The following is a 57074-nucleotide window of genomic DNA, read 5'->3' as shown; positions in this document are numbered from 1 at the left end:
AGGGTTCGAGACGCCGCGTCCGCCAAGCGGCGACAAAAGCCCCTCCGACGCCGATTGCGACGCCGCAGAGCGCGGCGGCGCCCGCGGCGATCCATATGATTCCGGCAGGCGGCGCGTCGAAGGGCACGCCGAGAGACGAGAAGTAAAAGCCGAGGGAACGGGCAAAAACGAAAATCAGCGAGAAACCCGCGCCGATGCCTAACAGGCCGCCAAAGCCTGTGATGAGCCCCGCCTCGATCAGGGTGATCGATATGATCTGCGCCGGCCGCGCGCCCATGGCCCGCAGCACGCCGATTTCGCGATAGCGCTCTTGGACGATGGCGGAAAACAACAACGACACGAGAAAGAAGATCGCGAGCATCAGCAAGCCTGCAAAAATCGCCACGCCCCAGAAGAGACTTCCTAGCGATTGGCGCGCCGCGGTGAAGATCGGATTGCCCGTGACGATTTTGATTGCCGGGATCTGTCCAATGGCGAAACGCGCTTGCTCCGCCGAGGCGCCGGGCGACAGTTGCAGGAGAAATGCAGAGACACGATCCTGCGCGATTGACGGAAGGCATTCGGCCCGTCCTGCGGCGTGATCATGATGCGTCGCGTCGGCCGCTTCCGAAGGCGAAGACGCGGGCGGATGAACAGGAACCTTCGCAGGGCGCGCCCGGATCGCGGCGGCGACAAGATCGTCGAGCGCGGAAAAAGTGATGAAATAAGATTCGTCAAAGGGACCCACGCCGGTTCGGCCCAATCGGCCCGTCACGACCAGCGACCGACCGCAAATCGTCAGGGCTTCGCCAGTCTTCAGCGCTACCCGCTCGCCAACGAGCAAGCCCCCGGTCGCGGCCACGGGTTTCTCCCCCGCGGGCAGCCAAGATTCGACGGTGAAATCGGTCGCCTGATCATAGGCGATCAGATTGATCGCGCGCCCCTCGACGCTCGCGCGGACGAGATGCTGCGCGGCGACCTTCGCCACGCCGGGAACGGCGCTGAGCTTGCTGCCCAGCGCAACGTCCAGATCGAGATCCGTCGGCTGAATTGTGAGCAACGTGCTGGTGATGTTCACCAGGGCGCCATGCGGCACGACAAGGAGATCGGCGCCCATTCGCGAAAAGGTCGTCAAGATTCCTTCCCGCAGCGACCAGCCGGTGACAAAGCCGGAGAAGACAACCCCGACGGCGATCATCACCGCCAAGCCGAGCAAGAGACTGCGCAGCAGCCGACGTCCGACGTTCTGAGCGCCGAGCCGCACCAGCAGGAAGCGCGAGCGATGGCGTTTCGTCATAGGGGGAACCGTTATCTGCAGTTCGATGCGGCCAGGCTTACGGGGCGAGGCCGCGTCGTTAAGTAGCCGCGATCGTTTGAGACGCTCGTCGCCGGGCGCAAGCGAACCGTCTTTGCGGGTTCGCCGATCCCGTCAGACTGTGGTGCAGCGGCTGTGGATCAGTTCTTCGTTGTTCCGCGGAACAATGACGCAGTCGTGGTGACCGCCAAAGTTCGGAATATAACCAACGGGCTCCAGCGTATCCTGCGTGAAGATGAAGGTTCCTCCTTCGAGCCGCTGGAATCCGCTGAAGATCGCGAGCACATATTTACCGTCATAGGTGACATGCATCGTCTGCAGGTCAACGCCCACATTCTCGAAGCGCTTGATCGTCGTCCACGTATTGGTGTCGACGACGACGATGGCGCTTTTCGCCGGCTTGCGATGCAGCTCGGAGACAAACATCTTTGAGCCGTCCATCGAATAGGTGATGTGGAACGGGCTTGGCGTCGAGCCGACCCAGTGCGAATCCTTGAACTCGGTGACTCGCTTCCAGTTGCGCGGATCGCGATCCGAACAGTCGAACACGCCCATGCTGTTTTGTCGGGTGTTGTTCGTCATGGTGAACCATTTGCCGTGCGGTCCAAAACCGCATTCGTGTCCCGACGACACGACATTATCCAGCTTGATGTCCCAAATGCCGTCGGCGATCTTTTTGACCGGAATGCTTTCCTTGGTCGTGCCGTCCGGCGAAGAGATGCACGCAACCGGCTCCATCGTCGTCCGGTCGATGACGACGCCGACGGCGAACATGCGAAGCGTCACCAGCGAGAGCGGATGGATCGGATGGTGGACGCAATTATCGGCGCCGGTCAGCGTCTTCACCGAGTCGCCCGGAAGCTGTCCCGAATAGGCGAGATACTCGCCCATGGGCACCATCTCCCAATCGAGCTTGTTTCCCTTGACGCCGCGATAATCGTACAGCCCGGTGTCAGGCGCCTTTAAGAGACGGGAAACGCGAACGGTTCCTCCCTTGAACCAGTTGTCCTCGAGCACGCCGTCCGGCTCGTTTCCGCGCCAGTCGAAGCGGAATGCGTCGATCACCGTCGTCTTCTGGTTTCCAGTGGCGCGATTGAAGAAGGCGACCACATCCTTTTGCCCGTCCGCGACCGTGAAGCCAGACGCATCCGGGAAAATCACGGTGTGCACGCCAAGTCCGATCCCCGTGGTCTCGGCGACATTCTCGAGCAAATTCATCTGCTGCCCGTCAAAGCCGACGCGATAGATCTGATTGCCCTGGCCCCACAAGGGATCGAGCATTCCATGTTCCCGGATCTGCGTGGGGATGCCATAAATCAGGACGTTCTGCCCACCCTGGGTCGAGTTTACGAATTCGAAGCCTTTGCGCGGGTCAGCCGAAGGAAAGGCCGCGAGATGATGGGCGATCGGGCAGCTGTCGCCGTAATTCCAATATTCGATCCAGGCCATTGTCTTGCCGGTCGCAAGATCCTGCACCTGAGCGCCCCCGCCGAGCTTCGTCGGGGTGAGCCAGACGTAGTCGCCAAGCGTCGCAAGACGCGGCGCGTTCGCCTCCGCCGCCGACGCTGAGTCTCCCATCAGGCGTGAGAACAGCCCTGTCGCATTGGCGGATTTGGCGCCGAAGATGGTCCCGATAATTCCGGCCGTAGCGGCGCGCAGCACCTCTCTACGTTCCACCCGGCCACGCTGATTGAGAGGCCGCACAACCTGCGGCGCGGCGATCTCCGACGCCACTTTTTCCGACGGGAAGTTTTGATCGGTAGACATCGGTCTCTCCCTAAAAGCGCAGCGAGCTCGATCCAATCCAATGAATCGAGAAGTGAGAAATTGTCTGCGATATAGTTCTTCGCCCGGCAAGCACTTTTGTGGATGCTCAATATTCGCTTGAGCGAGGTTGTCGCGCTTCTGACGTGGCCCACGAGCTAAGCCCCCGGATAATAATCCGATCTTTCGCCGGCCACCCAGGCGGCGGAGACCGAAATATCCTTTGGATCGAACGCTGCCATGTCGGCCCGATATCCCGGCGCGAGGCGGCCGAGCGAGCGTCCGAGACCTAGAAATTCGGCAGGGTGGCGAGAGGCGCAGCGCAGCGCCCGCTCCAGAGGAAGTCCGAGAAGTCGCACGCAGTTGCGAACCGCGCTCGCCATCTCGATCGACGATCCTGCAAGCGCGCCCTCCTGCGTGCGGCAACTGCCGTCGCGGACCATGATCCGCGCGCCAAGGAGATCGAACTCTGTTTTTATCCCGCCGACCGGCGGCATGGCGTCGCTCACCAGCATGGGGCGTCCGACGCCGCGCATCGCCAATCCCAGCATGGCGGGCGCGACGTGCTCGCCGTCGACGATCATCCCGTAATAGGCGTCGGGCGATTCGAGCGCCGCCGCGACAGGTCCGGGCTCGCGCGCGGAAAGCGGACGCATCGCGTTGAACAAATGCGTGAAGCCCGTCAGGCCCTCGGCCATTGCGGCGCGGGTTTGCTCATAAGTCGCCATCGAATGACCGAGCGAGACCTTCGCTCCCGCAGCGACAAGTTCGGCGATGAAGCAGTTGGGCGCCTCCTCGGGCGCGAGCGTCACGAGCAAAACGCCCTCGCGAAACGCGCCGAGCATTTGGCGATGATGGGGTTGTGGGCGGCGGATAAACTCTCGCCGATGAACGCCCGGTTTTTCCGGCGACAAGAAAGGGCCTTCGAGATGAACCCCGAGAATGCCGGGCTCATGCGCCATGACTGCGCTGACGGCGCCAAGCGCCGCAGCCATCGCTTCATCGCTATCAGTGATGAGCGTCGGCAAGAGCGACGTCACGCCGAACTTGCGATGCGCCTGCGCAATCGCCGCCAAAGCGGCGGGCGTCGGATCGGCGTTGAAAAGGACGTCTCCTCCGCCGTTGACCTGAATGTCGATAAAGCCCGGCGCGAGCCATGCGCCTTGAGCGACGTTGTAAACTTCAATCGAAGTTGGGAGATCCGAGCGCCGCGTCAGCGCCGCGATTCGCGTATCTTCGATCACGACGGCAAAGTCGTCATGCTTTTTTTCGCCGTCGAAGACGACGTCCGCGGCCACCGCGCGTCGAGAGCAGCCGTTCATCGGGTGCGCGTGATCTTGCGCAGGTGGCGCGGCCGGTCGGCGTTTTTTCCGCGCATCGCCGCCAGGCGAACGACCATCGCGTAGAAGCTCTGGATCAGACAGATCGCGTCGGTTTCGGGATGTTCAGGGGGCAACGCTGGAAGCCGGTCGGGCGTCCGCGCCTCCGAGGAGGTGATGAAGACCGCCGCTCCCTTTGCCCTGAGATCCGCGGCGAGCTGCGTCATGCCCGCGGCGGCGGCGTCAGTCGGCGCAAACATGAGCACGGGATAGTCAGGCGCCACCAGAGCGACCGGGCCGTGGAGGAATTCGGCCGAAGAAAAGCATTCCGCGTGGAGATCCGAGGTTTCTTTCAGTTTCAGGGCTGCCTCGCGCGCGATGGCGAGCGTCGGACCGCGTCCGATCGTGACGAGGCTTTCCGCGCCTGCGATCCTCTCCAGGACGCCGCTCCAGTCGAGATCGCTCGCGGCGGCGAGGCGATCCGGCAACGCCCTCAACGCGTTCGCGAGCGCCGCGTCCTCGGACCAAACGGCGACCAGTCGGGCAAGCGCCGCCACCGATGCGATGAACGTTTTGGTCGCGGGGATGCTGAGCTCGGGGCCCGCCGCCATCGGCAACACGAATTCGCAAGCCTGCGCGAGCCCGCTCGCCGGGTCATTTGTGATGCAGGCGGTCACGGCCCCGCAGGCGCGCGCCGCAGCGGCCTGTTCGATGATGTCGCTGCTTTCGCCCGACTGTGAAATTGCGAGAAAGAGCTGGTCAGCCAAGCGCAGAGGCCGCTGATAGATCGTCGTGATGCTGGGCGCGGCGGGCGCCACCACAACGCCGAGGTATCGCTCGATCAGATGCTTGCCGAAGGTCGCGGCGTGCGCCGAACTGCCGCGCGCGCAGGTGACGACGACTTGAGGCGGCTTGCGCCGTAACCGATCCGCGAGAACTGGGAGAACCTCGGCGAGCCCGTCACCCTGCCGTCGCACGGCCGCCGGAGCCTCTCGCATATCGGAAATCATCTGCGCGTCGAGGACGGTCATTGGTTTAGGCTTCCGGTCAAACCCATCAGCACAGAGATTGAGCCGGACGCGCGGGAAAGCAAGTTCAAGCGCAGCTCCCGCGTTGGCGCCGGCGTCATCAGCCCGCTATAGCAAGCTTAGCTTGAACTCTCTCCGTCATTGGCCATATGCGGCTTATCACCTGGAATTGCGCCGATGTGCCCGACGGAGACCGAACGCCAAAGTCCGCGCTATGCCAAGATCGACGTCTGGGAACCGGCCGAGATCCTGGATTCAATGATCGAAGGGCAATTTTCCGCCGTCGCGGCCGTTCGAGCCGCGCGCCCCGCGATTGAGCGGGCGGCGCTTGCGATTGAGCGCCGGCTGCGCGGGCCCGGGCGGCTTGTTTACGTCGGCGCCGGCACATCCGGTCGATTGGCTGCGCAAGATGGGGCGGAGCTCATGCCGACCTTCGGCTGGCCGCAAGATCGGCTTCTGCTCCTCATGGCGGGCGGACAAACCGCTTTGCTACACGCTGTTGAAGGCGCCGAAGACCAGGACCATCAGGCGGTCGAACTCGTTCGGCGCCATGAGATCGGGGCGTCCGATGTGACCATCGCGGTGGCCGCAAGCGGCACGACGCCTTTTACGCTCGCCTGTTTGCGCGAGGCGAAAAACAGAGGCTCCTTGACAATCGGCGTCGCGAATAATCGCGGGACGCCGCTTCTCCAGGAGGCCGATCATGCGATTTTCCTCGAAACCGGCGCCGAACCGATCGCCGGCTCGACGCGGATGAAGGCGGGAACCGCCCAGCGAATCACGCTTATTCTGCTCTCGTCGCTCGTGATGATTCTGCTCGGGCGCGTCTACGACGGCCTCATGGTGGATGTGCAGGCTTCGAACAAGAAACTGGTCCGACGGAGCGAAAAAATCCTGTCGCGGCTGACCGGCCGCGCCGACGAGGAGATCCATGAGGCCTTGCAGCGCGCCGGCGGGAGCGTGAAGCTCGCCTTTCTGTTGCTGCAGGGTTACGGGCTCGCCAAGGCGGCGGCGGCGCTGGACGAGGCAGAGGGCCATTTACGTCGCGCCATGAGCTTGATGGTCGAGCGGCCAAAGGCGGCGGACCTTCGAGAGACCCAGCCGTACATTCGGGAAGATGTGACGCACGAGTAGGGCTTAATCAGTTCATCCAAATTTCAGCTTCCGTACTCGCTTGATGGAGGCCTCGGCGTGAGCCCGCATGGACGCATCCTGCGCGCAGGCCGAGAGCAGCCGACGGGCGAATTCCGCCGCCTGGTCCTGCTCGTCTTTCATGTTGTTGCCGATGAGGATCAAATCCGCGCCGGCATGAACCGCCTTCACGCAGGCCTCGCCCGTCGACATCAGCTTTTGCACGCCCTGCATTTGCAAATCGTCGGTCAGGATGCAGGCGTCCGGCGCCCAGCTGCGCATTTTATTCACCGCGACGGCGGAGAGGCAGACGGGAGTGTCTCTCTCCCATTGATTCACGATGCCATGGCTGAACAGCACCATCGGCACCCGTGCGATCAGCTCCTTGAACACGTTCACTTGCGCGTCGGTCAGGCAATCGGAAAGATCCATGACATGGTCGTGGGGATTCACCTTCGCGCCGCCGGTTCCGGGGAAGTGCTTCAAGCAAAGTTTCAAATTCACCGAACCAGCGACTTCCGCCAGCGCCTCCACGCATGCCTCGACAACCTTCGGATCGCTCGAGTAGCTGCGCTGGACGGACCCCACATCCGGGCTGTCGGGGTTGATGTCGAGGTCGACGACCGGCGACAGGTTCACGTCGATGCCGATCTGTCGCATCTGCGCATAGGACGGGCGTAAAACGTCCCGCCGTTCCGAAGCGGTCAGTCGCCCGAACTGGCGGGCGCTGGGCAGCGGAATAAAGCCGCGCTCTTCCTTCAATCGGCGGACCTTGCCGCCTTCCTGATCGATAAAGATGAGCGGACGCGAGGGGAGAGCGTGAAGGCCCTCGCAAAGCTCCTCGAGCTGAGCGGGGCCAAAGACGTTCCGCTCGTATTTCTGATCTGTACAGTCGTAGTCGAAAAGAATGACCCCGCCCAAGCCGAAGCTACGGGCAAAATCCTGCAGCCAGCCAGGGATGAGCGGGTCGCGAAAACCCAAGATGAACAGTTCGCCGATCGGGAGATCCATGAGCGTAAAATGGTAATGGTGAGTGGACTGTCAAAGCAGTCGCTCGACGCCATCCACCTCGATGTTGCGCTGATCAGCTGATGTCAGACTCAACTACATGGTCGGAGGCTCGCTAAGGCCGCCCACGCGGACCGCTAAGAACTTTGAAGCCGCGATATTAGAGTTTGCGCATAGCGCCGTCGGCTGTCTCGACCCTGATGTCGGCGAAACGGCATGCGCCGCGGCGGCGCTGGAACGGCGTAATCGCCAACAGCCAGACATGGCTGATCGCCTTGGCCGATCCGGCGATATGGGCGGCGTAGTCGGAAGCGACGTCCCGCTCCAGCTCCCGCCACGATCCCAGGTCCTTCATGCCGGAACCGACGATCATATGGGTCTCGATGGCATTCCAGCCGGCCAGCGGACAGCGGAAAACCTTACCCTCGGGCAGCGCCGCGCTCCAGATATAGGTGAGGTCCTGCCCATCGTCGAATTTCACGCCGATGGACAGATAATCGTGAACGGGCGCCTGATCTTCCGCCGCCGCAGACGGCAGCTCGTCGATCTTCCAACGCCAGCCGAGTTTCGGACCGGAGGCGAGTGGAAGAGTCAGCGGCCGCTCGATAATGGAAGCGGCTCCCGCGCTCTCGCAGACGATCTCGCCGTTCGCGTCCCAGACGAAGCTCTCCTCTCCGCCGCCGAGTAAAAAGATATTGGACCAGCCTTCCGGCAGCCTGCGGTTACGGCGCAGGCGCGCGAGTTCCGTCGCCACAAGAGCGCCGACGTCGCCACTCTTGGCGGCAAGGCTCGCGGCAAGGCTCGCGAGGCCAGTGGCGGCGTCGCCGCGCCACAAAAGCGCAAGGCCGGTCATTCTCACGTCATCCTTGCGATAAACATCCTCCGGAATCGTAAGCCGGCCGTCCTCGTCGGCGTACAGCGTCGCCAAGCGGGCCACCTCGACGGGACCGTCATGCGACGCGGTCATGGTGCTCGTGTCCGCGCCCGGACTAAAGATCGGCCGTCGATGCTGCGTGCGAGCGTGGAAGGCGAGACCGGGACGAAACCACAGGTCATGTTGACGAGACAGCCACCATCGTCCGGCGACGAGAAAGGTGATCTGCTGACCTTTCACGGCCTCAAGGCCGAGATTGGTCCACGGCAGATCGGAGCCGCTTATCTCGAAGACGCGATAGTCCGCGAGCTCGGGCGAATGCGCCCCGGCGAGGAGATCCTCGACGACGCCCTTCCTAAAATCCGCCGGCGCCGGAACGCCCTGCTCAGCGGCGAAGACGGCCTTCGACGCCTCGGCCGCGAAGGGCGCAGCGACGCCGAGAGCCATCGCGCGCCGCAATATGTCGCGCCGCGAAACGCTGCCCCACGCCGTTCCATTCGCAGCGCGAGAAAGGTTGAGACAATAAACGCACATTGGCTTTCTTTCTGATCTCTCTTTCGGATCTCTTGCCGAAACGGCGCAACTGGCGCGGGTTCGTGATCGGAAGGCGGAATGCTATGCTTTACGCCGAAGATCTGCATGCCAGGACATGCCGAAATCCGACGTTAAGTGGCGCGCGAGGGCAATGGATGCGACGAACGGGATATACGCGCGCGAGCACGCTCGGGCCGATCGCCGGCGTCGTCGCCGCGAACGGCGGCTCGATCGAGCGGGTCTTTCGCCGCGCCGAGCTTCCCATCCGTTTGCTGGAATCGCCCGATACGCTTCTGCCTCTGCGCGACCATTTCCGGCTGCTCGCGATCGCCTCGCGCGAATTGCGGGACGAGGCTTTCGCGGCCCGACTCGGCCGCCAAACGTCGATCGCGGGCTTAGGAGTCTATGGCAAGTGGGTCATACAAGCGCCCACCTTATTGGACGCGATCCATCGCGCGGGAACAAGTCTGCCGCACATGATGCAGAGCGCGACGCGGCTCACCGTCCGACGAGACGGCGACGACGTGCACTGGTCATATGAGTTAGCCGACCCTGCTACGGATGGCCGTCCGCAGAACGAGATTCTCGCACTCTGGTACATGATCGTCATGATCCGCCATTTCGTCGGCGCGGACTGGCTGCCAGATCGGATCATGGTTGGGGGTCTGCCCGCCAACGCTCTGCGTCGTATCGACGAGCAGATGGGCGTCGATACGGCAATCTGCGACACGCCCGGCACGATCGTGTTCGATCAACGGCTGCTGATGGCGGTCAATCCGCATCTCAATGCGAATCGAGGTCTCAGCGCCGACGAACTCGATCGCATCTTCGACATTCCGGATCCGGATGACATGCCGGGCAATGTCGGCGCCCTGATCGATCTTGAGCTTCTCGACGGTCGTCCTGACCTTTCCCGCATTGTTCGTCGGGCGGGTGTATCGCAGCGAACGCTGCAGCGCCGGCTCGCCGAGTTCGGACTGAGCTTCTCAGATCTATTGAAGAATAAACTGCAGCGACGGGCGATGAGTCTGCTATGCCAATCCTGGTCGATCACCGAGATCGCCTTGATGCTCGGCTATCGGGACCCCGCGCATTTCAGCCGCGCCTTCGAGAGCTGGAGCGGAGTAGCTCCCAGTCGATGGCGAGAATTGGCGAAGGCTGGCGGATGAGCGTTCGAATTCGTCTCGCCATAACAGCGCTTACGACGAATATTCCGGCCGGAGCCGTTGTTGATGATGGGGATCGGCTTGCGCCACATGTCAGATGCCCGCTGCTTGCTCGATCGCCTCGCGCTTGCATCGCTCATGCGCTGCGTCAAGCCGTCGCCACATCGCCGCGGCCGCCGTCCCGCTCCGTCGCGCCTCCCAGCGTCCCCGCCGGGCGCGGGAGCCTTTCCTTTGCCCGCGCGCCGTGCGACAAGCCGGCGGAGCCCCCGCGGTCGGCCGGCCCGCCGCAGGCCGTCCAGTTCGCCTTGCTCGTAGGGTCCGGGTCGCGCGCCCATGTCGGTCAGACATCCGATCATCTCCATCACCGGCTCGTCCGGCGCCGGCACCAGTTCGGTCAAGGCGACGTTCGAACAGATTTTCCGCCGCGAGCGCATCGAGGTCGCCTATGTCGAGGGCGACAGCTTCCATCGTTACGATCGCGTGGAGATGAAGGCCAAGCTCACCGAGGCGCATGCGGTGGGAAACCAAAATTTCAGCCATTTTGGCCCTCACGCCAATCTGCTGCCAGAGCTCGAGACGCTCTTTCGCGAATACGGCGAGACGGGCTCCGGCCGCTACCGCCATTACGCCCATGACGAAAACGAGGCGGCGAGGCTTCGCGTGCCGCCCGGGACGTTTACCGATTGGGAGGAACTGCCGGCCGATACCGACGTGCTGTTCTATGAAGGGCTGCACGGCGCGGTCGTCACCGATGACGTCAATGTCGCGCGCTACGCGGATCTCAAGATCGGCGTCGTTCCGGTGATCAATCTGGAGTGGACGCAGAAGCTGCATCGCGACCGGCATTCGCGCGGCTACACGACCGAGGCCGTCACCGAGACGATTCTGCGGCGCATGCATGATTATGTGCATTATATCTGCCCACAGTTCTCGGAAACGGACATAAATTTCCAGCGCGCGCCGACGGTCGACACCTCGAATCCCTTCGTCGCCCGGTCGATTCCGACGCCCGACGAATCGATCGTCGTCATTCGCTTTCGCGATCCGCGAGGGGTGGACTTCCCCTATCTTGTGGCGATGATCGCGGGAAGCTGGATGTCGCGCGCCAATTCCATCGTCATTCCAGGCAATAAGCTTGATCTCGCAATGCAGCTGATCCTTACTCCAAGGATCCTCGAACTGGTCAGACGCAGGAAAGGCGTGACGTGAACGACACTATATTGACGGCGGCCAAGGAGAGCTCCGCGGCGGCGGCTGGCGCAAAAACCAATCCGACGCGCTACGCCAACGCCATTCGCGCTTTGGCAATGGACGCGGTCGAAAAGGCGAAATCCGGGCATCCCGGCATGCCGATGGGCATGGCCGACGTCGCGACCGTGCTTTTCCAGCGCTTCATGAAGTTTGACGCGAGCCGGCCCGACTGGCCGGACCGCGACCGTTTCGTGCTGTCGGCCGGCCACGGGTCGATGCTGCTTTACGCGCTGCTCTATCTGCTCGGCTATCCGGGCATGGGCCGCAAAGAACTCGAAAACTTCCGCCAGCTCGGTTCTCCGACCGCAGGCCATCCCGAATATGGCCACGCCGCCGGCATCGAGACGACCACCGGTCCGCTGGGACAGGGGCTCGCGACCGCGGTCGGCATGGCGATCGCCGAACGCCTCTCGGCGACGCGCTTGGGCGACGATCTCGTCGATCATTTCACCTATGTGATCGCCGGCGACGGCTGCCTGATGGAAGGCGTCAGCCATGAGGCGATTGACCTCGCCGGACATTTGAAGCTCTCAAAGCTCATCCTCTTCTGGGATGACAACTCGATCTCGATCGACGGACCCACGAGCCTTGCGACCTCGACGGACCAGATCGCGCGTTTCGCCGCCGCCGGCTGGCACGTGGCCCATATTGACGGCCACGATCCCGAGGCGGTGGCGCAGGCGATCGCCGCGGCGCAGGCCGACCCCCGGCCTTCGCTCATCGGCTGCCGCACGCTGATCGGCTATGGCGCGCCGACCAAGCAGGGCAAGGAAAGCTGCCACGGCGCGCCGCTCGGCGCGGCGGAGATCGACGCCGCGCGTGAAGCGCTCGTCTGGCCGCACGCGCCTTTCGAGCTGCCCGACGACGTGCTGGAGGCCTGGCGCACGGCGGGGCGCCGCGGCGCCAAAGCGCGCGAAGCCTGGGAGGCGCGACGCGCCGCGTCGCCCAAAGGCGCCGCCTTCGACGCCTTCATGAAAGCCGACGTCGCGGCGGAAATCGCCAAGCCGCTCGCTGAGTTCCGCGCCACGCTCGTCGCCGAAAAGCCGAAAATCGCCACGCGCAAATCCTCGGAAATGGCGCTCGGCGTCATCAACGCCGCGACGCAGGCGACGATCGGCGGCTCGGCCGACCTGACCCATTCGAACTTCACCATCACCAAGGGCATGGGCGAGGTCGCCCCGGACGATTTTTCCGGCCGCTACATCCATTACGGCGTGCGCGAATTCGGCATGGCGGCGGCGATGAACGGGATCGCGCTGCATGGCGGCTTCGCGCCCTACGGCGGCACCTTCCTGGTGTTCTCCGATTACGCGCGCGGCGCGATCCGCCTCTCGGCGCTCATGGGCCTGCGCGTCATCTATGTGCTCACCCATGATTCGATCGGCCTTGGCGAAGACGGGCCGACGCATCAGCCGGTCGAACATCTGGCGGCGTTGCGCGCCATGCCGAATCTCCACGTCTTCCGCCCGGCCGACGCGATCGAGACCGCCGAATGCTGGGAGCTGGCGCTGGCCAGCCGCCACACGCCGTCGGTCTTGAGCCTGTCGCGACAGAACCTGCCGACGCTCGAGCGGCCCATTGGCGAAAACCTTTCCGCCAAGGGCGCCTATGTGCTGCGCGACGCGGCGGGAAAGCGCGACGTCACGCTGCTCGCCACGGGATCCGAGGTTGAAATCGCCCTCGTGGCCGCCGACATTCTGGCCAAGCAAGGACTGAAGGCCGCCGTGGTCTCCATGCCTTGCTGGGAACTCTTCGAGGCTCAGTCCGAGGCCTATCGCGCCGAAGTGCTGGGCGGCGCCCCGCGCGTTGCGGTCGAGGCGGCGGTTCGACTCGGCTGGGACCGCTGGATCGGCGAGCGCGGCGCCTTCATCGGCATGAGCGGCTTTGGCGCAAGCGGGCCGGCCGGCGAGCTGTATAAGCATTTCGGCGTCACGGCGGAGGCTGTGGCTGACGCGGCCCGTACGCTAGTTAAGACGTAAGAGATAGCGGAGGCGACAATGGCTCTCATCACCCTGCGGCAACTGCTCGATCACGCCGCCGAGCACGACTACGGCGTTCCGGCGTTCAATATCAACAATATGGAGCAGGGCCTCGCCGTCATGGAGGCGGCGGCGGCGGTCGATGCGCCGGTCATCATCCAGGCCTCGCGCGGCGCGCGCAGCTACGCCAACGACATCATGCTCGCCAAGATGATCGAGGCGCTTGCCGCGATCTGGCCGGACATTCCGCTCGTCATGCATCTTGACCACGGCAACGCCGAAGCGACCTGCGCCACCGCCATCCGCTTCGGCTTCACCTCGGTGATGATGGACGGTTCGCTCAAGGCCGACGGCAAGACCCCCGCCGATTACGACTACAATGTGCGCGTCACCCGCAATGTCGTCGACATGGCGCATTGGGTCGGCGCTTCCGTCGAAGGCGAGCTCGGCGTGCTCGGTTCGCTCGAGAGCGGCATGGGCGAAAAGGAAGACGGCCACGGCGCCGAAGGCAAGCTCTCGCATGACCAGCTTCTGACCGATCCGGCGCAGGCCGAGGATTTCGTCGCCCGCACCAAGGTCGACGCGCTGGCGATCGCCATGGGCACGTCCCACGGCGCCTATAAATTCTCGCGCAAGCCCGACGGCGCCATTCTGGCGATGAAGGTCGTCGAGGAAATTCATCGTCGCCTGCCGAGCACGCATCTCGTGATGCATGGGTCTTCGTCGGTGCCGCAGGACTTGCAGGACGCCTTCAACGCCGCCGGCGGCGAGATGCCGCAGACCTGGGGCGTGCCGGTCGCCGAGATTCAGCGCGGCATCAAATATGGCGTGCGCAAGATCAACATCGACACCGATAACCGGATCGCCATGACCGCGGCGATCCGCGACGTTCTCGGCAAGAACAAGGGCGAGTTCGATCCGCGCAAATATTTGAAGCCCGCGATGGAAGCGATGCGCGCCGTCTGCAAGCAGCGCTACGAGGAGTTCGGCACGGCCGGACAGGCCTCGAAGATCAAGCCGATCCCGCTCTCCGAAATGGCCAAGCGCTACGCCAGCGGCGCGCTCGATCCGCAGTTCGCCGGCCAGAAGGCGGCGGAGTAGGCTTGCGCCGCCGCTCTCGGCGAGGGCCAAGGGCGCACCGCAGATGCATCCTTGGCCAACATGTCGAAGCCAGGCGCGACGATTCAACATTCCCCAATTGAGGGGTTTGGAGGAACAGACTTCTCAGGCGCACGCAGAAGCGCCGACCGTCAGGCGTCCAGCAGACGTTCAGGCGCGCTCCGCGACAAGCAGCAGCGAGGCGGGCGTCCGCGCCGACGGCGCTTTGGGCTCCAGGATTCGTTTCAACGCCCACTTCCGCGAAATTGCCTCGACCCAAGAGCCGAGCGTTCGAGCAAAGTAAGGCATGGGCGACCAGCCGGCGGCGCCAAATCCGTCAAAGCGCTCGATGCGCCATCCGTCCTCATAGGGCGGCGCCAGTGCGACCGGATGAAGCGTTTGGATGAGAAGTCTGGCTTCGGCGTTGGAGATCGTCGCGAGCGCGTCGAGCAGCGCGTCGACTTATCGTCAAGCAAGGAAAAATTGCAGATGATCGTATCGAAATCATATCCGGTCATCCCGGGCGTTTCGGCAAGCTCCGCGTAGCTCAGAACGTGGTAGCTCGCCCCTCCAGCTTCGCGGGCGCACGAGATGAGTTCCCTTGAAGCGTCAACGCCGACGATCTCAACGGCTTCTCGGCTTAGTTCCCGGCAAAGCCACCCCTCGCCGCAACCAACGTCAAGCGCCTTTCCGAGCCGACCGGCGCGCGCCGCGGAAAGGATCGCCGCGTCGGTCGCCTCGCGACGGCTGGCGATCGTTTGACCGCGCACGGCCGCCGTCCACCTCTCGGCGTTCTTAGACCAACTGGCGATCTGCGACTTATTCGGATCGGTCATCGGCGCGCCCGATTGCATCTCGCATGTGACTTAGTTCTCGAATCATTGAGTCTCCATGCTCCGTTGCAAGCTCTACTTTTGCTTTGGGGGCCGCCGCCCGCCCGCATCTGACCGCCCTTTCCGGCCGGAAGCCCATCGAACCTTGAATAGGACCCTTGAGGGGCTAATATGTTAGCGAAAAAGTCAGGAGGCGCCGCATATCGGCCGATGACATCGTCCAGGCCAGGATGGACCCCGAGACCAAGCGGCGCGCCGCCGCCGTGCTGGAGCCCATGGGCCTTTCGATCTCCGACGCCATCCGTCTGCTGATGCTGCGCATCGTCGATCAGCAACGACCGCCTTTCGAAACCGGCGCGCCGAACGCCGAAAGCGTCGAAGCGATGAACGAGTTGGCCAAGGGGAAAGGCGAGCGTTTCGATAACGCCAAAGCATTGTTTGAAGACCTCGGTCTCTGATGCTGACCCCCGGCGCTTCAAAAAGGACGTGAAACTCGCCGAAAGGCGGCAAGAACATGGGAAAGCTCAAGGCGATCCTGCTGCTGTTGATGAAGGGCCGGCCGCCGCCGCCCGAATGTCGAGACCATCCGTTGAAGGGCAAGTGGAAAGGATTTCGCGATCTCCACATTGAGCCGGACTGGCTCTTGCTCTATCGCATCGAAGGCGGCGAATTGCAGCTTGCCCGCACAGGACCGCACGCGGATCTCTTCGACGAGTAGGACCAAACGACTTGCCGTCTGACATTCTCATCGCGCCCTCGATTCTCTCGGCCGATTTCGCGCGGCTGGGAGAGGAGACGCGGGCGATGGCCGAGGCCGGCGCCGACTGGATTCATCTCGACGTGATGGACGGGCATTTCGTGCCCAATATCACCTTCGGGCCGGGAGTCGTCGCGGCGCTGCGGCCGGTGACGACCCTGACGCTCGACGTGCATCTGATGATATCGCCGGCCGACCCCTATATCGCCGCTTTCGCCGACGCGGGCGCCGACGTCATCACCGTCCACGCCGAGAACGGTCCGCATCTCCACCGCTCGCTGCAGGCGATCCGCGCGCTCGGCAAGAAGGCGGGCGTGTCGCTCAATCCGGCGACGCATGAGAGCGCGCTGCAATATGTGCTCGACGATATCGATCTCATCCTGGTGATGAGCGTCAATCCGGGTTTCGGCGGGCAGAGCTTCATCCCATCGCAGCTCGATAAAATTCGCGCCATACGCGAGATGATCGGACGACGCGCAATTCATCTCGAGGTCGACGGCGGCGTGACGCCGCTGACGGCGCCGCAGATCGTCGAAGCCGGCGCCGATGTTCTCGTCGCGGGCTCGGCCGCTTTCCGCGGCGGGCAGCTCTGCTATGCCGACAATATCGCGGCGCTGAGGCGGGCCGCGGCGAGCGCCGGCGCGATCGCCGTGTGAGCGGCTTCGCCGCGCCGCCCGGCAGTTGATTGTCACGACGGGGCGCGCTATCGCCTCACCTGCGCATTGGGGCGTCGCCAAGTGGTAAGGCAGCGGATTTTGATTCCGCCATACGGAGGTTCGAATCCTCCCGCCCCAGCCAGACATTCTCGGAAGTTGAGACCGGACGCGTGGTTCGGGAAAAGGGCCGGGAATTCGGGGCATTTGCGCGAAGAGCGGCGGCTCAGAGACTTTCCTGAGTCGGAAATCCCGGTCTCAATGGCGTGATTCCGGCCAAGTCTCAGTCGGCGATTTTCCAATGTCCGGGATTTTTCGACGGACGCCACCTGAGACGGGTTCGCTTTGCGCGCAGACTGGTTCGCTTCGACGCCGCTCGGCCGGACTAACCCGGGTGTTTATTCCCTATGTCATCGGTTCCGGATCGAGACGCAACGGAGGCATGAGACGGCGCGGCGCCGGCCGCAATCGGACAAGATCGTGATTGGGGATTTTAGCTGAGGCCGAGCAGTCGCTCTTGATCCGCCCAAGCATGGGGCAGAGCCTGTGTCAGACTGGAGACTGTCACACCTGAGGGAGCGGCGCCGTCAGCGATCGCCTGAATGACTTTCGGCGACAGGAACGCCAGGACGGCCAAGCGCCGGACATGACGTTCGGCGAGAACTTCGTCGGCAGCGATGTTGTCGAACGATGCGGCCTGATCCGAAAGGATCGTCTCCATCCATCCGCGTGAACGCGCGATCGCCTTCAGCAACGTCTCCCGCGTTTCGGAATCGATCGTCTCTTGGTCCGTGGGCGCATGCGCAATTCCCTTCCGGGGCGCACGTTTTGGAACAAAGGGGATCATCAGCTCGGGCAATTCGTTCGGCGCAATTTCAGAGTCCGATAGATCCGCTCGCAGTTCCGGCTCGCGAAACGTGATCGCGATCCGATCGGATAGGAGGACGATCCGCTCGATCCGCGCCCGAATCAGATCACGATCGGAAGCGCCATCATTTGCGTTCAACGCTTTCCTCACAGCGTCGCAAACAAGTTGCTCAACGTCGGGCGCCGACATGCGGGAGACCGTTCCCGCTTCGCTTTTTCGGTTCTGCAGCAACGCGTGAGACACGTAATAACGATAGCGCACGCCCTTCTTGTTGGCGTGGCTCGGGCTCATCGGATTGCCGCGATCGTCGAAGAGAAGACCGACGAGCATGGAATAGGAACGTGCTCTCGTGAGCTTTCGCTTGACGGCGCCTTCGGCCAGTCTCGCCTGCACCGCGTCGAAGAGATCGCGATCGAGGATCGGCTCGTGCTCACCCTTGTGGATCTCGCCGCGATAGGCGATTTCGCCGACATAAAAGCGATTTTTAAGCATATGCGCGAGCGGACCGACCATGAAGCGCTCGGCGGCGATAATTTTACCGCTCGCGAGCTTCCGGGGTCTTGGTCTGACATCTTCCCGGTCGAGCGCCGCCGCCAGCTCGCCGATCGACCCAAGGCGCAGGTAATCGGCGAAAATTTTCTTCACCAGTCCCGCATCGTCAGGAACGACTTCGAGCTTCTTGCCGACGCTACGATAGCCCAGAGGAACCGGGCCGCCGACCCAGATCCCCTTGCGCTTGGAGGCGGCGATCTTGTCACGGACACGTTCTCCGATGACCTCGCGTTCAAATTGAGCGAAGGACAGCAGCACGTTCAGGGTCAACCTTCCCATGCTTGTGGTGGTGTTGAACGATTGGGTGACCGAGACGAAGGAGACGTCAAACTCATCGAAGAGTTCGACCAGCTTGGCGAAGTCGGCGAGCGAGCGCGTCAGGCGATCGACCTTGTAGACGACGATGATGTCGATCTTACGGGATCGGACCCGCTCCAAAAGGCCTTGTAACGCTGGACGCTCGAGCGACGCGCCGGACAGTCCGCCGTCGTCGAAGCGATCGGCGACGAGGCGCCAGCCTTCATGCGCCTGACTCTTGATATAGGCCTCGCAAGCTTCCCGCTGAGCGTCGAGCGAGTTGAAGGCGAGGTCGAGATTGTGCTCGGTCGACTTGCGCGTGTAGATCGCACAGCGCTGAGGCTTGGCGACGGCTGTTTTCATGCGCTGCGTCCCCGACTAACAACGGGAGAGGCGGCGGTTTGCGAGTCGCCGCCTGAGCGTTGTGTGGGAAGGGTCGGCTCGGGCGTATTCCTGCTGGGCCGAATTGAAGACCTTGTCGGCAGGGCGCGTGACTGGATTGTCTCGTCTACATCCGCTGACCGCGCAGACTCTTCGTCGCCGCGCAGACCAAAGAAGCGCGGCCCGTTCCAATTTGTGCCCGTGATCTTCAAGGCGATGGTCGACAGGCTCGGATAGATCCGTCCCTCCCAACAGAAGCCGCCGGGGACGACGAGCACCTCCTGCGCTTTGCCCTGATATTCTCGGACAATGACGGAACCGATCTTCAAGCGTCTCGAGGGCGCGGAGCCCTTCTTAGCGACTGTCGCGAGTAGCCGGCGCAGAGGGGTCTCCAATCCGCCGAGGCGCTCCTCTTGCAGCCAGTGTGCAAGCGCGCGGGCCATGAGATCCTTCGTCAATGCGGCCGGAGGTTCGCGTTTCCGCTTCTCACGCCACATCTCGCGCAGCTCTTCGATGTTCATCGCCGCGATGCGGGCGAGCTCCGCATCGAGATCTATGGCGTCCGGCAGGCCCGCCGGACGCCGCCGCGAGGGGGACCGTGTCATCAGATCAGCCCCGAGCCGGGCAGGGGCGATTCGCGATCCGATAGAGCGATGCTCCAGGCGCGTGCGAGATGCGTTCGACTGCAAAACCACGCTTGCGAAGCCCCGTCAGAGCGGCTCGTGTTGTATGCGGCAGCCAGCCGGTTGCTTCCATCAGCGCATCGATTGTCACGCCCCCTTCCTTCGACAGCATCTCGACAACGAGCGCCTGTTTGGATCCCGTGCGCGGGGCTGCGCCAATCGAATGCTCTTCCGGTTGCACAGCAACGCTAGCCTTCTGGGTCTCCACGGCGGCGCCGGCCCGCGTCGCTTGTCGAGCGGAACAATCGGATGGCGTTGCGTCTTCTTCGACCCCGATCGCGTCGCGACCGGCGCGCGTGATCACGAGACTGATGTTCTTTCCTTCTGCTTCGCGCCAGACCGGCATTCCCGGCTTCGACCGACTCTCCCGCATGAGTTTACGAGCGACGAGACTCGATCCAATATTCGCCGCCGCCGCCTTGCCCATGCCATGCGGCGCAACGGCGACGCCATCGTCCCGCGCGGCCGCCTTCGAGAGCATGATCAATTGATTGTCAGTAAGTTTCGGCATGTTCTCCTCCGTCGTGAGCACAGCATTCGCTGTCACTGACACGACCCCGCCAAGGCGCTGTGCCGGCGGGGTAAGGAGAAAGGGCTCCGAGCTATGCTTGCCCGTCCATGACCCCAAGCAACGCTCTGTTCCGCAAAGAAGTCCAGAGAATTCTCATGGCATCGCGAAAGCAAAATGTGCGAAATTACGAAGCACGGGATCATTTGTTGCCCATTCGCTGGTTCTAATCCCATTGGGCGCGCCATCGCGCATAAAACTGGACGCCTCCAATAACCCTATTTTCTGGGGTCGACAGCGCGGCATAACGCGGACCGACGTCTTCGCGTGGGGTGACATTTGGCCTTGCTGCGTCCCGTGTGTCGTTGCTTGAAGCCTTCGGCGCTGCGGCACCGAAAAGCTCCGCAAGCTGCTGGTCGATCTCCTCGCGCTTCCGGATCAGTTCTTTCGCTGCGGCGATGCGGCTTTCGATGCTCATGCCTTCCTCCTGCTGGCGTTTGCCGGAACAGCGCTGCGCAGGCGCTCGCGCGCCATCGCGACATATTCCTCATCCTGCTCGATGCCGATGTAGCGGCGGCCGAGCAACTTAGCGGCGACGGCTGTGGTGCCGGAACCCAAGAAAGGATCAAGGATGGTATCACCGGGCTTGCTGAACGACGCGATGCACCACTTCATTACTTCGAGCGCCTTCTGCGAGGGATGCCCGACGCGCGGCTCTTTGCTGTCGCGAATGAATCCGCGCCAACGGCTGTTGAAGACCTGTGCAGTCTTGTCGAAGGAGGTCCAGGCCATCTCGCAATCGGCGAAGGTATGGCATGGCAGACCGTCATTCTTCCACCAAACGAGCCAGCACCGAGAAGCCGGGAGCATATTCGCAAAGTAGTTGCCGCCCCATATGATCTGCGCTTTGCTGACGCGACGCATTTCGTCGAAGTAGGCCTTAGGGGGCACGCTGCTGTCCCACTTTTTCGGGGTGAATAGGCGGCCGGTGCCGATCTGCCCTCGTTTTGAGATGCCGATACCGTAAGGTGGATCGGTGCAAAGCAGAACGATGCTCTTGTCGGGAAGCAGGACCAATGTGTCGAGACAGTAGAATGATTCGATTCATCAATGTCCTCCGTTTCGAGAGGACACCCATTGATATCGAATTTTTGCGCCTGTCACCGTTCGGAATACTTCGCTATGCGCGCGCATGTCTCGTATGAACGCGGACGCGAAAACAAAAAAATTGCAGGTCTCAAAAAATGTGCGCGAGTGACGCCAGAATTGGACTTGACGGCGGACTCCAACCTGCCGGTTTGTCTCGAGGGCGCTGACGCCGGGCAGGTCGATATTACATTGCGGGCGCGGTTTGTTCGGGGATGAAGTGGAAGCGGCACGCGTCACCACCGCGAACCATGCATGAGCGATGTTCGACTCTACAACCGCTGCTGGCGGAAAGCAGCGCTATGTCAAAGCTACACACCTCCGGACACTTCGCCGCAAGCAAGTGGAATACGCAGTTGTGGGCTTCGATCAGTTGCTCCCCGTTCTCCGGCTTCGCGATGGCGTCATAGCCGATCTCCTGCATGATCTCCGCGATCGCTGCGACACGAGCTGTCGGGCCGCTCGCATCGGCGAGGCGCGCCTGCAACGACGCTGCAACGGTGCGGCCCATATCGGCGAGTTTTTCGGCAAGCCCGGCACTCCCAGCCTGCGCTTGCAGTATCTGTAGCAACATTTCGGAAAACCAGGAGTACTTACGAGCGAACCGCTCGTTGCCGTCATTCGACAATACGTAAAGCTGCTCCGGTCGGCCACCGGAGGGCTGAATCTTCCCTCTCTCGACGAGACCATCGCGCTCAAGGGAGTTCAGGTGTTGACGGACCGCGTTTCGGCTGATGTCGAGCGCCTGAGCGAGTGCTTGGACGGTCATTCCACCCTTGTTGTGCAACAGCGCGCGCATCAGTGACTGTCGCGTGCCTTCCGTAACGTCAGTCATCTCGTTCATGGTTTGATCCTGTTGTTGTCTTTGCTCTTTAGCAAGCGGCCGTGGCATAAGCAATAAATATCATATAAAAATGTTTTGGCATATTTATATTGACTATCTGTCAGATTCGTTCATACAGGGCTGTCGCGCTTCAGAACGGGAGATTTTCCATGCACAGGACAACATTGGTGATAGCAGCCGCGTCGATGACGTTGGCGGGAATGCTGGCGCAACCGGCTAACGCTGTTGATCCGCAAAGCACCCAAACGGACACTGCAGGCGGCCGTTCGACCGCTGCTGTCGCGGATACAAAAGCGGCCATCGAACTGAAGATGGCGATGAGAAAGCTTTGGGAAGACCACATCACTTACACACGAAATTATATTATCAGCGCGCTGGCCGATCTTCCCGATCGTGACAGCGTCGCGAAGCGGCTTCTTCAGAATCAGGACGACATCGGCAACGCCATCAAGCCGTTCTATGGTGAACAGGCGGGACAAAAGCTGGCTGCGCTGTTACGCGATCATATTGTGATTGCGACCGAAGTCGTGGACGCCGCCAAATCGAACAGCAAGCAGTTGGATGCCGCTCAGAAAAAGTGGTCGGCGAACGGCAAGGATATTGCTGCTTTCCTCAGCAGCGCCAATCCCAACTGGCCGAAGCAGACCTTGGAGAACATGCTCGAGACGCATCTCGTGCTGACGACAGGTGAAGTAGTCGGCAGGCTTAACAAGGATTGGGCGGCTGACATCAAGTCCTACGATGAGGGACACCTTCACATGCTGATGTTCGCAGACGCCCTTACGGATGGGATCACAAAGCAGTTCGCAGCGAAGTTCTGACAAAAAGCCAATTGAACTGCGACGACTCGGGTGAGAATCTCACGGACGCTGCGGGTCGATCACCAAGAAAGTTGTTGAAAATCGCTAACGGAGGATTATCCTCCGTTAGCGCAGCAAACTAGAAGCCGTCCGAAGCTAATACTGGGTCTGAAGCACCAATCCCAAGCGCTTCACATCAGCCTCAATCAAGCCATCAGGCGCGCTAAAGCAGTGCGGGACACGCGCCGATTTTGGCTCCGTCAATTCATAGAAGCCGAAGGCCGGAATGATGCAGCGGCGGGACTTGAAGGCACCGAGCCACACGCGCTCAGCGCGCGCATTAAACGTCGAGGGTACTTCCTTGAGGGATTTCTTCCACCAATAGGGAACCAGTCCCCAGCGCATGGGGACAAGTTCGCATCCCTCGCCGGCAACGCGAATGACCTCGATGGAAGTCGTTGGCGAAATATTATAGCGCGGCGAGATTGCGCGGCTCGCCGATCAGGTTGGTGAGGCGGTGAAGTTCCGCCCAACTAAGCTGCTGCGTAAAGCGTCCGCACATAAGGTGCCCCTCATCAAGCCGTGAGAATTGGGTAGCCGCGGCATGGGTTTGTTATGCTCGGCGGCTGAAATTCCGTTGAGTGGGCGAGATATTGATACGCCACCCCCCAGTTCGGACTTCATTCGCGGGCCGGCTTCATTGCGGCCTCGATGAGTGAGCGGATCGCCCAGCGCTTTACCTTCCGAGCATCTGCGTCGTTCAGCTGCAACACGTCTTTAATCACGATCATCCCTTCCGTCCCGATGATGAGCGCGAGCGCCTTGCTCAAAGTGTTCAGCGCGCCTGCCCTGAACCGATGTCGGGCGGGGGTGAGGGCCGCGTCTATTAAGGCCATGCGCCGATTCTGACGAACAGGACGTTTGTCTTGTGGATCTTGGCCGATTGCACGCTCAAGAGAATGCGCCAGCATTATGCGAAGCGAGGCTTCATTGGCGAGAATTATGTCGTGAAGCGTCGTATCGACCAGCTGAACACGCGAGACCGGATCAGCCGGGGGGGCATCGCGAAGTAGATCCTTGGGTCCCGGAATAGCGATGTCGAATGACGCCTCTGCAAGGAGCGCTTCCACGTTCGGGAAGTAGCGGTACGCCGTTGCCCGCGATACGAGCGCTTCCTCGGCGATCTCCTCCAGGTTTGGCTTGCGGCCCTGCTTCACGAGGCGCGAAGCGGCTTCGAGGAGACCTTTCCGGGTGCGTCTTTTCTGGTTTGCGCGACCCGAGACTTCGGCGTCCATCACATCAGCCCTGCGGCAACTGCGTGAGGATTGCGGCGAGATCAATCCACACATTCTCGCGCTTGATATCGCCGTTCTCGGCGAACTCGATGATATGCAGGAGTCGAAATTGGAGCGGCCGGCCCTTGCCGTCCAATCCGAAAGGCTTGCCTGGAGCTCTTCCACTCCAAATCGACTCGTCGACGAGAAAATCGTCTCCATAAAGTCTCTTTACACACACGACCTTGCTTTCCGACAAGTCGGCGAACATTGCCTCATAGAAGGCGCGCGCGGCCGCACGACCGTGGGTCGGCCCGGTCGGCCAGCCGACGATGTCGTGCTCGACATCGGGCGCAAGCGTCGCCAGCACGCCCTCCACGTCATCGGTTGCTTCAAAGCCGAAATGCTCGTCGATTTTCCGATCCATCTGTTCGCGGGTCATCGCCATTCGATCCCTCCTTCGACCTAGTCCGCACTACATAGGCCTACTAATGAGACATTTGTCGCATGTCAATATATTGGTATCATTCTATGAATTTGAATCAGGAGTTCCCATCTTTGGAGCGGGGCCTCCGCGGATGAACGGAGACCACCGCTCTCAACGCGCGGCGCGGCCGTGAGCAGATTGCGTAGCATCTGCTGCTTGTACATTCGCAGAATATCCCCGCCACAAGAGTTGCTTGCCGTCGATGGCTATGAAGCGCGAAGCGGTCATCGCTAATACTTGTCGGGTCGGCTCTTGGTATCTGCTGCTCGCGGTCTTTTCTGACGTCGGGGTCCTACTGAAAGCGCGCATTGTGCTTCGTACTTTGTGCGATGGCGCACCGCGATGCGGCTCGTTGAGAGTATGACAGACGGACGAGCAGCCGTGCCGTCTTATATCTGGAGAAAAAATGATCCGCTTTCGCCACCCCATCGCATGTGCATTCCTTGTATTGCAGACTACTGGCTGGATATCCGGCGCGTCGGCCGCCGGGTGCCAGCGCGCCGATGCGTCACTCGCCGGTCACTACTATATGGGCGGCGTGATGGAAGTCGGTTCAGAACTTCAGCTGAAAGCAACCGGTGAGTTCGAGTACATGCTCGCCTATGGCGCGCTCGACGAATACGCCACCGGCTGCTGGTCGCGCGAAGGGCAGACCGTCACGCTCGTCGTATCAAAATTCGAAGCCAACGCGGAAGATCCGATGAAGTTCGAACGTCTCGATCTGGAAATCACGTCCGGCGGCAAGCTCGTTCGCCGCTTCGATGGCAGTCATAGCGGCACCTATTCGCGCTAACACAGACCAAAAAGAAGAGAGCCCCGAGTACGACGCGGGGCTCTATGAGTTTGGGGCAGATCGCATCATTTGCCCTCGAACAGTGTCGGCTGTTGGTATCTTCCGCACGCTGTCTTCTGGCTCGGTGGCCGGCAATCTTCCTTGAGCGAAAAGAGTGCCGGCTGCTCCTTCTTGGCGGCTTTGCGCTGTTCCTGGCGCAGACGCAAGAGGTCTGCCCACAGATAGCGCTTGCCGTCCAGGACGAGATAGCGCGGCCCGCACATGATTCTTCCTCCAAATTCTCGGAGAACGAACGCAGATAGTCCGCCGCCACGCTTGCTTTCGACGCGGCTGTGAAGATCGCGCGGTCGTCGTCTTTGAGAAGCAACAGCCAACTGTCATGTAGCCGGCGTGTCGCAACTGTCCCTGCAGACCAAGGTGAGCGCAGAGGAATGCCGCGCTCAGCTCGGCCACCAATTCCTCCGCCGCGTATGCTTGTGTGCCGAAGCGGTTATTGAGGTCGCGGTTGAGGCGCGATTTGTGGCCGCTCCAATGCACTAGCTCATGCAGCTTTGTTGCGTGGTAATGCTCTGCGGTCTCGAACGTCTCGGGGCAGGGAGCGCGACGAAATCCAGGGAGGGGACGAAGCATGCCCGATCTCCTCCATGGCGGATGTCTGCGCCCGTCGCTGCGGCGAACGCATCGGCCGCGCCCGCTGGCGGCGGCGATTGTCCCAGTGAGGCGTTGGGCGCGTCGAGTCCCTCCACCTGCGCGACATTGAAGACGGTGAAGGCGCGCAGTATCGAAATCTGTCGCTCTTCATCTTCGGCGTCGTCCCTCCTCACCGTGAGCTGTTTGGTGAAGACGATCTTCGTGCCCTTTGCGGCCTTGCGCACATGCGCTCCCTTGTCGAGCGCCTGCTTGAAAGTGAGCCAGGCATGAGAGGGGAAGCCGTTCGTGTCGGTCACATGCCACAGGATCGGCACGTTGATGCCCCGATAGTGATGCCCGGTGATGGCATTGGCCGGCATAATGCCGACGCGGCCGCCGCCTTTCCATGGCTTCACCCAGGGCGCTGCGCCTTGTTCGAGTTCGGCGATTATGGATTGCGTGACGTGCTGATATACGGCGGCTATGTTCATGGCCGCCTCCGTGTGAAAGTACGCATGTACCTGCTCCTCGCTATCGACGCACGGGATGCGCCGAAGCGCTCGGAGCAGCAGAGGCAAGTGTATGAAAACGGCGGTGAGGATCTGATGTAGTCGCGGAGCCATTAGCTGGCGAGGCATCACTTTGCGGGCAGGACGGTCATGAATGAGTCGACGTCCGGCGACTTGATGCGCCAGTGGTATTCGCTCAAATGATCGATGGTCGCAAAGTTGTTCTCCGCATTGTGATTGAGGACGGTAGCGCCGCGCTCAAGCGTCACGATGAGCCGGCCATCGATCTCTGCTTCCGTACCCATCAGTTGGCAGGGGGCGGTAGCATCGGGGCGCGAACCGGCGATCATGATGGCGCGCCGTTTGGTTGCGGGCGTATGCTAAATACCGGAATCTCGCGTGAAGGGAAGTATGAGAGTTCATCGCTGGCCTGAGAACGCTGCAAGACCACCGCGTAGCGCCTCGGCCGAGATAATCGGCCTTTTCGAAGACTTCCTCGCTCAATAGTTCAGTAGCTTCTTGAGGCGTGTATCTAGGTCCGGGTCCAAGAAGCCGGCGTGGCTGGCCTGCATCAGCGTAGGCACGATAATCAGAGTGCCGTGATAGGAATAGCTATAGCTACCATTTGCGCGGATCGAGACAGTCGCATCGAATTGCTCTGGCGCAAGCGTTCGGAAGAAATTGCGCATCTCGCCCCCGTGATCACAATCATTATGTAGGTCAGTGATTTCGGGAGACGGCGATAAGCTCCGCATCTTGCGGAGCGGAAAGAACAGTCCCAAGATCGGAGGCGTCGAGAATAAAATGGCGAGGAACCTCGACCGAGGCTTATTCTCGGATGCCATCGCGGGGGCAAGGATGTCTAAGAATTTCGACGGGACTGAAAGCGGGCATGTGGGCGCTGATGGAAGCACGCCGCAAGCATGGGTGTGGAGCCAATACAAAGGCATTTTGCCGGGCGTCAAAAGCGGCGGCTCTGCCGTCGCGAAGGAGCCTGTTCCGATTGCGGGGAGCCTGGGTCAAATCAAAGTGGAGCTGCCGCAAACGGGCAGCGACCGCCAATCAGCGCCTGAGACGGAAACGCTGATCCGCACGGATAGAGCGCGGCATCCGTTTGCTGTTGCGGTCGGGCTTGCAGCGGCGGTTTTGATCCTCATCGTACTGGCTTGGTTCTTTTCTCCTGGCCCTGCTCCGTAGAGCGAAGATGGAAGGTGCGATCGTCGGCTTCAATTGTCATCGCCCTATCAGGCTTCAGCCGACCCAGTTCACCTCGCGACTATACACCTAGCGATTGCTCCTGCCCCAGCGGTCGAATATTTCGTTTTGGCGGCCTGGCAACGCACGTCTCTTAGTCTGGCCGTCCGTGCTTACCCGCGAATCAGGGCGCGCAGGGCGGAACGTCTGGCAACAGCCACCATAGTTCTTGCAGCTGGACTTGTAGGTTACTGCTGTTCCATCGTTGCAATAATAGGTAGCAGATGCCGCTGTGCTCATCATCGTGCTCGCCGCCACAGCGCTCACCGCGAGTAACAGATTGGTCTTGTAGCTCATTGGATTGTCCTTTGGATTTGGGGGCGGAATGCGGGTGCCGGCGGCCTTCGCGAACCGAACCAACTAAAAATTCTTCGAGCACTTATGTGCCTACAGCACCGAGGCTACTAATTGGATGAGGCGGAGACTTCGCCATGTCGCCGTTTTGTGAGCGCCTTTCGGAAAATACTTGTCATGTGTGAAGTTACTTGGAGTGCCCGGCACTGGAGCGCAATAGCGGGGAGCGATATTGATCGCTGACTAACGTCCAGGGTCATGGGGCCACAATGTCTGATCCACACCTCTCATGGACGAATCAGAATCTGGCTTGAGCCGGTCGCTGCGCGTGCGAGAGTGCATACGCGGGGCGCATGGACAGAAGCGGCTATTCTGCTTCACGGAAGATCGCCGGTAAGCGTGATCGCGGAATTCGCATTGTCGTTGGCGGGCTGTGAGGTGAAGGGATTGGCGTCTTCTTCCGCTGGCCCAAGCAATTCCTCGGCGGCGGAAACAGTGACGGTGAGTATGGCGCTGCCGGTGAGGCCGGTGGTGGGCGAGGTGACGGTGTAGAGAAGGGTGTGCTCGCCGGGTGCGGATGTGTCGATCGAGATGGCGGTCGTGGTTGCGCCGTCGAGCTGTATAACGATGCCGAGATTCAAATCGCTCTTTGGCGCGATGATGCGCGCGCCTCTGCGATGGCGCTCCTATGAAGAAAGCGGTGAGGGCTGATAAGGTCGACCTCTTCCGGGGTCGTCCCAGAAGAGGTCGCAGCAGGCGCGTGCGGACAAGCGTGCGCTCAACGGGCTTGTCCCTTGATGGCGCGCGGCGGCCCCGACAATGCGGCGATGACGGACGGCCCAGGGGCGTGGAAATAGACGGCGCGCGCGAAACACGTGCTTCAGAAACACTGGGCGTCGAAATGTTCCGTCGGAATGTGATTAAATTTATTTCATGACATCGTGCGAGCGACGCCACAGCGGGTTCACAATGTCTTGGTAGGAAGACTCATTCCTCGACGGCTCTCCGCTTGGCTGGCACGCAGCTCTTCTTTGCGGCGCAGTACACCGAGCAATGCGAGGTCAGCATCAAACGAAACAACGATATTTAGTCGCCATGAGCGGCCAAGGTGGAGTCATCCGATGATTACCCTTGAAGAATGCGCAAAGTTCGCGGCGCTCGAAACAAACGAACTCTTCACGGGGGCTGTCCTTTCGTCGAGGCATCAATCGCTGCTATCGAGCTACCGTTTGAATTTGAAGCGAGGGCCAAGCGCCGTACGTAAGATGATTGTCTCTGACATTCGTGCGGCGATTGACTTGGGCGCGTCGAAATATGCGGCGGATCTCGTTCTCGTGCTTCGGATGTTCCTCTCCAAACATACGGAAGGGAGAATTTCGCAGCAGACGCCTCGCATGAGCACCCGCGCGTATATGACATGCAGTGTCGCGCGCCGAATGGGGAGGGGGAGGCTGCTCAGCCACTTGTGCCGCTGAAGATGGGGCGTCAGGCGTTGTCCAGAGGTGGCGATGACACGCCAAGTCGCCGCCAGCAGATCATTGGAAAGCTCGGCCTTGTCTGAAACGCCAGATAGGCCCATATTTTTCGCAAGGTCGGCCGCCATTTGGGCAGTGTCGGCTTGGTGGAGACATGACAATGATCGAAACATTGATAGGACTCATCTTTCTCGTCATCATCATCGGGGTTTTTTGGTGGGCCGCGACAACCTTGCTCCGTGTCATTCCTCTCGCGGAGCCATTTCGGACAGTTGTTAACGTGCTCGTCGTTTTGGTCGGGGTGTTCATTGTTCTTTATGTGGCGCAGATGTTCCTGACGGCAGCCGGCATTAAAGTGCCATGGCCGAAGTTTGGCGAAGCGAAGTCAATCCACTTGGTCATTCCTACCTAAGCCATCTGTTCGTACGACATGTGCCCGCCCAGCTGCAATCGCTCGAGTGCTGGTTCACCTCCTCACCCAGGTCGTCGGGGGTTATGGCGCGCCCCTCCGGAAGGCGTGCGGCGAATCGACATCTGATACGCATCAAGGAGATTCTTCCGGGCGCCGCACTTCCGAGATCGTCTCGTCATCAACGCTTTGCTTCGTCATCTTGAGCATGGACGCGGATCGCGTCGATGACTGCATTCGTCGGGAAAGAGCTTCAGCCTGCCGCCGACATTCGCGCGAGCGCAAACGGGCTAACATGGGTAAAACTTTAGCGCGTTGAGCTAGGGTAGGCCTAAGCCTGCATAATTGGCGCGGGTTCGAGGAGAAACGATCATGTCGCCACCATTGGCGCGCGTGGCGCTCGGAGCGCTGATAGGCGCGGCGGGCGTCGCGCTATTTGGCCGGCATATCGCGCGACGCGCACGTCCCGCCGCGAAAGCCGCGCTGAAAGCAGCACTGATCGCGATGCACGAGGCGCGGATCAGGGGTGGCGAAATAGCCGAGACCGCCGAGGATCTCTACGCCGAGGCAAAGGCGGAGGCGGTGGCCGAGACCGAAGCCGCGGGGAACGCGGCGCCTCTCTCAGAGCCCACGGCCGCGGCCGTCCTCGACCGGGTCAATTCCCAGATGAGTCGTGATGGGGCTTTTTCCCCTCGACCCGAGGAAACGGTCATGACAAAGCAACCGGGACTCGACGGCCGCCATCGAGACAAGAACGGCAGAATCAGCAAGAAACATGGCAATACGCTCATATCCTCATTGCGTCAGACCTATGGGGGCGGATTCGCTCCGGGGCGATCTGGCGATGAAAGATTGGCAGATGTTCTGCACGACCTCGACGAGCCGTCTCTCAGTCATCTGATCCATGACTTACAAAGCAATCGACTTGATTCTTGACTGATGACGAATGATCTCTCGACACCCAGTAACGTATGGCCGTCGCTGGAACCATGGCCTCAAGAGGCGGTTTTTCGGTCGGTTACAGATTCACAACCCTAACTGCCCATAGATTTAGCGCTACGACGTCGCCGCCCGCGAAAAAGTGGTCGCGTAAGTCCCCAATCTAACGCCGGCCCGAACCTGACTGCGGCCCTCACCGCAGACTCTCGGCAAGGCAGGCGCGCGATCAGAAGATTCAGGTCAAGGATTTGACGTCGGCGCGAGGAAGTATTCGTCCTTCATCGTTCTACTTGGAGTTATCGTCCACATTAAGGAAGTCGCGAAAAGCGGCAATCATTGACGGGATCAGCTTTGCCCATGCGGCATAGTCCTCTTTTACACTTTCGGCTGCAACTTTAGCAGCGCCGTGCAGCCAATCGACCGAGCGCGCGTCCAGATCGCTGCGAATGGCTTGCGTTTGCTCTTCGCTAGCGGCGTGGATTGCGCCCAGGTCGAAGCCCATCGCCTCGAGCAATGGGAGGTTCAACTTGGCGCCTGCGTTGACACCGAGGTCAATCTTTCGGGAATCTGCCGCAATCCGCCGGACGATGAAGCCGTCATGGACACGAAGGAAGGGATCAGGCGATCGATATTTGCCTGTAGCAATATCGAGAAAAGAAGACGGTCGCCCGCCTGCGCCATGGGCCCATTCCCATGCTGACGGCGCTAACGCCTTTGCCTCCCGTATGACGCTCCCACCGCGCCAGTCCGCGACTACTACAAAGCGTGGTCGGCCTAATCCTCCGCCGCCTTTTCTGCGCGACGCGAACCTCTCGACGACGGCGTCCGTGGGGAGACTCGAACGAAGAGCGCTCTTGACCTCATCCGGCGGGATAGCCGCCGGATACTTCCTGACCTCGTCCCAGAATTCTTCCCGCTCTTCGTCGGTGCAGGCCACGAACGGCAGCATCCAGGCTGCGTTCTCATCGAGCAGCGTTGGCCTCGGTTGGTCCAGACCCTTCCGGTACCCAGCGGCAATGGCGCTGGCGGCGTCGTGGTTGCTGAACGCCAAACCCTGAGCGAGCCTGACGCTCGTCGCAAGTCGGACAAGGTCAAGGGGATATGGAATGACCGCCGCTTCATCGAAATCATTCACGCCCCACACCAAACGACCTTCGGCGTCGCGCCACGTCCCGAAGTTTTCGACATGAGTATCACCAACGCTAAGAACAGCTGGCGCATCACTTAGATCGGCGCAAATTTTCTCGATTGTCTTCGCCCATCGGAAGAATGTTGCGCGAAGGAAGGTGAAGGCGTCCTTCTTCATCTTCTGGTGTTTATGTTCAAGGTCTGCTTCCACCACTTGGCATTGGTTACGAAGCCACGCCTCGTATGCATCGTTGTCAGCCCGAAAGGACATATCCTGTCTCCTCGCTCGATCGTCGCCGAAATGTCTCGCAGAGCCCGGATCGAGAGAATGTGGCGTCGCCGGACCGTGGCGCCGAAGCTGGTATTGGCCCGATGCTCCCTGATGAATGCGTTTAGCGCGGACTTGATCTCCGGGTTGTAGTTGGGAATCGCCCAGGCCCCCCGCCTTCGCTAACGACAAGGTCGTTGCGTGGGAGCGCTTTGGGAAAGACTCCAGACTATATGTGGCTTTGTGATCGCCGACGACAACATAAGGTAGCAGTCTGGCATTCACCATAGACGAGGTCTTCATCCTCAGGTTCTCATCGATCGGCATGAGTGCGATCTGCTTCAAGCCTTTGGCCACCGCGAGACGGTCCGCATACTGCTTGAAAGGCGTACGTGGATCTCGCGTCCGCTGAGGTTCTCGATCGTGTCCAGCCTGGGCGAGGTGGGGCCGATGACGACAATCTCGTTGACGTTCGTCGACACACGGATCGACGAAGTCGACACCGATCGAGTTTAGAGCAGCCGTCCGCACGAAGATCGTAAGCTTGGCCGGCGCTCAAGCATCCATCCGGAGACGCCGGCAACGCTGCCTCCTGATCCGCCGCTAATGTCGGATCAGCGCCAGGAGAATGATGATCGGATTTGGAACGCCGAGCATCAAGAGCAAATGAACGTTCCCTGACTTACGCTCTTCTTTGGATGTCCTTCGCTAGGCGCTCTTCCGGTTTAGGGGCTATCAATTTTGTATCTCTTCACGTCAGCGGAGCGCGCCGCGCCAATGAGCATCACGAGTGACGCGAAGTGATTGAAGGCTCGCAACTAGCGCAAAGGGCCGGCGCGGTCTTATGTCTCACTCATTGCGCTACCGGGCTTTTCGTGATCGACTATGATTGCGCTACTGGCAAATCGCGAGAGGCAATACGCAATAACGCATTGTCAGTCGTAACTGAGGAGACCGACCATGGGCAGCACTACCGACAAGATCAAGGGTGCGGCAAATCAGGCGGCGGGGGCAGTCAAACAGGGAGTCGGCCAAGCAGTAGGCAACCCGAACCTTGAACTCAAAGGCGCCGTGCAGGAGCTCAAGGGCGAAGCTCAGGAGGCCGTCGGCAAGGCCAAAGACGCGGTGAAAAAGCTCGTCGACAAGGCCTAACCTGACTTCGTCACGAGCGCGAGAAAGGCGGCCTTAAAGGCCGCCTTTTCATATTTGCTATCATCATTGAATAGTGCGGGGCCCGAGACCCCGTGACATTCAAAAGAATATCATTCAGAGCATTGCGTCATGGCCAAGGAACCAAAAACTTCAAATAAGGATAACCCGCTGCTCCGCGCCTTATCCAGATGGGAGAACGAGGGCGGTAGAACCGAGATCGGGAAATGCGGGCTGATCTGGCCAAGGAAGAAGAAGCACTCATTTTGCAGTGCTTGGGAGCGGCGGTCATCAGCCGCTGGAATAGTCTACCCACGGAACTCCAGCGGGATCTATTCGCACGCGCCGTTTCTGTCGGCGAGCCGCTCACCACAGCGGACCTGAAAGAGCAACTCGCTCGCTTTCTTCACAGCCACAAAGATTTGTGACTGCGGTGATAGGACCTACTGCGTTTCGCGAATGACCGAGCGCTTTTTTTCTTCTACCGTCAGAATGCTCAAACAGCCGCGCCGAATATTTCCCCTATACCGGCCGTTAGGGCCATCGCCAAGGCGCCCCAGAATGTCACTCGTGCTGTGGCGCGCAAAACATTCGCCCCGCCTGCTCTTGCGCCAATGGCGCCCAGAAGAGCGAGAAAACACAAACACGCGCCGGAAACGATGGGAACAAGATCGCCAGCAGGCGATACCAGAATCATGAGTAAGGGCATGGCGGCGCCGACAGAAAATGCTGCAGCCGATGTCAGTGCGGCTTGGACAGGACGTGCCGTAGTGATTTTCGAAATCCCGGTTCATCGCGCGCGTGAGCGGTTAAGGCGTCTTTCGCCATCAACTGTTGGGCAACCTGCCGCGCAAGAGCGGTATCGACACCGCGCTGGACGTAAATTTCGGCAAGCTCGTCAAGTTCGGCCTTGGCGCTCTCGGTCAGTTCGCTGCGTTCCCGAGCGAGATCCGCCCTTTCGGTATCGGATTGCGAGCTAACGGAGACATATTCGCCAGCGGCCATCGACATGGCGCCAGCCACTAGTCCCGCGACACCAGCGATCAAGACGCCGCCCTCAGTCGTATGGGCTGCCGCAACGCCGACGATCAAGCTCGCAGTTGAAACGTGCCGTCATTGGCGCCGAGAACCGCGGCTCTCAGCCACCCGATACGCCCGACCAGATGGTTTTCCGGGTGCAGTCGCAGACGACTCAATCCGAAGTTCCAATTCTGAGATTAAATCCGCCCAAGCAGCATGAGAACGACAAGAACGATCAGGATGAGGCCGATCACGCCGACGCCGCCATGCCCGTACCCATAGCCGTAGCCGCCAAAACGTCCACTGAAACCGCCGAGCAAAACGATGATGAGGAGGATGATGAGCAATGTTGAGAGTGACATTAAGCAATCTCCGTCGCAGGGAATTTCACTTTTGAGCTTATCACGGCTGCGCTTCGGCGGTCCACAGCTTGAAGCTCCTCAAGACATCCAAAATGATAGGCGGCAACGCGTCGAATAATAACGCCCGTCGAAAATCAGCTACTCGTCGGGTTCACTATGATCTCGCGCTAAGCTGGATCTCGCGGTCGTAGAAACGCTTGTCTACATTGCGGCGTGCGGCGTGGATGATGGTCGAGCCCGGCGCTTCCTCGCAGAGCAGTTCCATCAGCCGCGTCTGGCTGAGGTCGTCGAGCGCCGAGGTGGGTTCGTCCATGATGATGATGTCTGGCGGCCTTAGCAGCACGCGCGCGAAGCCGAGCTGTTGCTGCTCGCCGCCTGATAGCACATCGGACCAGCTCTGCTCCTCGTCTAGGCGCGATACGAGATGAGCCAAGCCACAGGCAACGAGGATCCTTTCGGTGCGCGCGGGGTCGGGCGGCGCGTCGCCGCGGGGATAGTCGAGCGCGTCGCGCAACGTGCCCCGCGGCATATACGGCTGCTGCGGCATGAAAGCGATGCGCGCATCCTTCGGACGCAGAATGCGGCCGCTGCCCCACGGCCACAACCCCGCCATAGCGCGGATCAGCGTGCTTTTGCCGGTGCCGGAATCTCCCTTGACGAGAACCTTCTCGCCACGTCCGATCACCGCATCGGTGTCCGCGAGCATCAACGTGCCGTCATGCTGGGCGATGGAGAGCCCGCAAAGATGCAATGCGCTGTCGTCGCTGAAGGCGAGATCGATCATCTTCTCCTCAGCTCCGATCGCAAGCTTGTCGAGGTCCTCGAAGAAGAGGTCAAGGGCGGCGACCCGTCGCGCCGAGGCGAACCAGTCCGCAAGACGCAGCGAATTGTCGGCGAGCCAGTTGAGCGCCAATTGCACCTGTATGAAGGCGGCCGCCGCCTGCATGAGGTCGCCGAGCGACATTTCGCCGGCGAGATATTTCGGTGCGCCTAGCATGAGCGGGATGGCGGGCGCGAGCACGTTATTGCCGCTCGATAGGAAGAGCATGCGCGCCTGCCGTCCAATCACCGCAACCCAGCGCAGCGCGACCTGACTGAATCTCGCAAAATGCCGCTCCCGCTCGGCGTCGTCGGCTCCGATAAGCGCGATTGTTTCGGCGTTTTCGCGAGTGTGCGAAAGTTCAAAGCGAAAGTCCGCCTCTGCGACCGCCTTCGCTTCGACGCGCGCGACGAGCGGACGGCCCAAAAGCAGCATTCCGAAGGACGTCGAGGCGGAATAGATGACGACCGCGATTACGAGATAGCCCGGGATCGTCATGCCCCCAATCGTCAGCGAGCCGCCGATGAACCACAACACGCTGACGAACGAGACCGCCATGAGCAGAGCATTCGTGACGCCCGTCGCAAAGTCGACGAAGAGCTCGATAGCGATCCGACCATCCTCGGCGATGCGCGCTTCCGGATTGTCGACGAGCCGAAGGACGCTGAGCTGATAAAAGCGGCGGCGCTCCATCCAGCGCCGCACGAGCGTCTGAGTCAGCCATTCCCGCCAGCGCAACTGAAAGCGCATGCGCATCTGCAGCAGCGCGACGCTCGTCAACGCAGAGGCGAAGGCCAGCGCCAGCATCAGGCCGATGCTGAGAAAGATCAGCCGCTGGTCCTTGTTCTGCAGGGCGTCGAAGAAAAACTTGTTCCATCGGTTGACCGCGATGGCCGGGGCGAGATTGAGCAGCAGGCAGGCAAAGAGCCCCGCCACGAACAGCTTCGCTTTGCGGCGCGTGGGGCCGGTCCAGAAGCCAAAGGAGAGGTTCGCAAAGTGGCGCAGGAGCCGCGCATCGATCGCGGTTGGAACAATGCCGTTAGTCATATTCGTTCTCAAAGCTCAACTTGGGATGACCGGCAAGGCGGCATAGATGGCCCTGCATCTTGGCGCGATCGGCGCCTTCATGTGAGACTATCGCTGTCTGCCTGTGAACTCTTATGGGATCGTTTTTCTCGTGTCATTTTGATGGACGCCGTGTGGCTTCGCGTGAAGCGAGGCCGAGGAGCAGACTAGCGACGTTCGCCTACAAACGATCGCAGATAGGACCGAGAGTGACCTGGGACGCGAACGAAACTCCCTACTGGAGCCATAATTCTTCCGAGCTGGCCGCAGCTTTGGAGTCGGGTCCCAACGGACTATCGTCCGATCGCGCCGCTGCGCTGCTCTTAAGCGTCGGTCCCAACAGCGTCGAGGATGCCCCACGCCTGAGCGCGCTTCGCGTCCTTCTGCGCCAGTTCCAAAGCCCGCTCGTCCTCATCCTGGCGTTCGCCGCCGCAATTTCGCTGGCGCTTCAGCAATGGGTGGATGCCGCCATTATCCTGGCGATCGTCCTGGGCAGTTCGCTCCTCAGCTTCTTTCAGGAATATCGGGCGTCCACCGCGGTCGATGAACTGAAGAAGCGCCTGGCGCTGACGTGCCGCGTGGTGCGGGATGGGGTGGAGCAGACGGCGCCGGTCAGCGCGATCGTGCCCGGCGACCACATCCTCCTCTCGGCGGGCAATCTAATCCCGGCTGATGGGCTCGTGATCGACGCGCAGGACTTCCTCGTCAGCGAAGCGAGCATGACCGGCGAGTCGTTTCCGGTCGAGAAGCGGGCCGGGATAGTTCGTCCCGACGCGCCTATCACTGAACGGACCAATGCCGTCTTTCTCGGCGCTTCGGTGCGCAGCGGCACGGCGAAGGTCCTTGCCGTGAGCACCGGCTGCCGGACCGAGTTCGGCGCTATTGCGGCGCGGCTGGGGGCGCGCCAACCCGAGACCGACTTCGCCCGCGGCGTGCGGCAGTTCGGTTATCTCCTCGTCCGCGTGATGATTGTCATCGTTCTCTTCGTGCTGACTGTGAACTTGTTACTCCACCGCCCGGTGATCGAGTCCCTGCTGTTCGCCGTGGCGCTCGCGGTCGGTCTGTCGCCTGAGCTCTTGCCGGCGATAATCAGCGTGACCCTTTCGGCCGGTGCGCGGGCCATGAGCAAGCGCGGCGTCATCGTCCGCCGGCTCGACGCCATCGAGAACCTCGGCAGCATGGATATCCTATGCACCGACAAGACGGGCACATTGACCGAAGGCGCCATTGTTCTGCGCGACGTCCTCGACGCCGGAAGCCAGCCTTCGGTTGAGGTGCGACGGCTCGCCTTTCTCAACGCCGCCTTCGAGACCGGCATCGAAAACCCGCTCGATGAAGCGATTGTGACTGCGGGCGAGGACATTGGGCTAACGACCCGCGGCGCCGCCAAGATCGACGAAATCCCCTACGACTTCATGCGTCGCCGACTCACCATCGTCGTGGCGGAGGATGGAGCGCCGTCACAGCGCCTGTTCATCACCAAGGGGGCGTTTTCGAACGTGCTCGACATATGCACATCGTTGGACCGCGACGGCGTCGAGGTTCCGGCGAACGCCGAGCGGCGCGCGGAACTCGAGAATGTCTTCAAGGCCAAGAGCGCTGAAGGCTTCCGTGTTCTGGCCGTTGCAACTCGCAAGGTTCCAGTGAAGGCGGACTACGACCGCGACGACGAACGGGAGATGACTTTTCGTGGCTTTCTTGTCTTCTACGACCCGCCCAAGGCGGACGCGCGGCGCACGATCGACGATCTCAATCGGCTAGGCATCCGTATCAAGGTGATCAGCGGCGACAACCGCTATGTGACGGCGCATCTGGCGAAGGCTGTGGGACTCGATGCAACGTCGATGCTCACCGGCGAAAAGCTCGTAAAACTCAAGGACGAGGCTTTGTGGCATCTCGCGCCACGGACAGACCTCTTTGTCGAGATCGATCCCCAGCAGAAGGAGCGGATCGTCCGCGCCCTGCAGCGGACAGGTCATTCGGTCGGATATCTCGGCGACGGCGTCAATGATGCGCCGGCCCTGCATGCGGCCGATGTTGGCATCTCGGTCGAGACGGCGGTGGACGTCGCCCGCGAAAGCGCCGACATCATCCTGCTCGACCGCGACCTGGACGTGTTGCGCTCTGGTGTGGAGGATGGTCGGCGGACCTTCGTCAACACGCTGAAATACATCTCGATCACCACCAGCGCGAATTTCGGGAACATGGTCAGCATGGCGCTGGCGGCGCCGCTGCTGCCGTTCTTGCCGCTTGCCGCCAAGCAGATTCTGCTGAATAATTTCCTCTCCGACGTGCCGTCGATCGCGATATCCAGCGACAATGTCGACGCAGACCGGGTCTCCCATCCGCAGCGCTGGAGCATCAGCGAGATCCAGAAGTTCATGATTGTCTTTGGCCTGATCAGTTCGGCCTTCGATATGTTGACCTTCGCGGTGCTGCTCCTGGTTTTCCACGCCGGCGAGGCGACGTTCCAGACCGCATGGTTCATGATTTCGCTGCTGACCGAACTCGCGGTCGTTCTCGTCCTGCGAACCCACAAGCCGGCTTTTCGAAGCAGCCCGAGTCAGTTGCTGTTGTGGTCAACGCTTGCGGTAGCGGTCGCGACCTTGGCCATCCCCTTCCTCGGGGCGCTGAGCTCGGTGTTCGGCTTCGTGCCGCTCTCGGCGATTGAGATAAGCGCCGTTGTCGCTATCGTCCTCGGCTATATTGTGGCGACGGAAATGGGCAAGATATGGTTCTTCTGGTCCATCAATACTGCAGGTCTTTCGAAGCCGATCAGAGCTCGAAAGACCAAGGCGTCTGAGCCCAGACCGCATCCTCTTGGGCCTTTCATGAGCGCGCTCGTCGCTACGGCGTTAGTCGTGGCGGGAGCCCTCGTCTTAACGGGAACGCTCATCTTGATCGGAACGCTTGTCCAACTGAGCCTTCAGCCGCATGAAGCGTTAAAGTCGGTCTTCTGGCCAAGCAAATAACGTAGGTCGACCGGAAAGCGACCGCCACCATCGCCATATTTGCGGCGACGCAATCGCCCGGCTGCCTTTAACCTTCAGAAAAAGACGCCATGAGTAGCTTATCGTCTCAAATACGCGCTCCGGCTCTTACGGAACGTCTCGCTCGCTTGTTGCGCATTCTCCTTGTCGGCGTGGCGCTCGTCGTTGGCGCCGCCGCCTTGCCGTCGATCAGCGCCGCTCGGGATATGGTGGCCTTTCCATCGTCCGTCGAGCCGGGCACGATTGTCATTGACACGCGGCATCGCAAACTTTTTTTCGTCGCGGATGAAGGCGTCGCAATTCGCTACTCGATCGCCGTGCCAAAGAGCAGCGAGGAATGGTCCGGCTCCGCCACGATTATCGGTAAGTACGTCAATCCGGACTGGGCTCCGCCATGGATTGTAAAACGCGACCATCCGGAATTGCCGGACCTTATTCGCGGCGGTGCGCCGAACAATCCCATGGGCGCTCGCGCTCTTACCCTCAGCCGCTTCCAGGTGGCGATTCACGGGACGACCAAAAGGATGCGCGCATCGATCGGCTCCGCCGCCTCCTACGGCTGCATCCGCATGTTGAATGAGGATGTGATTGATCTGTTCGATCGCGTAAGCGTCGGTACGCCTGTTATCATGAGGCCATGACGGTCACGATCTTAGTTGTCCGCGGGGCGGATTTTCGACGTGTTACGCAAACCATGAGAGTTTTGGAGGCTTCGACTGTCGGCATTGGCTGCGTTTCTCGACCACCTGGCGGGGCGGCATGACTCGGAACGTTGGAATTGCTATATTTCTAGCGTAGGAAGGAAAATTTTAGAGGGGCCTCGGCCCGTGACCGCTCTATAGACCCGCGTACGTGGTGTGAGTGTAGCAGCGACGCAGTCGGATTTCGCGCCGGCCTTAGGCCAACGCGCCTGAGCCAAATTGCAACAAGGTTTTTTCGTACCAATTGCGCGTATTAAAAAGCGCCAGGAAGGATATTTCGAAATCACAATCGAGCCCTTAGACCCGCAGTACGCCCCGGTGCTCGCCCAGGCGGTCGTCGACACGGTCCGCGATCCTCTGCTCGTGCTTAATTGTCATCTAGGCGTAACCGTAGCTAGCCGGTCCTTTTTCCATAATTTTGCAGTCACCCCCGAAGAGGTCATCGGACGTTCCGTTTATGAGATTTTAGACGGCCGTTTCAAGGTCCCGCGCCTGGCTTCGCTCTTAGATAAAATCCTGCCCGAGCATGCCATTGCGGAAGATTTTGAGATAGATGCCGAGTTTCCTCGCATCGGACAGCGCGTCGTGATTGTGAACGCGCGAGAAGTCTTCTTCACGAGCAGCGCTCACAAAGCTATTTTGCTCTCCTTCGTAGATGTGACCCATCGACGTTTCATAGAGAAGGAGAAGGAGTCTCTTCTCAATGAAACCAGGACGCTGCTACGGGAGAAGGAAGTGCTGCTCCTGGAAATGCAGCACCGCATTTTCAATAGTTTGCAAATCATCGCGAACATCATCATGATTAAGACTCGGGTGACGACCTCGGAAGAGGCGCGCCGACATCTGCAGGACGCCTACTCCCGCGTTATGTCGGTGGCGACATTGCAGCGGCACATCGACACGGCAGGCCGCACCGAACTCGTCGAAGTCGATCCCTATTTGACCACGCTATGCGACGGCCTCGCGGCCTCGATGATCGGCGAGGAGAAGCAAATATCCCTGAAATACGCTTTCGACCGCGCTCTCATTCCCTCGACCGAAGCAGTGAGTCTTGGCCTGATCGTGACGGAGCTGGTTATCAATTCCGTGAAATATGCATTTCCTCAAAGCCGCCCCGACGCGGAGATTCTCGTCAAATACGAGACATCCGGCTCCAACTGGCAGCTCACGGTGTCCGATAATGGCGTGGGCAGGCCGGAAGGATACAATACAGCTGCCCCTTCTGACGGCTTGGGCAGCACGCTTGTGAAGGCGCTCGCGCAACAGATCAAGGCGCAAATTGAAATGGCGAACAGTGCCCGCGGACTCGTTGTCTCGATCGCGCATGCGACATTTAACCCACGGCCTGCATAGGCCTCGCCAATCCAGATCGGATCGGCAAGGCGTTGGCAGTAAAACGTCGCGCGCGACGGTTACGGCATCAGCAGGAGCAATCCATGAAAATTGGACGGACAGGTTAGCGCTGGATCAGAGTCCAAAGGCTGAGAACCTGCCGAGGGCATCACTGTCGCTGCGACAACATTTTGTCGATGCAACCGCAACCGAAAGGAGTAGGGCACGCTCAGCGTCCTTATCCCACCGAAGTCGCCCCCACTCGGTTCACCACGAGGCCGGTAGCTGTTGCGGCCTCGCGTCCAATTGCGGCGCAGGATAAGGCGCGCGCTTTATTGGCAGGCCCACACCCAACCAGCGACGGGGTCCCACTGCCAGCACGAACTGCCGCCATAGCCGTAGCCGGGATAGCCGTAGCCCGATGCGCCCGCGATTCCCGCGCCCAAAACGCCGGCCGCGGCGCCCGCGACGCCAGCCGCTGCGCCAATCGCGGCGCCCGGAATGCCGTAGCCTCGGCGATAATAACCGCGGCGATAGCCCCGATAGTAAGCTTGTTCGAACGACGTCGTTAGTCCAACGCTCGTTGGACTCGCGGCGCTCATGGGGCCAGCCAAAACTTCCGTCGGTAGAGCCGCCAGCGCGGTCACCCCGCATAACGCGGCCAGGACAGATTTCACACTCTTACACATTTCGACCTCCCTTTTTCATAAACACAGATTTTCAGAAACACAGAGTCGAGTCCGCCCCAACGCGGGCGTGCCGCGCTGCTTCTGCGTCCCAAGAGGATCAACTAGGCCCAAATGTTAAGTTGTCGAGGAGATTCCTCGATCACAGCTAGCTCCGAGGCGTTTGGGAGGCCTCGGTGTAAATCAGATTTCAATTGTGACCCCTTTCGAAAACTTTCGCGACAGTAAAATGAGCGCCTTGAGCATGTGACCTTACGCCGTATTACGGCCGGGGATTTTGTCGCAAATTGATTTCGACTATATGGCCGTCATGTTGATCGTCGTGGGCTTGTTGTGCCTAGTAGGGCCGGCTGCCTCATTGCGCGCGCCAACTGCGGCGTGGGAAGCGACCAATGTGGATTCATGACGTTCCTCCGATACAATTTGCCGCATCGCTTCTCGGCGTTCGACTGAAATTCGCCGAAGTGAACAATTATGTCGTTTTGATAAAGGTCCGCGGAAAATACAGTGAGGCCCTCAATGCAATGGCGCAATTCTCTGCGAGGCTACGGTGCAGCCGTCCAAATCGTTCATTGGTTTTCCGTGCTTCTTGTTGGCGTCGCATGGGTGCTCGGGACCGTGGGCGAAAGCCTGCCACGTGGGAGAGCCCGCGATCTCGGGGAATTAGTCCATGTTTCTGCGGGAGAGCTGATCGCCATCCTTTTGATCTTTCGTGTCGGCTGGCGTCTAATCAACGCGCCGCCGTCTCCAGAACCGACGCCGCTGGGGAGATTGGGCGATTTGGCCGCCAAAATCGTCCACCTTGCGCTTTACGTGCTGCTTGCGGCGGTTGTCGCCATTGGCGTCGCGACGCAATTTGCGGATGGCGACGCGCTTTCCGTGCTTGGCGTTTTCGATATCGCATCGCCGTGGACGAAGAACAAACCGTTTGCACACGACATGAAGGAAATTCATGAAACTCTAGCGAACGGACTTATCATCCTCGCCACGCTCCATGCTGGAGCGGCGTTCGTCCACCACTTCGTTTTTCGCGATCGCACTCTGAGACGTATGCTGCCAGGGGCTTCGAAGCCTCGCTAATCCTGCGCTCGCTGCTCTAAAGTGACGCTGTGATAGCTTCGGCTTCATTGCGGCCTGTCTGCGACCCGAGCGCGAATGCACTGCGGGCAATCCACCCGCTGAACAGGGCGTTTCAAGGGGAATTCCATCCAGGAAGTTGCTTAGCCCTTCGGGATTTTCGTTTACTTGATGCTGCTATAGAAATGAAGGAGACCCAAGTAGCGGAAGCACCCGGGCTATGATCGCTCCCAAACAGACTAGCACGACGAGGAGCTTGAGTAGCTGTGCTAGCCGCGCATCGGGACAGAATTTATCGATCACCCAAAACAAGATCGCCCCAAGGACGACGATAATAAGGATTCCAATTATGAGCGTGAGCACCGCAGTCTCCCATTAAATTTACGGCAATGTCCAAAACTCATTGCACTTTCGTCGATATTTGGTGACGCGCGCTTCGGTCAGCCCTCGGCTCTCGCCTAATGAAGAGCTTTCCTCAAACCTGTTTCAAAATTTCGCATTTGCGTTGAGTTTTGGCAACAGGAATTCGTGAGGCACCGATGCGCCTCGGCAAAAGGGCTCAACTCGAAAGATCGGACGCGCTCACCACTTCGTTCCGTTCGACTTAGCAGAATGGATATGCCAAACGCTTGATCTGTCCGGCGCGAGTGCGCTGGTCATTTAATTGCGTTCAACGCGCGGATCGCCTTGCGAAAAGCGCCGCTTATTATAACGAGGCGTGACGCATCGGAGACGTGGTCCCTCATCCAATCCTTGGCAGGCCACATTGTCGGTTCGCACGAATCTAGATCGCGGAAGCGACACCTGCTCGACGTGGATACACGTCGAGGCATTGACGCATCACATCGTCACACGGTCCCGTAGGAAACCGTGATGCCCCGTTCAGCCAACAGATCTTCCACGTCGCGGAAGCTCAGGGCACAGCTGAGTTTGGTCATCAAGGCGGATACGAGCGGGACATCAGCAGCGGTATGCGCCTAATGTGACAATGCCCCAGAGACTCGCCCCGACCAAGGTGATTTCTCGAGACGCCCTGGATAATGCGAAAAATGCCCATGATCAGGCGCAGGCGCAGTTTGGACTGGACGAGGCCACGATCGACCCTGCAGTAAGTCTCTCGGTCACGCCGATCGCGCGAACAGCGTCCGCGACTTGTCGTTATGAGGTCGACACATCCGCCTGTCGCAACTTGGCGACGATTCTCGGGCTTGTGACGCCTTCTCAGCATTGCGATCATCGTCCCGTCACAGTCGGCTAACGCATGCCGAGTTTGAAAATGCGGGTTAGCGCGCTCGGGAGGGTTTTAGTGCCAGATGCATCCTCAGCCCTCCACTCGGCTCCCGGCCTCAGTGAAGCAGACGCGCAGGCCAGGCTGAAGAGCGAGGGCTACAACGAGCTACCGCGGCCGGAACGGCGCACGCCGCTGCGAATCGTTCTCGAGGTCCTGCGCGAGCCGATGCTCGCGCTGCTCATCGGCGGCGGCCTGATCTACTTGCTGCTGGGGGATTTGAAGGAAGCATTAATTCTCCTCGTCTTCGCAACAATGTCGGTCGTCATCACGGCGGTGCAAGAGACCCGCACCGAGCGCGTCCTGGAAGCGCTGCGCGACCTTACGAGTCCGCGCGCGCTGGTTATTCGTGACGGCGTACGTAAGAGAATCGCTGGGCGCGAAGTCGTGCGTGGCGATGTCGTCGTGCTCAGCGAAGGCGACCGGGTTCCCGCCGACGCGGCGCTCAGCGAATGCCAGGACCTCCAGATCGACGAATCGCTGCTGACGGGAGAGTCGGCGCCCGTTCGCAAGATCTCCCGCGCCGATGCGCCTCTCGGAAGCCGCCGGCCGGGGGGCGACGACCTGCCATATGTGTTTTCCGGCTCTCTGGTGGTGCGCGGAGCCGGAATCGGCGAGGTGATCGCGACCGGCGCACAGAGCGAAATCGGCAAAATTGGCCAATCGCTCAGCACAGTCGAAACGGAGCTGCCGCGTCTGCTGGCGCAGACACGGCGTCTTGTGGGGGTGTTTGCTCTCGCAGGAGGCGCCGTGAGCGTTTTGGCGGTGTTGCTCTACGGCGTGTTGCGCGGAGGATGGCTCGATGCGGTGCTTGCGGGCATCGCGCTCGGCATGTCGATGCTGCCCGAAGAGTTTCCCGTCGTGCTCACCGTATTCATGGCGATGGGAGCATGGCGGATTTCGCGGGCGCGCGTATTGACCCGTCGCGCCGCGGCCATCGAATCTCTGGGTTCGGCGACGGTCTTGTGCACTGATAAGACCGGCACCCTGACCGAGAACCAGATGTCGATTGCCGAACTACGCCTCAAGGGCGGCGAGGCATTACGAGCCGGCCAGATATCCCGCTCAATGCCTGCGAGCTTCGATCATCTGGTCCAGTTCGGAATTCTCGCCAGCGCGCCTGATCCATTCGATCCGATGGAAAAAGCGTTTCACGATTTCGGCCGGAACCATTTGCCCAAGACCGGAACTCTGCTTGGTCCAGATTGGAAACTATTGCAGACATACGGTCTTCGTTCCGATCTCCTTGCGATGTCACAGGTCTGGCAAAGCGACGCCACGCCGGAATTCGTTGTCGCGGCCAAAGGCGCGCCGGAAGCCATCGCTATGCTCTGCCGATTGAACGAGACGGAGTTTGCTGCAGTGAAGCAGTCCGTTGAAGGCATGGCTGCCGAGGGACAGCGCGTTCTGGGAGTGGCCAGCGCATCCTTCGCGCAGAAAGCATTGCCGGACTCGCAGCGAGACTTCACGTTCGAATTTTTGGGGCTCGTCGGACTCGCCGACCCGTTACGCTCGGCCGTTCCAGCCGCCGTGAGCGAGTGTCGGTCGGCAGGCATCAGGGTGGTCATGATCACGGGCGACTACCCAGCGACGGCGAAGGCAATCGCTCGCCAGGCGGGTCTAAATACCGACGAAGTCGTGACAGGACAGACACTCGAAAGCGAGAGCGAGGCGCAGCTAACGCGGCGCATGCGGACAGCGAACATATTTGCGCGAATCCTGCCTGATCAGAAGCTCCGAATTGTGAATGCGCTCAAAGCAAATGGCGAGATCGTCGCCATGACGGGAGACGGTGTGAATGATGCGCCCTCTCTCAAGGCCGCGCACATTGGCATTGCCATGGGCGGACGCGGAACGGACGTGGCGCGGGAGGCCTCCTCAATCGTGCTTCTCGATGACGATTTCGGTTCGATCGTCAAGGCGATCCGGCTTGGCCGCAGAATCTACGACAATCTGCGCAAGGCGACGGGTTTCATCTTCGCGGTGCATGTGCCCATCGCGGGACTGGCGATATTGCCGCTGTTGTTTGGCCTGCCGCTGCTATTTGGGCCGATGCACATCGCATTTCTGGAAATGGTAATCGACCCGGTCTGTTCGCTCGTCTTCGAAGCCGAGATCGAAGAAGACGATGTGATGCATCGCCCGCCACGTCCTACTGACGAGCCCCTATTCTCGGCTCCCGTGATCGCGTGGGGCCTTCTACAAGGAGCGTTCGCATTCGCGCTTGTTGCAGTCATTTTCCTCGTTGGGCTGAAGCGGGGCATGCCAGAGACGGAAGTGCGCGCGTTAACTTTTTTCTCGTTGGTCCTCTCGATCGTCAGCCTAATTTTTGTCAACCGCACCTTCAGCGCATCGCTGCTGACAGCGCTCCGTCGACCAAACACGGCGCTTGCGTGGGTGCTCCTTGCCGTCGGGGCGATGCTGAGTCTGACGCTTCTTTCGCCCCCCATTAGCGATCTCTTCCGCTTCGGGCCCCTACACCTGGACGACCTGGCGGTCACGCTCGGCGCCGGCGTGATCGTGTTGGTGCTGCTTGAAGCGCTCAAATACGTTTGGCGCGGCGCAGGACTTAACGGAGTTCGTTGGGTCCGTCGGATATTCGTACAAAGTCGCGTGAACGCGAGGGCCTGTGTCGGATGGACGGCAGCCGCGGCGATGGCGATTTCACTTGGATGGCTTCTTATCGCTTATGCGCCAAAGCTCATCACGCCGCGAGAGACTGGGTCGGTTCGAGTAGAGAGGATTGAACCCCCGCCCGCGCAACAAGGCGCTCCCACTCCGTACAAGGAAACGAAATCCGCCGTGGAGGAAGTCCAGCCAAGAGGCCGGGAACAAGAGACCAGCACGAGAACGGCGGCTGGCGGGCCTCCTAAATTTTTAAGCAGGAAGTTGCCCAGCGGTCTCATATTGAATGTTCCGAGCTCCGGCATGGAGGCCAATCTGCTCGCGTTTCTCGAGCGTGAAGCGAAGATAGAAGGAGTGACCTGGTTCGACTTCGACCGCCTCCAATTCGAGACGGGCAAAGCAAAACCGCAAGCCGCCTTTCAGGAGCAGTTGAGAAACATCGCTGACATTCTGGCGGCCTATCCGAGCGTTATAGCCACGATTGGCGGCTATACGGACAGCGTCGGCGCCCGGAGCGCAAATAAGAGATTGTCAAAAGCGCGCGCAGACTCGGTGATGCGCGAGTTGACGAGAATGGGTGTGGACGCTTCACGCCTCAACACGAAAGGTTATGGTGAAAGCCATCCGGTCGCAACCAATGACACTGAGGAGGGACGGACAAAAAATCGACGAATCTCGCTAGGCGTAACTCGAATGTAGCGAATGCTAAGAAAAATGGCTTCAGCAAGTTTGAGGGCTATGGTGCAAATTCAAACGAGCGGTCGCAAAAGCCGCGTTTGGGCGTTCGACGGGGGTCAAGCCGCAATGACCGTGTTCCAAATCTCTGGCGCGGTTTTGCCGTCGCTCGAAGCTTCTTGTGGCTCAACGGCGGCCGCTGGACCGTGATGATCTTCCCGAACCCTCGAACCGGTAGAAGACGCGAACCTTCCCGGAAGGATGTGTCATGCAGTAGTTGGCCACTTCTGGGAAGACACGGGCCATTTCGAGCTTCGTCGTCATAGAAAGCTTCATCAGGACCGCACATGCGATGACGGAGTTGATCATTTGTCCTCTCTGCGCATCCGAGCGCACGCTCGGCCTCCTTGGTCGAGCGGCGGAAGGAAGCCATGACGATGACGTTCATGAACCCTATAAGCCCAAGGCTCTGTGAGAAATCCGGGCTAAGTCAAGTCCAATCGACGAACCACTCAATTTTCTGGGAGCGATCTCCAATCGTTCGTTGATGCGGAAGCTCATGATCCGAGACGCAGCCGGACGGGCTCGGCCCAACTCCTCGTCTTAGCTGCTCTTGCGTTCCCCGCACAGCGGGGGCGAGCTGACCAAGCCCCGGGGTGGGGCGGGAGCCAGTTTAGCGCGCTTCACATTTCCGCCTTGAACGGCGCCGAGGCAGGCGCCATTGTCATTAACGTGACGGCGCAAAATCGAGCAGCCGGGCATTGCGCCCGCGGAGGGAGCTGGCGTCCTCCCCGTCACAATTCTCAACATTTATGGTTCAGGCATACGACCTTGCAGGAGTGCGGGTGGTGCAGACGGGTCGCAGCGCATGTCTAGCCGCAATGCGCTCTGGCGCGCGCACTTCTATGATTTTTTGATCTAGGGTGATCAATTTGGCGCCATCGTTATCGCTGCGCTCCCAGTTTTTCCGCTCGCCTATCGACGCGCTGAACGAGCGCGGCTTTCGATGTCTAGGGAGCATGCTTGTCGATTTCGCAGCGCATAGGACGCGATCTCGCGATGCTCGTCCCGCATGATTGCTCAGCGGCAGGTCAGAAGGCGGAGTGTGCGAACATCCATAGGACGCCGACTGCAGCCAATGCACGCCATTTGCACGTCTTTGAGAGCATGCGGCGAACTCTAAAGGAAAGGTCTGCGGTGAGATCGAGGTCTCTCAGTTTTCATTAGCATTGGCGTCCTTGAACCCTTCGACGATCGCACGAGCGATTTCGAGCCTGGGGAATATTTTGCCATGCGGGACATGAAGGCCGGCGGCGCTCCATGCTGCGCGGGTCGATTTTAGGAGTGTGCGCTTCGGGATGTTCTGAAAATACATAAGCCTCGTTATAAAGTCGGCGTCGCTCAGTTGGAGCCGCTTTGGCAGCGTCCCGTTTAGGAGCGCCACGAATAGTGTCGCAGCCTCGGCGCATCGGAGTCCTGCCTCTGTATTTCCTGGCAAAGCGCAGCGCTCGTTGACGGCGCTCTGCATGATGAACGCGTCCATCAGTTTGATGCGTTCTTCCATATCCGTGAGTTCCGTCTCACATATGGGTCCTTTGAAGAGAGGCGGCTTCCCATATCGGATGATGATGTCGTCTGGGTGTGGAAGATGCAGCGGTGGCGCCTCGCCTTTTGATTCAGCTTCCCTGATTTCTTCCCGACATTGCTGCTGATAGGCCTCCCAAAGTTCATTCTCAGCCTTGATCTCGATCGCCTTCTCTCGTTCGATCCGCTCATGCAGAAGGAGCCAGGTTCTCTGCGCGTGAGGGTTGCCTTTTAGGGCCGCATTCTGCAACGCGCGAATAAGAGCCTGTTTCGCTGGAATGACAGAGACGCTATCGCCCTCGCGGATCGTGACGCCGCGCTCGCCCTCTTTCAGGATCAATTCCTGTATGGGATGCGGCTCAATCCGTGGATGAAACGGAGAGCTTGAGGTTTTCTTCGGCCTTCCTTTTGGATTGCCTGATAGCCCTTTTTGGAAACGCGTTGATTTTGGCGGGGTTGAAATCGGCTCGCCAAATGTAATCGCGCTCTTCAAACGATCCACCATTTGGTCGGAAAACAAGCGTTCCGACTGCTCAGAGGGATCTTCTGTCCAAGATTTGTCCGCGCGACGCTTTGTCATAAGTCATGATTCTCGGGCAAGGAGCGGTTTATCATTTGGGGACGTCGGGACGTGATTGGGCTCAGTCGACGAGCGCTCCACGTTCCCGGCCCTGTCGATCTCGCCTCGTTCGAGACGTCATGCGCGCCTTTCCTGCCGATCGAGCGGTCGGCAATCGTTCGGCTGCAATGTCTTCGAAGCGTCGGGCCGTTTCCGCGTGAACGGCGGACTTGCCCGTCAGTCGCTCCCAGCGGGAGACGATGACGTCGCAATAGAGAGGGTCATATTCGATAAGCTTTGCCCGTCGTCCGCAGGTCTCCGCTGCAATCAGGGTCGAGCCGGAGCCCCCAAAGATGTCCAGGACGGTCTCCCCGCGCCGAGAGCAATCCTTGATGGCGTCGGTCACGAGCGCCACGGGCTTGACGCTCGGATGCATCGACAATGCCTCGGAACGACCTGATCCAAGACTGCTCACGCCAGGGTAGTCCCACACATTCGTGCGATAGCGTCCCGTTTCGCCGAGCCCAAAGTTGTTTGTGTGGGGAGCGGTCCCGACTTTGTAGACGAAGATCAATTCGTGTTTGGAGCGGTAGAAGCTGCCCATACCGCCATTGGTTTTGTTCCAGATGCAGAGGTTCTTGAATTCGGTGAAGGCGGCTTCGCCTGCTTCCGTCATTTCACGGATGTGCCGCCAGTCCATGCAGGCGAAGGCGATCGCCCCGTCCTTGCATACTGAAGCGGCGTTGGAGAGGGTTATGGTCAGGAACTCGGTGAAAGCCTCGCGAGACATCTCGCCCGAGGCCATGGCGAATTCCCGGTGGCTGTGGCGTCCGAGCCCGGTGACATTGCCGTCGATCTCGACGTTGTAGGGTGGATCCGTGAAGATCAGATCGGCTTTCTCTGCGCCAAGCAGACAGGAGTAATCACGCTTCTCCCTCGCGTCGCCGCACAGCAGCCGGTGTTTTCCCAGGATCCAGAGATCGCCCAAGCGTGTTACAGCCGCGTCGGGTAAATCTGGGATGACGTCGAGCCCATCCGGCGTCTCGACCGAAGCCTCCCGCGCCTGATCGAAGGTGAGATCGATCTCCGCCAAAGAGAAGCCGGTGAACGAGAGGTCGAACTCCGAGTCGATCAGCGCCTGAAACTCGATCGCCAGCATGTCGATGTCCCAGCCGGCGTTAAGGGCGAGCTTATTGTCCGCAATGACATAGGCGCGCACTTCCTCCGGCGTGAGATGCGACAATTTCAGCGTTGGGACCGTTTCGAGACCCAACTCCTTCGCCGCCATAACCCTGCCATGGCCGGCGATAATGCCGCCGTCGTCCCTGATCAGGACCGGATTAGTGAAGCCGAAGCGGCGAATGCTCTCGGCAATTTGACGGATCTGTTTCTTTGAATGACGCCGCGCGTTGTTTGCATAAGGCTTGAGAGAGGTCACGGGTCGCAATTCGATGGCGGGGGGAGTGGCGGTCATGGTCTGCCTCAACAGCAATTTCGGTGGGACCGGCTTGCGCGCTTAGCGCAACGAGCGTCGATCGAATTACGAAGAGGCTTTCACAGACAGATTCCATTCGTCAATATTCGGAATGGGGATAAGCTTATGGAAAGCTCCTTTAAACAGCCATTCAAAGGTATTTAACGTATAGATTTACACACCAAAGGCTATTTCTGTAGCAACAAAATTCGCGGCGGGGAGGGGCCTCTTCAAAGGCTCTTCAAAGCCCCTTTAAGGGCCGTTTAACAACCAGCGCGTTTCGGAAGGCCCTTTTTACCTGTCCGAATGCTTGCAAAATACTGGCGTTGCTGTGAGCGCAATGCACCCCTCGATCCGGTTAGGGCACCCTTGCACAACAGGCGCCTCGCTCAAGAGGTCGGTAGAGGGCCATTTCAGACCCGGGGAGGGTCCAAGAACCCGAATCATTCCGTTCGATTCGCATACGCAAGGCGTTGTCGCAGGCCGACAACACCCTCCCGCCTTACGGCGCCGCCATTCCAGATAGCGACTCGCATATCCCGCCTATCGGCACGCTCATCCCGCTCAACGGCAATCGCAATTCAGATAACGGCAATCGAATCCCGGCTAACGACAATCCGATCCCGGGTAACGACAAGAAATTCACCTGATAAAAGGCCCGCGTCCCGTGTTCCTGGTTACATGCCTCCCTTTTTTGCAGCAGGGAATCGGCGTCAGGACACTGAAATCACGTGGGTTTCGTCGCAGACGATGCGGGTGAAGCCTGAATTTTTTGAAAACCTCCCTGATTTTCCGGTAGTCAGGGAGGGGAGTGACGCGAGACCGGTTCGCAGGAGACTGCGTCTTCAGCCATGCATTCCCGGAAGTTCAGATCGGACGCGGGCTTTGGGAAAAGGGCCGGGATTCCGGGGCGTTTGCGCGAGGATTGGCGTCTCAGAGACTTTCTGGAGTCGGAAATCCCGGTCTCAATGGCGTGATTCCAGGCACAGTCTCAGTCGGCGATTTTCCGATGTCCGGGATTTTTCGACGGAGCCACCTGAGACTGGTTCGCTTTGCGCGCAGACTGGTTCGCTTCGACGCGGTTCGGCCGACGAACCCGGATATTTATTCACTATGTCATCGGTCCCGGATCGAGACGCAACGGAGGCACGAGACGGTGCTCGTCGGTCGCAATCGGACAGGATCGTGATTGGGGATTTTAGCCGAGGCCGAGCAGTCGCTATTGATCCGCCCAAGCATGGGGCAGAGCCAGTGTCAGGCTGGAGACTGTCACGCCCGAGGGAGCAGCGCCGTCGGCGATCGCCTGAATGACTTTCGGCGACAGAAAAGTAAGGACGGCCAAACGCCGAACATAGCGTTCCGCGAGACCTTCGCTAAAGGCGATGTCGTTTAATGATGCGGCCTTGCCCGACAGGATCGTCTCCATCCATCCGCGTGAACGCGCTATCGCCTTCAGCAGCGCCTCCCGCGCAAAGGTGCCGAGATAGAGATGAACCACAAGGGACGCCGTCCCGGTGTCGGCCAGACCGTCTGACTCACTGCGCCTCGAGCGCGCAAAATTGATTAGAGTCGCCGATATCGCGGAACTCATCGTGGCCAGCGGTCAAATGCCCGCACACAAAGGCCGGACATATGACTGCACCGTCTCGCGGAGTTCGGTTCTCACAAAGCGCCTTGCCAATCGGTCCTTCCACATATGAGTCAGAGCCAAATTGTGGATTCTTGGAATATGAAAAAATCACGTCTCCTGATCGTCACCGACGACGCCAATGTTGGTGGCACCTACCGTGTGTCGGAGCAGCTTGTAGCGGGACTGACCAGATTTTTCGATGTGCAGTTCGCTTGCGCATTCAACTCGAAGAACGCGGCATCGCGCATCGCTATCGCAACCGCTGGCGTTCGGATGCATGATTACCAAGTCTCTGAAGGAAATTTGGAGAGGTCGACATTTGCATTTTCTGAAGCGGAAGAGCTTCTCGAAAATGCTGATCCGGAAATATTGCTTTTGGTCGAAGCTGCGGAGATCTGGTCGCTCCTGGCTCTTAAAGAGGCGGCCAAGCGCCGGGCGATCCCTTACGTGACCGCAATCAATCTCTTGTCCGCCGATTGTTTGGAGCGCTTTACGCAGTTGCGCGAGCAGGCGATCGAAGCGATGCAACGGGCTCATGCGATCATCTTCGTTTCGAATGCGAGCAAGCTCAGGTTTGAAGCGTTGCTTCCTCAGATAGGCAGCCACCGATATGCGATTGCCAATAGTTGCCCAGACCAGTTTTTTCTCGGGGCTGGAGACGAAGTTAGACGGGCCGTGCGGAAAGAGCTGGCGGTCGGAGACCACGAACTCGTCTTTTTGATGGCCGCACGGGTCGAACCGCGCAAGGGGCAAATTCTATGTCTTGAGGCTCTCGAGCGAATTCGAAAGAGTGGCGGCATTTCCGGGATCCGTCTTCTTCTGGCCGGAGGCGGTGCGACAGGTCATGTTTGCGATCTTCGAAAGGCTATCGAGACAAAGGCGTTGTCCGACCATGTTATTTTTCTGGGACCTCGCGACGATATCCCAAAATTGCTAGAAGCCAGCGACGTCTTTGTTTTGACCTCCCACGCCGAGGGCATGCCGTTGTCAATCATTGAGGCCATGGCGAAAGGCTGTCCGGTGATCGCGACGAATGTCGATGGCATCCCCGAGCAGATCGACCAGTCGTCGGGAATTTTGGTTCCATCGCCTTCTTGGTCAGAAGCAGCTTGCGTCGCCGCTATCGCGGACGCGATGACGTTCATGCAGCGAAATTTGGAAGCCCGTTTCGGCATGGGAAAATGCGCCAAGGAGCGTGCTATGCGCTTGTTTGGCGAGGATCGTATGATACGCGAATATGCGGACGTTCTTTTTACAGCGGCGCCGTCCGGACAAGACTTGGAACGCGAGCGCAATGGCTCTTGGTTCAGACGCTTCTCAGGACCGGAAAAGACCTCCGCAATCTCGTCGATCTCCGATCTGCTGAGTGATTTTAGACAAACCCTGACCTCGATGGTGAATGGGAAGCCCGGTCGTCTCGCGGGCGCGGAACAATATGCGCGGTGGGAGTTGAAGAAGGGATCCGTCATCGACTTTTCCGACCCAGTTCAATGTTGGAGCCATGCCCGGAGCGGATGGCATCAAACCGAGCCGGACGGAGTCTGGAGCGACGGCACGGTTTCCGTGATCCAATTAAAAATGCGACGAAGAACGAAAAATTTGAGGATAATGTTTGATTTGACGCCGTTTGTTCCGCCAGGACACCGTCAAAAGACGGATGTCGTAATCAACGGCCGAGAAGTCGCCTCCTGGGATTTCGATGTCCACGCCCGCGAGCTCCGCACGGTAGATGTTTCGATGAGGGGTGAGGGGAGGCTAGCCGAGATCCAGCTAATTCACCGAGCGCCGACGGCGCCGCAAGCAGTCGGCTTCGGAGATGACTCTAGAGAAATAGCTGTCTTTCTTCATGAGATCAGACTCGAATTGGACACGCACTGGATTAGCCGTCTTCTGGGCAGATTCCTACGCTGAGCAAGGGTGACATGTCGTCCTCGACAACCTCGGTAGCCACAAGGGCAAACCCGTACGCGACGCCATTCGGGCTGCCGGAGCCAAGCTCTTCTTCCTGCCGCCCTACAGCCCGGACTTAAATCCCATCGAGCCGGTTTTCGCAAAACTCAAACACTTGATGCGAAAAGCCGCTGAACGCTCCGTCGACGCCACATGGAGACGCGCCGGCGTCCGGATGGACAACCTATAGAAACCTCACAGCTAGAGCGTTTTGCAATTATGTTGACTCGGAAGAGAAAGGCGAAGCTCGCTTCGGCGGAACAAGGTCGCACGGCTCGCATCATCATTGGCTGCGCCCGCTGGTCAGCAGGTTGATATTGCACTAACATTTCAACTTGGCCGTCCCTGGGAAAGACCGATCGATGATAACTATCAAAAGATTACGACGGACAAGGCTGCAATGACGCAGCTGGGGCGGAAAGCGAATTTCGGACTTAAGGCCGCCCATGAGGAACGGGCGCGACGCAATGAACTTGCGCTGCGCCTAGCGCTGCGCGCGGTTCCCATGATCAGCTTTGAGTGGGACATCGTGCGGGATATCGTGCGGCGGTTTGATCCGTTTGACTCCGACATGTCCTCGAGCACAGGCATGTTCAGCCGTTTTGCCGCAGTCCGGGATGCTGTCCATCCAGAAGATCGAGCGCGATTTTGCGCAGATATCGAAGCAGCGCTGCTCGGCGAGACTGAACGGTTTGAGACCGAAATCCGAATCCTTGGTCCGGATGGAATAGTAACATGGTTCCGCGAACGCGGGGTCGTCGAGCGAGACCAGCGAGGGCGTCCGCTTCGCATGATCGGGGTCGCCCATGATGTCACCGCGCAGCGCGGTAAGCCCTCATTGGAAGCGGCGTCCGCCGGCGCGGCCGCGAACGCACCCCCGTCGCTCAGGGCTCTGGTGATTGATGATAATCGTGAGGCCGCTGACGCGCTTGCGCTGCTGCTTGGAACAGTCGGGGCCCTTGTCCGGCTTGCTTACAGCGGCGCGGGCGGCCTTGCCGCGCTGAATGAATTTAAGCCGCCGCTGGTGTTTCTTGATATAGCCATGCCCTATTTGGATGTCGTTGATCTGATCCGTCGCATTCATGTCCCCGAAGGCGATAGAATCTCTCTCGTCGCCCTCAGCGCTTCGCGCGCCGAGCGCACGGTTCAGCTCGTTAAGGATGTCGGCTTCGACGGTCTACTGATTAAGCCGGTCCGATTTGAAGCGCTTCTCGATCTGCTGGAGGAGTTGTCTTGCCATGAGGCGAAGCGAGCCTAAGGCGCGACGGCAACATAGAGATCAGCGGCATTGCTGGCGTTCCTCCCTAAGCCTTGACCCGACCAGACGTCTTCAAAGCGATCGGTCCCGCTCAGCTCGCGGAGCCGAGCCACGCCGGGCAAATTGGTTAACGGCGCGGATTTAGCTATATTGATGGAAGCAGCCGAGGACGGTGATCGCCTATGCCTTCCAAAATCCGTCATATCCTGATCATATTCGCCTCAGCAGCGGCTGGGGCGGGCCTTGCCGGATGCGTCAGCACGCAGAGGCCCCCGACACTGAGCGCCGCCGCCGTCGCGCCGACGCCTCGCAGCGATCCCGCCGGGCCGGCGGGACGGATCGACGCCGTCGCCGTCCAGGGCGGCAATCTCTACGGCGAGATGAAAGACGCCGGCTTCATCGTTCCAGCGGTCAGACCGGGCCTCGTCGATGCAGCATTCCATCGCGCCAACGTCGCCTACTCGACCAGAGAAACTCCAGGGACGATCGTGGTCGATCCCGCCGGGCACTATCTCTATTACGTCGAGGCGGGCGGCCGGGCGACCCGCTATGGCATCGGCGTCGGACGTGACGGGTTCGCCTGGTCAGGGGAAGCGACGAT

General features: G+C 60.0%; 52 protein-coding genes, 1 tRNA gene and 4 pseudogenes (2 of these 57 cut by a window edge). 28 read left to right on the top strand and 29 right to left on the bottom strand.

Annotation, left to right across the window (positions count from 1 at the left end; translation table 11 throughout):
• The 4 genes from IYW40_RS14575 to IYW40_RS14560 all read right to left on the bottom strand — a co-directional run.
• Positions 1-1276 carry the 5' portion of an ABC transporter permease gene (locus IYW40_RS14575; RefSeq protein ID WP_196401038.1) on the bottom strand. 32 nt of this gene lie to the left of the window's left edge, so the window shows 1276 of its 1308 coding nt (coding positions 1-1276); it begins with the start codon at positions 1274-1276; the stop codon falls past the left edge of the window.
• 132 nt (positions 1277-1408) lie between these two features.
• Positions 1409-3061, bottom strand: coding sequence for a hypothetical protein (locus IYW40_RS14570; protein WP_210327298.1), 1653 nt, complete (start codon positions 3059-3061; stop codon positions 1409-1411).
• Between the two features lie 155 nt (positions 3062-3216).
• Positions 3217-4380 (bottom strand): N-acetylglucosamine-6-phosphate deacetylase, encoded by a 1164-nt coding sequence (gene nagA / locus IYW40_RS14565; RefSeq protein ID WP_196401037.1) that lies wholly within the window; start codon positions 4378-4380, stop codon positions 3217-3219.
• Positions 4377-5408, bottom strand: coding sequence for an SIS domain-containing protein (locus IYW40_RS14560; RefSeq protein ID WP_196401036.1), 1032 nt, complete (start codon positions 5406-5408; stop codon positions 4377-4379). The genes nagA and IYW40_RS14560 overlap by 4 nt, the downstream gene beginning before the upstream one ends.
• A 174-nt stretch (positions 5409-5582) precedes the next feature.
• Between IYW40_RS14560 and IYW40_RS14555 the strand changes: the two genes are divergently transcribed.
• Positions 5583-6539, top strand: coding sequence for an N-acetylmuramic acid 6-phosphate etherase (locus tag IYW40_RS14555; protein ID WP_196401035.1), 957 nt, complete (start codon positions 5583-5585; stop codon positions 6537-6539).
• Between the two features lie 12 nt (positions 6540-6551).
• Here the strand turns inward: IYW40_RS14555 and IYW40_RS14550 are convergent, their stop codons facing one another.
• The gene (locus IYW40_RS14550) at positions 6552-7457 is read right to left on the bottom strand and encodes a glycoside hydrolase family 3 N-terminal domain-containing protein (protein WP_348644286.1); all 906 of its coding nucleotides are present in this window, start codon (positions 7455-7457) and stop codon (positions 6552-6554) included.
• Between IYW40_RS14550 and IYW40_RS22280 the strand changes: the two genes are divergently transcribed.
• Positions 7356-7628 carry a hypothetical protein gene (locus tag IYW40_RS22280; protein ID WP_348644287.1) on the top strand — a complete coding sequence of 91 codons (273 nt, stop codon included), beginning with the start codon at positions 7356-7358 and terminating at the stop codon, positions 7626-7628. The two genes, IYW40_RS14550 and IYW40_RS22280, sit on opposite strands and share 102 nt — an antisense overlap.
• Before the next feature lie 76 nt (positions 7629-7704).
• Here the strand turns inward: IYW40_RS22280 and IYW40_RS14545 are convergent, their stop codons facing one another.
• The gene (locus tag IYW40_RS14545) at positions 7705-8865 is read right to left on the bottom strand and encodes a DUF3047 domain-containing protein (RefSeq protein ID WP_246720812.1); all 1161 of its coding nucleotides are present in this window, start codon (positions 8863-8865) and stop codon (positions 7705-7707) included.
• A gap of 242 nt (positions 8866-9107) precedes the next feature.
• Between IYW40_RS14545 and IYW40_RS14540 the strand changes: the two genes are divergently transcribed.
• From IYW40_RS14540 to IYW40_RS14500, 8 genes are all read left to right on the top strand, one after another.
• Positions 9108-10121, top strand: coding sequence for an AraC family transcriptional regulator (locus tag IYW40_RS14540; RefSeq protein ID WP_196401032.1), 1014 nt, complete (start codon positions 9108-9110; stop codon positions 10119-10121).
• A 330-nt stretch (positions 10122-10451) separates the two neighbouring features.
• Positions 10452-11327, top strand: a complete 876-nt coding sequence (locus IYW40_RS14535; RefSeq protein ID WP_196401031.1) for a phosphoribulokinase — start codon at positions 10452-10454, stop codon at positions 11325-11327.
• Entirely contained in the window at positions 11324-13348 is a 2025-nt protein-coding gene (gene tkt / locus IYW40_RS14530) for a transketolase (protein WP_196401030.1), read from the top strand. The genes IYW40_RS14535 and tkt overlap by 4 nt, the downstream gene beginning before the upstream one ends.
• An 18-nt stretch (positions 13349-13366) precedes the next feature.
• Complete coding sequence (fba, locus tag IYW40_RS14525; RefSeq protein ID WP_196401029.1) at positions 13367-14449, top strand: class II fructose-bisphosphate aldolase; 1083 nt, start codon at positions 13367-13369, stop codon at positions 14447-14449.
• Between the two features lie 1030 nt (positions 14450-15479).
• Entirely contained in the window at positions 15480-15737 is a 258-nt protein-coding gene (locus IYW40_RS14515) for a type II toxin-antitoxin system RelB/DinJ family antitoxin (protein ID WP_196401072.1), read from the top strand.
• A 56-nt stretch (positions 15738-15793) separates the two neighbouring features.
• Entirely contained in the window at positions 15794-15997 is a 204-nt protein-coding gene (locus tag IYW40_RS14510) for a type II toxin-antitoxin system YafQ family toxin (RefSeq protein ID WP_196401028.1), read from the top strand.
• 11 nt (positions 15998-16008) lie between these two features.
• The gene (rpe, locus tag IYW40_RS14505; protein ID WP_196401027.1) at positions 16009-16692 is read left to right on the top strand and encodes a ribulose-phosphate 3-epimerase; all 684 of its coding nucleotides are present in this window, start codon (positions 16009-16011) and stop codon (positions 16690-16692) included.
• A gap of 67 nt (positions 16693-16759) precedes the next feature.
• Positions 16760-16834, top strand: a tRNA-Gln gene (locus IYW40_RS14500).
• A gap of 348 nt (positions 16835-17182) precedes the next feature.
• Here IYW40_RS14500 and IYW40_RS14495 read toward each other — a convergent pair.
• The 6 genes from IYW40_RS14495 to IYW40_RS14470 all read right to left on the bottom strand — a co-directional run bounded on the left by IYW40_RS14495 (position 17183) and on the right by IYW40_RS14470 (position 21968).
• Positions 17183-18769 carry a recombinase family protein gene (locus tag IYW40_RS14495; RefSeq protein WP_196401026.1) on the bottom strand — a complete coding sequence of 529 codons (1587 nt, stop codon included), beginning with the start codon at positions 18767-18769 and terminating at the stop codon, positions 17183-17185.
• Entirely contained in the window at positions 18766-19392 is a 627-nt protein-coding gene (locus IYW40_RS14490) for a DUF2924 domain-containing protein (protein ID WP_196401025.1), read from the bottom strand. Before IYW40_RS14490 ends, IYW40_RS14495 begins: the two co-directional genes overlap by 4 nt.
• 4 nt (positions 19393-19396) lie before the next feature.
• On the bottom strand, positions 19397-19981 hold the full coding sequence (locus IYW40_RS14485) for a DUF3489 domain-containing protein (protein ID WP_196401024.1): 585 nt from the start codon (positions 19979-19981) through the stop codon (positions 19397-19399).
• Positions 19982-20204: 223 nt separating this feature from the next.
• Complete coding sequence (locus tag IYW40_RS14480; protein WP_196401023.1) at positions 20205-20456, bottom strand: hypothetical protein; 252 nt, start codon at positions 20454-20456, stop codon at positions 20205-20207.
• Complete coding sequence (locus IYW40_RS14475) at positions 20453-21055, bottom strand: site-specific DNA-methyltransferase (RefSeq protein ID WP_196401022.1); 603 nt, start codon at positions 21053-21055, stop codon at positions 20453-20455. Before IYW40_RS14475 ends, IYW40_RS14480 begins: the two co-directional genes overlap by 4 nt.
• Before the next feature lie 256 nt (positions 21056-21311).
• Positions 21312-21968: a helix-turn-helix domain-containing protein gene (locus tag IYW40_RS14470; protein WP_196401021.1), complete on the bottom strand. Its 657-nt coding sequence runs from the start codon at positions 21966-21968 to the stop codon at positions 21312-21314.
• 149 nt (positions 21969-22117) lie between these two features.
• On the opposite strand from IYW40_RS14470, the gene IYW40_RS14465 reads away from it, so the two are divergent.
• The gene (locus tag IYW40_RS14465) at positions 22118-22789 is read left to right on the top strand and encodes an acetylglutamate kinase (protein WP_210327295.1); all 672 of its coding nucleotides are present in this window, start codon (positions 22118-22120) and stop codon (positions 22787-22789) included.
• Positions 22790-22924: 135 nt separating this feature from the next.
• On the opposite strand, the gene IYW40_RS14460 is transcribed toward IYW40_RS14465, so the two are convergent.
• The 3 genes from IYW40_RS14460 to IYW40_RS14450 form a co-directional block, all read right to left on the bottom strand.
• Positions 22925-23209, bottom strand: a complete 285-nt coding sequence (locus IYW40_RS14460) for an SOS response-associated peptidase family protein (protein WP_348644285.1) — start codon at positions 23207-23209, stop codon at positions 22925-22927.
• Positions 23210-23448: 239 nt separating this feature from the next.
• Entirely contained in the window at positions 23449-24063 is a 615-nt protein-coding gene (locus IYW40_RS14455; RefSeq protein ID WP_196401020.1) for a TetR/AcrR family transcriptional regulator, read from the bottom strand.
• A 4-nt stretch (positions 24064-24067) separates the two neighbouring features.
• Positions 24068-24490 (bottom strand): ester cyclase, encoded by a 423-nt coding sequence (locus tag IYW40_RS14450; RefSeq protein ID WP_196401019.1) that lies wholly within the window; start codon positions 24488-24490, stop codon positions 24068-24070.
• Positions 24491-24935: 445 nt separating this feature from the next.
• On the opposite strand from IYW40_RS14450, the gene IYW40_RS14445 reads away from it, so the two are divergent.
• Positions 24936-25322, top strand: coding sequence for a hypothetical protein (locus IYW40_RS14445; RefSeq protein ID WP_196401018.1), 387 nt, complete (start codon positions 24936-24938; stop codon positions 25320-25322).
• A 65-nt stretch (positions 25323-25387) separates the two neighbouring features.
• Here IYW40_RS14445 and IYW40_RS21900 read toward each other — a convergent pair whose 3' ends face one another.
• From IYW40_RS21900 to IYW40_RS14435, 4 genes and pseudogenes are all read right to left on the bottom strand, one after another.
• The gene (locus tag IYW40_RS21900; protein WP_246720824.1) at positions 25388-25585 is read right to left on the bottom strand and encodes a hypothetical protein; all 198 of its coding nucleotides are present in this window, start codon (positions 25583-25585) and stop codon (positions 25388-25390) included.
• 175 nt (positions 25586-25760) lie between these two features.
• A pseudogene (locus tag IYW40_RS21895) lies at positions 25761-25952 on the bottom strand (zincin-like metallopeptidase domain-containing protein); the annotation flags it as partial.
• Positions 25859-26443 (bottom strand): ArdC-like ssDNA-binding domain-containing protein, encoded by a 585-nt coding sequence (locus IYW40_RS21890; protein WP_246720811.1) that lies wholly within the window; start codon positions 26441-26443, stop codon positions 25859-25861. The pseudogene IYW40_RS21895 and the gene IYW40_RS21890, both read right to left, overlap by 94 nt.
• A 146-nt stretch (positions 26444-26589) precedes the next feature.
• Entirely contained in the window at positions 26590-26811 is a 222-nt protein-coding gene (locus IYW40_RS14435) for a hypothetical protein (RefSeq protein ID WP_196401017.1), read from the bottom strand.
• A gap of 454 nt (positions 26812-27265) precedes the next feature.
• On the opposite strand from IYW40_RS14435, the gene IYW40_RS14430 reads away from it, so the two are divergent.
• Positions 27266-27658, top strand: coding sequence for a hypothetical protein (locus IYW40_RS14430; protein ID WP_196401016.1), 393 nt, complete (start codon positions 27266-27268; stop codon positions 27656-27658).
• 728 nt (positions 27659-28386) lie between these two features.
• On the opposite strand, the gene IYW40_RS14425 is transcribed toward IYW40_RS14430, so the two are convergent.
• Positions 28387-28650, bottom strand: a complete 264-nt coding sequence (locus tag IYW40_RS14425) for a hypothetical protein (RefSeq protein ID WP_196401015.1) — start codon at positions 28648-28650, stop codon at positions 28387-28389.
• A gap of 994 nt (positions 28651-29644) precedes the next feature.
• Between IYW40_RS14425 and IYW40_RS14420 the strand changes: the two genes are divergently transcribed.
• Both IYW40_RS14420 and IYW40_RS14415 read left to right on the top strand, forming a co-directional pair.
• A complete protein-coding gene (locus IYW40_RS14420; RefSeq protein WP_246720810.1) occupies positions 29645-29896 on the top strand; it encodes a hypothetical protein in 252 nt (83 codons plus the stop codon).
• A gap of 708 nt (positions 29897-30604) precedes the next feature.
• Positions 30605-30829 carry a hypothetical protein gene (locus IYW40_RS14415; RefSeq protein ID WP_196401070.1) on the top strand — a complete coding sequence of 75 codons (225 nt, stop codon included), beginning with the start codon at positions 30605-30607 and terminating at the stop codon, positions 30827-30829.
• Positions 30830-31118: 289 nt separating this feature from the next.
• On the opposite strand, the gene IYW40_RS14410 is transcribed toward IYW40_RS14415, so the two are convergent.
• Positions 31119-32231, bottom strand: a complete 1113-nt coding sequence (locus tag IYW40_RS14410; protein WP_196401013.1) for a DUF2252 family protein — start codon at positions 32229-32231, stop codon at positions 31119-31121.
• A gap of 957 nt (positions 32232-33188) precedes the next feature.
• Between IYW40_RS14410 and IYW40_RS14405 the strand changes: the two genes are divergently transcribed.
• Together IYW40_RS14405 and IYW40_RS14400 are read left to right on the top strand one after the other, a co-directional pair.
• Positions 33189-33380 (top strand): CsbD family protein, encoded by a 192-nt coding sequence (locus IYW40_RS14405; protein ID WP_175093359.1) that lies wholly within the window; start codon positions 33189-33191, stop codon positions 33378-33380.
• Positions 33381-33604: 224 nt separating this feature from the next.
• Positions 33605-33805, top strand: coding sequence for a hypothetical protein (locus tag IYW40_RS14400; protein WP_196401012.1), 201 nt, complete (start codon positions 33605-33607; stop codon positions 33803-33805).
• A gap of 68 nt (positions 33806-33873) precedes the next feature.
• On the opposite strand, the pseudogene IYW40_RS14395 reads toward IYW40_RS14400, so the two are convergent.
• The 3 genes and pseudogenes from IYW40_RS14395 to IYW40_RS14385 all read right to left on the bottom strand — a co-directional run bounded on the left by IYW40_RS14395 (position 33874) and on the right by IYW40_RS14385 (position 36626).
• Positions 33874-34573, bottom strand: a pseudogene (locus tag IYW40_RS14395) (VIT family protein).
• Between the two features lie 21 nt (positions 34574-34594).
• On the bottom strand, positions 34595-34759 hold the full coding sequence (locus IYW40_RS14390; RefSeq protein WP_083909734.1) for a DUF3309 family protein: 165 nt from the start codon (positions 34757-34759) through the stop codon (positions 34595-34597).
• A 154-nt stretch (positions 34760-34913) separates the two neighbouring features.
• Positions 34914-36626 carry an ABC transporter ATP-binding protein/permease gene (locus IYW40_RS14385; protein ID WP_196401011.1) on the bottom strand — a complete coding sequence of 571 codons (1713 nt, stop codon included), beginning with the start codon at positions 36624-36626 and terminating at the stop codon, positions 34914-34916.
• 227 nt (positions 36627-36853) lie between these two features.
• Here IYW40_RS14385 and mgtA point away from each other — a divergent pair, with 227 nt between their 5' ends.
• From mgtA to IYW40_RS14370, 3 genes are all read left to right on the top strand, one after another.
• Positions 36854-39616: a magnesium-translocating P-type ATPase gene (gene mgtA, locus IYW40_RS14380; protein WP_196401010.1), complete on the top strand. Its 2763-nt coding sequence runs from the start codon at positions 36854-36856 to the stop codon at positions 39614-39616.
• A 146-nt stretch (positions 39617-39762) separates the two neighbouring features.
• On the top strand, positions 39763-40275 hold the full coding sequence (locus tag IYW40_RS14375) for a L,D-transpeptidase (protein WP_196401009.1): 513 nt from the start codon (positions 39763-39765) through the stop codon (positions 40273-40275).
• A 279-nt stretch (positions 40276-40554) separates the two neighbouring features.
• The gene (locus tag IYW40_RS14370) at positions 40555-41688 is read left to right on the top strand and encodes a PAS domain-containing sensor histidine kinase (protein ID WP_196401008.1); all 1134 of its coding nucleotides are present in this window, start codon (positions 40555-40557) and stop codon (positions 41686-41688) included.
• A 311-nt stretch (positions 41689-41999) separates the two neighbouring features.
• Here IYW40_RS14370 and IYW40_RS14365 read toward each other — a convergent pair whose 3' ends face one another.
• The gene (locus IYW40_RS14365; RefSeq protein ID WP_246720809.1) at positions 42000-42356 is read right to left on the bottom strand and encodes a hypothetical protein; all 357 of its coding nucleotides are present in this window, start codon (positions 42354-42356) and stop codon (positions 42000-42002) included.
• A gap of 516 nt (positions 42357-42872) precedes the next feature.
• Here IYW40_RS14365 and IYW40_RS14360 point away from each other — a divergent pair.
• The 3 genes and pseudogenes from IYW40_RS14360 to IYW40_RS22275 all read left to right on the top strand — a co-directional run bounded on the left by IYW40_RS14360 (position 42873) and on the right by IYW40_RS22275 (position 48042).
• The gene (locus IYW40_RS14360) at positions 42873-43433 is read left to right on the top strand and encodes a cytochrome b (protein WP_196401006.1); all 561 of its coding nucleotides are present in this window, start codon (positions 42873-42875) and stop codon (positions 43431-43433) included.
• A gap of 1273 nt (positions 43434-44706) precedes the next feature.
• Positions 44707-47277, top strand: a pseudogene (locus IYW40_RS14355) (cation-translocating P-type ATPase); the annotation flags it as partial.
• A gap of 96 nt (positions 47278-47373) precedes the next feature.
• Entirely contained in the window at positions 47374-48042 is a 669-nt protein-coding gene (locus tag IYW40_RS22275; protein WP_348644284.1) for an OmpA family protein, read from the top strand.
• Positions 48043-49231: 1189 nt separating this feature from the next.
• On the opposite strand, the gene IYW40_RS14350 is transcribed toward IYW40_RS22275, so the two are convergent.
• Both IYW40_RS14350 and IYW40_RS14345 read right to left on the bottom strand, forming a co-directional pair.
• Complete coding sequence (locus tag IYW40_RS14350; protein ID WP_196401004.1) at positions 49232-50182, bottom strand: DUF5681 domain-containing protein; 951 nt, start codon at positions 50180-50182, stop codon at positions 49232-49234.
• A gap of 61 nt (positions 50183-50243) precedes the next feature.
• A complete protein-coding gene (locus IYW40_RS14345) occupies positions 50244-51635 on the bottom strand; it encodes a DNA methyltransferase (RefSeq protein ID WP_196401003.1) in 1392 nt (463 codons plus the stop codon).
• 473 nt (positions 51636-52108) lie between these two features.
• Here IYW40_RS14345 and IYW40_RS14340 point away from each other — a divergent pair, with 473 nt between their 5' ends.
• The gene (locus IYW40_RS14340; RefSeq protein ID WP_196401002.1) at positions 52109-52285 is read left to right on the top strand and encodes a hypothetical protein; all 177 of its coding nucleotides are present in this window, start codon (positions 52109-52111) and stop codon (positions 52283-52285) included.
• Between the two features lie 569 nt (positions 52286-52854).
• Here the strand turns inward: IYW40_RS14340 and IYW40_RS14335 are convergent.
• Positions 52855-53133 (bottom strand): hypothetical protein, encoded by a 279-nt coding sequence (locus tag IYW40_RS14335; protein ID WP_196401001.1) that lies wholly within the window; start codon positions 53131-53133, stop codon positions 52855-52857.
• Positions 53134-53331: 198 nt separating this feature from the next.
• Between IYW40_RS14335 and IYW40_RS14330 the strand changes: the two genes are divergently transcribed.
• Both IYW40_RS14330 and IYW40_RS14325 read left to right on the top strand, forming a co-directional pair.
• Positions 53332-55176 (top strand): glycosyltransferase family 4 protein, encoded by a 1845-nt coding sequence (locus IYW40_RS14330; RefSeq protein WP_348644281.1) that lies wholly within the window; start codon positions 53332-53334, stop codon positions 55174-55176.
• Positions 55164-55405 (top strand): annotated as a pseudogene (locus tag IYW40_RS14325) (transposase); the annotation flags it as partial. The gene IYW40_RS14330 and the pseudogene IYW40_RS14325, both read left to right, overlap by 13 nt.
• 294 nt (positions 55406-55699) lie before the next feature.
• On the opposite strand, the gene IYW40_RS21880 reads toward IYW40_RS14325, so the two are convergent.
• Complete coding sequence (locus IYW40_RS21880) at positions 55700-56023, bottom strand: hypothetical protein (protein WP_246720808.1); 324 nt, start codon at positions 56021-56023, stop codon at positions 55700-55702.
• Here IYW40_RS21880 and IYW40_RS21875 point away from each other — a divergent pair.
• The gene (locus IYW40_RS21875) at positions 56006-56473 is read left to right on the top strand and encodes a response regulator (RefSeq protein WP_246720807.1); all 468 of its coding nucleotides are present in this window, start codon (positions 56006-56008) and stop codon (positions 56471-56473) included. The two genes, IYW40_RS21880 and IYW40_RS21875, sit on opposite strands and share 18 nt — an antisense overlap.
• A 182-nt stretch (positions 56474-56655) precedes the next feature.
• Positions 56656-57074 carry the 5' portion of a L,D-transpeptidase gene (locus IYW40_RS14315; RefSeq protein WP_196400998.1) on the top strand. The gene runs 331 nt beyond the window's last position, so the window shows 419 of its 750 coding nt (coding positions 1-419); the start codon lies at positions 56656-56658; its stop codon lies beyond the right edge, outside the window.

The sequence above is a fragment of the Methylocystis sp. H4A genome (genome assembly GCF_015709545.1).
Classification (GTDB): domain Bacteria; phylum Pseudomonadota; class Alphaproteobacteria; order Rhizobiales; family Beijerinckiaceae; genus Methylocystis; species Methylocystis silviterrae.
The sequence above is the reverse complement of the archived record's forward strand: the minus strand, read 5'-3'. Positions and strand labels throughout refer to the sequence as shown.

What these genes read in the sequence shown, in the direction of transcription:
- IYW40_RS14570 (WP_210327298.1), bottom strand. Translation starts at nt 3,061, where the DNA reads ATGTCTACCGATCAAAACTTCCCGTCGGAAAAAGTGGCGTCGGAGATC.
- nagA (WP_196401037.1), bottom strand. Translation starts at nt 4,380, where the DNA reads ATGAACGGCTGCTCTCGACGCGCGGTGGCCGCGGACGTCGTCTTCGAC.
- IYW40_RS14560 (WP_196401036.1), bottom strand. Translation starts at nt 5,408, where the DNA reads ATGACCGTCCTCGACGCGCAGATGATTTCCGATATGCGAGAGGCTCCG.
- IYW40_RS14555 (WP_196401035.1), top strand. Translation starts at nt 5,583, where the DNA reads ATGTGCCCGACGGAGACCGAACGCCAAAGTCCGCGCTATGCCAAGATC.
- IYW40_RS14545 (WP_246720812.1), bottom strand. Translation starts at nt 8,865, where the DNA reads ATGGCTCTCGGCGTCGCTGCGCCCTTCGCGGCCGAGGCGTCGAAGGCC.
- IYW40_RS14540 (WP_196401032.1), top strand. Translation starts at nt 9,108, where the DNA reads ATGCGACGAACGGGATATACGCGCGCGAGCACGCTCGGGCCGATCGCC.
- IYW40_RS14535 (WP_196401031.1), top strand. Translation starts at nt 10,452, where the DNA reads ATGTCGGTCAGACATCCGATCATCTCCATCACCGGCTCGTCCGGCGCC.
- fba (WP_196401029.1), top strand. Translation starts at nt 13,367, where the DNA reads ATGGCTCTCATCACCCTGCGGCAACTGCTCGATCACGCCGCCGAGCAC.
- IYW40_RS14510 (WP_196401028.1), top strand. Translation starts at nt 15,794, where the DNA reads ATGGGAAAGCTCAAGGCGATCCTGCTGCTGTTGATGAAGGGCCGGCCG.
- IYW40_RS14495 (WP_196401026.1), bottom strand. Translation starts at nt 18,769, where the DNA reads ATGAAAACAGCCGTCGCCAAGCCTCAGCGCTGTGCGATCTACACGCGC.
- IYW40_RS14490 (WP_196401025.1), bottom strand. Translation starts at nt 19,392, where the DNA reads ATGACACGGTCCCCCTCGCGGCGGCGTCCGGCGGGCCTGCCGGACGCC.
- IYW40_RS14485 (WP_196401024.1), bottom strand. Translation starts at nt 19,981, where the DNA reads ATGCCGAAACTTACTGACAATCAATTGATCATGCTCTCGAAGGCGGCC.
- IYW40_RS14480 (WP_196401023.1), bottom strand. Translation starts at nt 20,456, where the DNA reads ATGAGCATCGAAAGCCGCATCGCCGCAGCGAAAGAACTGATCCGGAAG.
- IYW40_RS14470 (WP_196401021.1), bottom strand. Translation starts at nt 21,968, where the DNA reads ATGAACGAGATGACTGACGTTACGGAAGGCACGCGACAGTCACTGATG.
- IYW40_RS14465 (WP_210327295.1), top strand. Translation starts at nt 22,118, where the DNA reads ATGCACAGGACAACATTGGTGATAGCAGCCGCGTCGATGACGTTGGCG.
- IYW40_RS14455 (WP_196401020.1), bottom strand. Translation starts at nt 24,063, where the DNA reads ATGGACGCCGAAGTCTCGGGTCGCGCAAACCAGAAAAGACGCACCCGG.
- IYW40_RS14450 (WP_196401019.1), bottom strand. Translation starts at nt 24,490, where the DNA reads ATGGCGATGACCCGCGAACAGATGGATCGGAAAATCGACGAGCATTTC.
- IYW40_RS14445 (WP_196401018.1), top strand. Translation starts at nt 24,936, where the DNA reads ATGATCCGCTTTCGCCACCCCATCGCATGTGCATTCCTTGTATTGCAG.
- IYW40_RS21900 (WP_246720824.1), bottom strand. Translation starts at nt 25,585, where the DNA reads ATGTGCGGGCCGCGCTATCTCGTCCTGGACGGCAAGCGCTATCTGTGG.
- IYW40_RS21890 (WP_246720811.1), bottom strand. Translation starts at nt 26,443, where the DNA reads ATGAACATAGCCGCCGTATATCAGCACGTCACGCAATCCATAATCGCC.
- IYW40_RS14435 (WP_196401017.1), bottom strand. Translation starts at nt 26,811, where the DNA reads ATGATCGCCGGTTCGCGCCCCGATGCTACCGCCCCCTGCCAACTGATG.
- IYW40_RS14430 (WP_196401016.1), top strand. Translation starts at nt 27,266, where the DNA reads ATGGCGAGGAACCTCGACCGAGGCTTATTCTCGGATGCCATCGCGGGG.
- IYW40_RS14420 (WP_246720810.1), top strand. Translation starts at nt 29,645, where the DNA reads ATGATCGAAACATTGATAGGACTCATCTTTCTCGTCATCATCATCGGG.
- IYW40_RS14415 (WP_196401070.1), top strand. Translation starts at nt 30,605, where the DNA reads ATGACAAAGCAACCGGGACTCGACGGCCGCCATCGAGACAAGAACGGC.
- IYW40_RS14410 (WP_196401013.1), bottom strand. Translation starts at nt 32,231, where the DNA reads ATGTCCTTTCGGGCTGACAACGATGCATACGAGGCGTGGCTTCGTAAC.
- IYW40_RS14405 (WP_175093359.1), top strand. Translation starts at nt 33,189, where the DNA reads ATGGGCAGCACTACCGACAAGATCAAGGGTGCGGCAAATCAGGCGGCG.
- IYW40_RS14400 (WP_196401012.1), top strand. Translation starts at nt 33,605, where the DNA reads ATGCGGGCTGATCTGGCCAAGGAAGAAGAAGCACTCATTTTGCAGTGC.
- IYW40_RS14390 (WP_083909734.1), bottom strand. Translation starts at nt 34,759, where the DNA reads ATGTCACTCTCAACATTGCTCATCATCCTCCTCATCATCGTTTTGCTC.
- IYW40_RS14385 (WP_196401011.1), bottom strand. Translation starts at nt 36,626, where the DNA reads ATGACTAACGGCATTGTTCCAACCGCGATCGATGCGCGGCTCCTGCGC.
- IYW40_RS14365 (WP_246720809.1), bottom strand. Translation starts at nt 42,356, where the DNA reads ATGTGTAAGAGTGTGAAATCTGTCCTGGCCGCGTTATGCGGGGTGACC.
- IYW40_RS14360 (WP_196401006.1), top strand. Translation starts at nt 42,873, where the DNA reads ATGCAATGGCGCAATTCTCTGCGAGGCTACGGTGCAGCCGTCCAAATC.
- IYW40_RS22275 (WP_348644284.1), top strand. Translation starts at nt 47,374, where the DNA reads ATGGCGATTTCACTTGGATGGCTTCTTATCGCTTATGCGCCAAAGCTC.
- IYW40_RS14350 (WP_196401004.1), bottom strand. Translation starts at nt 50,182, where the DNA reads ATGACAAAGCGTCGCGCGGACAAATCTTGGACAGAAGATCCCTCTGAG.
- IYW40_RS14345 (WP_196401003.1), bottom strand. Translation starts at nt 51,635, where the DNA reads ATGACCGCCACTCCCCCCGCCATCGAATTGCGACCCGTGACCTCTCTC.
- IYW40_RS14330 (WP_348644281.1), top strand. Translation starts at nt 53,332, where the DNA reads ATGAGTCAGAGCCAAATTGTGGATTCTTGGAATATGAAAAAATCACGT.
- IYW40_RS21875 (WP_246720807.1), top strand. Translation starts at nt 56,006, where the DNA reads ATGATCGGGGTCGCCCATGATGTCACCGCGCAGCGCGGTAAGCCCTCA.
- IYW40_RS21880 (WP_246720808.1), bottom strand. Translation starts at nt 56,023, where the DNA reads ATGGGCGACCCCGATCATGCGAAGCGGACGCCCTCGCTGGTCTCGCTC.